The organism is Streptomyces sp. NPDC051172, from assembly GCF_040682555.1.
GTDB lineage: Bacteria > Actinomycetota > Actinomycetes > Streptomycetales > Streptomycetaceae > Streptomyces.
Map to the genome: position 1 here is coordinate 1 of NZ_JBFBBE010000038.1, position 55,413 is coordinate 55,413.

The following is a 55,413-nucleotide window of genomic DNA, read 5'->3' on the forward strand; positions in this document are numbered from 1 at the left end:
AAGACCGAGGACTCGCGCCCGCGACCAGCCCGAGCACCCCGACCAAACCGCACACCAGCCCCTCCGACCTGCACGTTCGAAGATGGCGAAGGCTCAAGGATCTGCGGCAGGAGGAGCCGGGTGACGATCCCGGCACGCCGCCCTACCGGCTGGTCGTCACCGTCAGCGACATCAGCCGGGGCCGGGAACTGCATCTGCCCTGGGACTGCATGGAGTTGTGCGGTGTGGACCCGGACTCGATGAAGGTGGCCGACGCGGTACGGGCGTCCGCTTCCATCCCGTTCTTCTTCCGTCCGTTCCCTCTCAAGTGCGGACCCGACCAGGGCTCCGAACGGCTCGTACTGGTCGACGGCGGGATGCTGTCCAACTTCCCCGTGGCGCTCTTCGACCGCCACGACGGGCGCCCGCCACGCTGGCCCACCTGGGGGCTCAAACTGTCCATGCGGACCACGCCCGAACAGGACTGGCGGCCCGCGGGCAATCCGGTCACCCTGGTCCAGCGGCTGGTCTCGACGATGACCGACGCACACGACCGGCTCCACATCGACGAGCCGTCCGTGCAGGAACGCACCGTCTTCATCGACACCGACGGTGTGCGCTCCACCGACTTCCATCTCACCCGTGAGCAGTCCGACTACCTGCTGGCGCAGGGGCAGGACGCGGCCGGCACGTTCCTGTCCACGTGGGACTTCAACCGGTGGCTGGACCGCTGGCACCCGCGGCCCGACACGGCCGCCGCGGCCGGCTGACCCGGCGCCGGAGCACCCATGCGCTCTCTCGCCCGCCCGCACGGACCGCTGCGTGCGCCGACTCGCCGTGCGCCCAGGCCCGCCTGTGCGTTCTGGCGCCAGGCCTGGCGGTGGCGGCTGCGCAACTGGTGGTCCGGGTACGCCTACGAGGGCACAGGCAGCGGCTCGACACGATCCTGGTCGGTGTGGTCATGCTGCTCGGTGCCCCACCGGCGCCCTGACCACGGTGACCGGGCTGGCGCCGACGGACACCGCCGCCCTGCCCGTGCTGGCCCGCACCATCGACCAGCGCGCCGAGAAGCTCCTGGCGGCCGAGCCCGCCCCGGGCGAGGTGAAGCAACTGGAGAAGGCACCGGAGGATCACCAGGACCTCGTGTGACCGGCAGCGACGGCAGGAGCGGGAATGCCGTGGCCGGTCACGCGTTGAACTGCGTGTGCGTTCCCTGATCGCCGCCACCCGCTTCTCCGTCCTCGACCGCTCCCGCATCCGCGAGGGCCACACGGACGCGGAGGCGCTGCGGGACACCGTGCGGCTGGCCCAGGAGCTGGAGGATCTCGGCTACCACCGCTTCTGGGTGGCCGAACATCACGGGGTGCCGGGCGTGGCCGGTTCCGCGCCCACCGTGCTGGCCGCCGCCGTCGCGGGTGCCACGCGCACCATCCGGGTCGGCACGGGCGGTGTGATGCTGCCCAACCATCAACCCCTGGTCGTGGCCGAGCAGTTCGGGGTGCTGGAGTCGCTCTTCCCCGGGCGGATCGACATGGGGCTGGGGCGGTCGGTCGGCTTCACCGGCGGGGTGCGCAAGGCCCTGGGGCGGGACAAGGGCGACGCCGAGGACTTCGGGGCGCAGCTGGAGGAGCTCCTTGGCTGGTTCCGCGGGACGTCCCCGACGGGTGTGCACGCGCGCCCCGCGGAGGGCCTGACCGTGCCGCCGTTCGTGCTGGCCATGGGCGAGGGCGCCGCGGTCGCGGCCCGCGCGGGCCTGCCGATGGTCATCGGCGACCTGCGTAACCGCGACAAGATGCAGCGCGGCATCGACCACTACCGCACCCACTTCCGTCCCTCCCCGTGGGCGAGCGAACCGTACGTCGTCGTCTCCGGCACGGTCGCCGTGGCCGCCACGCCCGAGGAGGCGCGGCGGCTGCTGGTCCCGGAGGCGTGGTCGATGGCGTACTCCCGCACACACGGCGCCTTCCCGCCGCTGCCGCCCGCCGAGCGCGTCGAGGAACTCGCCATGACCGACAAGGAGCGCATGTTCTACGAGTCCGGACTCGTCGGACACCTCGCGGGCACCGAGGAGCAGGTCGCGCACGAGCTGGAGACGGTGCTGAAGGAGACCGCCGCGCAGGAGGTGCTGGTCACCACGAGTACGTACGACCGTGCGGCGCTGGCCGACTCGTACCGGCGCCTCGCCCGGATCACCTCCCGGTAGTGATCACCATGCGGAAGCGGGCGGTGCCGGAGAGCATCTTCTGGTACGCCTCACCGGCCTGGTCCAGGGGCAGGGTCTCGGTCATCGGGCGGATGCCGTGCAGGGTGCTGAAGGCCATGGTGTCCTGCACGTCCTGTGCGGTGCCGGAGGGGTGGCCGCGGACGATCCTGCCGCTCATGAGCAGCTGGACCGGGCTGATGCCCAGGGGTTCGGGGTCCGCCCCGATGGCGACCAGTTCGCCGCGGGGTGCCAGGCCGTCCACGGTGGCCGTGATGGCCTGGGAATTGCCCGCCGTGGCCAGCACGGCCCTGGCGCCGCCGAGAGACTGCAGCGCCTCGGCGACGGGGGTGGCCGCCGTGCTGTCGACGTAGTGGTGGGCGCCGAGCTGTTTGGCGAAGTCGGCCTTCTCGGCTCCGCGGGCGATCGCCACGGTCTCGAAGCCCATCGCGACCGCGTACTGCACGCCCAGGTGGCCCAAGCCGCCCAGACCGAGCACTGCGACCAGATCGCCCGGGCGGGCGGAGCTGCGCCGAAGACCGTTGTAGGTGGTCACGCCCGCGCAGGCCATGGGCCCGGCGTCGGTCGCGGACAGTGCGTCGGGGATTCGGGCCAGGGCGTCGGCCGGCGCGATCAGCATCTCGGCGAAGCCGCCGTCGTACGCCCAGCCGGGCACCTTGAGGTTCACGCAGACCATGAAGTCGCCCTGCCGGCAGGGCGTGCAGTGGCCGCAGCTGCCGCCGAACCAGCCGACCGTCACCCGGTCGCCCACCTGCCAGCCCCGTTCCTCGGCCCCCTCGCCGAGCGCGTCGATCCGTCCGGCGATCTCGTGTCCGGGGACCACCGGGAAGCTGATGCCCGGCACACCGCCGTTCACGAAGAGGGTGTCGCTGTGGCAGACCCCGCAGGCCTCCACCGCCACCCGTACATGGCCGGGGCCCGGCTGCGACACCTCGCGATCGACGATCTGGAACGGGCCGCCGGCCTCGATCGCCTGCGCGACTCGATAGGTACTGCTCATCTGTCCCTCCGGGATGTCGTCTGTCCCTCCGAGGTGGGCGGGAAATCCCCCTGCAAGTTGAGGGGAGGATTGCCTCCTGGATGGCGGGAAAGGGTCAAAAGCCCCACTGTCCAGCACATCAGCTCGAAGCCGATCCCGCACGCGAAACAAGACGAACCGATCAAGAGCGACGGCCCGGCTTCAGGAAATGGCCCGCAGCCCACCGCGGGACCGGTGGCGGAGTTGGTCGACGGCCTGGGCCGTCTGTTCGTCCGCGGGCAGGAAGACGACCAACTGCTGGGCGTCCGAAGGGAGTTCGAGCACTTCGCGGGTCAGCCGAAGCTCGTACCCGGACGGGTGGTCGAGGCGAAGGTCCCCGCGCTGGGGCACCACATGACGGTGCAGGCGGCGCGTGAAGTCGGGGCCGGCGACGGGGGCGAGTTCCGTGCTGAACCACTCGGAACTCTCGACCGACGGTGCCAGCCACAGGTCGAAGGCCTGCTGGTCGGCGACGTCGTCCCAGTCGGCGAAGAACACTCGGGCGCGCGGGTCGGTGAAGACGTAGCGGGTGAGGTTCGGGGTGTCCGCGTCGAGCAGTCCGGTGCCGTTCATCACCGACGCGTAGCCGCTGGTGTGGGCGAGGACGTCGCCCAGCCGGTTGGTGACCATGGCGATGCCCGGTTCGAGGAGGCGGAGCGTGTCCAGGACGGTGGGACGGACCTCGCGGCGCGGCGGCGCGGGCTGGGTGTGAGCGACACACGCACCGCCGGTGATCTTCGCGAGGTAGCGCAGGTGGTTCCGCTCGGCCGCATCGAGGCTGAGCGCATCGGCGAGCGCGTTGACCACCGCCACCGAGGGGTTGCGGTCCCGGCCCTGCTCCATGCGGGTGAGGTACTCGACGCTGATGCCGGCCCGCGTGGCGAGATCCAGCCGCCGCAGCCCCGGTGAGCGGCGGCGGCCGTGATTCGGCAGTCCCAGCGATTCGGGCTGGATGCTGTCGCGCTTGGCCCGGACGAAGTCCCCCAACGGTGTCCCCATGGGCCGAGCATAGGCCGCTGTCCGCTGCTCGCGGAGGGCTCAGCCTGGCCCTGCGGGGGCCAGCCTGAGCACGGTCTGGCTGATGTCGGGGCGTGGCGTGATCGTGGTGGGCATGGACAAGAACGAGCAGAGCAAGCACAAGCTGGTGATCATCGTCGGAAGCGTCCGGGACGGACGGTTCGGCCCGGCGGCGGCCTCCTGGGTGGCCGAACAGGCGGGCGCTCACGGCGGTTTCGACGTGGAGGTCGTCGACCTGGCCGAGATCGACATCCCGTTGGCGCTGCCCGCGGAGTCGCCGAAGTACGCCGGTGACGCCTACCCCCGCCCGGCCGGGATGGCACCACTGACGTCGGCTCTGGAGGGCGCCGACGCGTTCGTCGTGGTCACACCGGAGTACAACCACAGCTATCCCGCCTCCCTGAAGGCGGCCATCGACTGGCACTTCACCCAGTGGACGGCCAAGCCCGTCGCCTTCGTCAGCTACGGCGGCGCGGCAGGCGGCCGGCATGCCGTGCTCCACCTGGAGAACGTGCTGACCGAGCTGCACGCGGTGACGATCCGCGACGGTCTCGCCTTCCCGAACTACTTCACCGCCTGGCAGGACGGGCATCCCCTCGACCCCGACGCCGCCGGGTACGCCAAGACGCTGCTGGAGCAGCTGGCCTGGTGGGCCGGTGCACTCCGAACGGCCCGCGAGGCCGCACCCTACCCGGCGTGACCTGGGACGACGCCGCAAAGGCGACGCCGACAGCTTAGAATCGCGGCGTTTGTCCATCCGCAGCCGAAGCCCCGTACGGAGTTCCCGTCCATGCACGACCCACACGACCCCTACGTCCGCGTCCGCGACGCCCGCGAGCACAACCTCAAGGGCGTGGACGTCGACATTCCGCGGGACGTGTTGACCGTGTTCACAGGGGTCTCCGGGTCGGGGAAGTCCTCGCTCGCCTTCGGCACCGTCTACGCCGAGGCCCAGCGACGCTACTTCGAGTCCGTCGCCCCGTATGCGCGCCGCCTGATCCACCAGGTCGGCGCGCCGAAGGTGGGCGAGATCACGGGACTGCCGCCCGCGGTCTCCCTCCAGCAGCGCCGCTCGGCCCCGACGTCCCGCTCGTCCGTCGGCACGGTCACCAACTTGTCGAACTCACTGCGGATGCTGTTCTCCCGCGCCGGCGACTACCCGCCCGGCGCCGAGCGCCTCGACTCCGACGCCTTCTCCCCCAACACGGCCGCCGGCGCCTGCCCGGAGTGCCACGGCCTGGGCCAGGTCCACCGTACGACCGAGGAGTTGCTGGTCCCCGACCCGTCCCTGTCGATCCGCGAGGGCGCGATCGCCGCCTGGCCGGGCGCCTGGCAGGGCAAGAACCTCCGCGACGTCCTCGACGCGCTCGGCCACGACGTGGACCGGCCGTGGCGCGAACTCCCCGCCGACCGGCGGGAATGGATCCTCTTCACCGACGAGCAGCCGGTCGTCACCGTGCACCCGGTGCGAGACGCGGACCGCATCCAGCGGCCCTACCAGGGCACCTACATGAGCGCCCGCCGCTACGTCATGAAGACCTTCTCCGACTCCAAGAGCCCCACCCTGCGGGCCAAGGCCGAACGCTTCCTGACCAGCGCGCCCTGCCCGGCGTGCGGCGGCAGCAGGCTGCGTCCGGAGGCGCTGGCGGTGACCTTCGCGGGCCGCACGATCGCCGAGCTGGCCGCGCTGCCGCTGACCGACCTCGTGGGCTGTCTGGTGGCCGGCGACGAGACCTCCCGCGTCCTCACCGAGGACCTCACCTCCCGTATCGCGCCGGTCCTCGAACTCGGCCTGGGCTACCTCAGCCTGGACCGCTCCACCCCGACCCTCTCGGCGGGTGAGCTGCAACGGCTGCGCCTGGCCACGCAGCTGCGCTCCGGACTGTTCGGTGTCGTCTACGTCCTCGACGAGCCGTCCGCGGGCCTGCACCCGGCGGACACCGAGGCGCTGCTCACGGTCCTGGAGCGGCTGAAGTCGTCCGGCAACTCGGTGTTCGTGGTGGAGCACCACCTCGACGTCATGCGTGGCGCCGACTGGCTGGTGGACGTGGGCCCGCTCGCGGGCGAGCACGGCGGAGAGGTGCTGTACAGCGGCCCGGTGGCGGACCTCGCCTCGGTCCCGCAGTCCGCGACGGCCCGCTTCCTCTTCGACCGCTCCCCCATCGCCGAACGTCAAGTGCGCACCGCCCACGGCCAGTTGAAGATCGGTCCCCTCACCCGGCACAACCTGCGCGGGGTGACGGCCGAGTTCCCGCTCGGTGTGTTCACCGCCATCACCGGCGTGTCCGGGTCCGGCAAGTCGACGCTCATCGGCGAGATCACCGAGGACCTGCCGGGCGTGCAACGCCTGGTCTCCGTCGACCAGAAGCCCATCGGCCGCACCCCACGTTCCAACCTCGCCACCTACACGGGCCTCTTCGACGTCGTACGCAGGGTGTTCGCGGCCACCGAGGAGGCGCAGGCCCGCGGTTACGGCGTCGGCCGCTTCTCCTTCAACCTCGCTGGCGGGCGCTGCGAGACCTGCCAGGGCGAGGGGTTCGTCAGCGTCGAGCTGCTGTTCCTGCCGAGCACGTATGCGCCGTGTCCGGACTGCGGCGGTGACCGCTACAACCCCGAGACGCTCCAAGTGACGTACCGGGGGCGGAACATCGCTCAGGTGCTGGACCTGACGGTGGAGAGCGCGACGGAGTTCTTCGCGGACACCCCGGCGGTGGCGCGCAGTCTCACCACCCTGCTCGACGTGGGCCTGGGCTACCTCCGCCTGGGCCAGCCCGCCACAGAACTCTCCGGCGGAGAAGCCCAGCGCATCAAGCTGGCCGGCGAGTTGCAGCGTGGTCGCCGCGGCCACACCCTCTACCTCCTCGACGAGCCGACCACCGGTCTGCACCCGGCGGACGTAGAGGTCCTGATGCGGCAGCTGCACGGTCTCGTCGACGCCGGCCACACGGTGATCGTCGTCGAGCACGACATGTCGGTCGTCGCCGGCGCGGACTGGGTGATCGACCTGGGGCCGGGCGGCGGTGACGCGGGCGGGCGGATCGTGGCGGCCGGGACGCCGACGCAGGTGGCGGGCGTGGCGGGGAGCGCTACGGCACCGTATCTGGGACGGGTGCTGCCACCGCGGCAGGCGTGAGCGCAGGCGTCGAAGCCGTTCGATGATCCAGCGGGTTCGGCCAGGACGCGGGCCATCGCCTCGCCCAGCTTGTCGTTGACAGCCCGGTCGGGACCGACGAAATACAGCGCGTCCACCCATACTTCGCCGACTGCGCCGAGCGCACGGAACGGCGCCGTCGGAACGGCGCCGAGGTCGTCCTCGTCACCGGCTGTGAAATCAGCCTGTTCGCCCGCCCGCTGCACGCCGTGGACCGGAGCCCCTTCGACATCGTCGGCCTCGACGCCTTCCGGGGGCTGCGCAAGGAGGTTCACCCACGGCAAGCCGGTCGCCGTCATGGAGGTCGGCTGCTACACCTTCCGCGGGGCCGGCGACGACGGCGTCAGCCTGAAGCCCGGCCTGGTACGCGACGAGGGCGAACAGGTCCGCCATGCCCTGGGAACCGCAGGAGGGGGCGCTGGGTCTGGCGTGTGACGGTCACAGACCGATCAGTTCCGCGAGGGTGCCGCCCAGGACGCGGTCGCGCAGCGCACCTGGCGCGGTGACGCGTTCGACGGTGGTGCGGGCCAGGAACGGGTCGCCGTAGGGCGCGTCCGAGCCGAACAGGGTGCGGTCCGGCACCTCGTTGATGGCCAGTCGCACCGCGAAGATGATGTTCGCCGTCGACAGCTCCAGGTACAGGTTCGGGGTGTCCCGGGCCAGCTCTATCGCCGTCAGCCAGTTCACTCCACCGAGCTGGCTGATCACCAGGGGTACGCTCGGGTGACGGCGCGCGAGGCGGGCCAGCGTCGCCAGGTCTCCCGCCGTGGTCGGGGCGAAACCGTGTACGACGACCGGTAGCCCGCCATGATCGGCCGCTGCCCGCAGAACCGGCTCGACCTGACCCGCCCCGTCCGGTGGCGGCGTCAGCTCGCCGATGCCCCGAAAGCCCCTGCCGACTATCTCCCCCTCGACTTCTGCCGCGATCTGCTGGGCCGACAGGTCCAGGCGGACCTTGCCGAACCCGATGAAACGATCCGGGTGGGCCGCACACGCCGAGGCCAGTTCCTGCAGTGCGGCCCGGTGGTGGTCCGGACCGCTGGACCGTCCACCGAGCGTCCCGTCCAGCACGCTCATCTCGCGCCGGAACGAGGTCAGGTCGGTGGCCCGCTCGGGATGCGGCCGGGTGCCGAAGAGCACGGCGCGGTCGACTCCTGCTTCGTCCAGCAGGGCGATGTGGCTGTGCACGGGATCGTGGACATGACTGTGCGCGTCGATGATCAACGGATTCTCCTGGTCAGGGTGGATGACGGCGACGGAATGCCGCGGCCGACCCCATCGTTGAAGGTTGACACCGTGGCAAGGTCAAGCTCCGTGGAGAGACGATGCTGATTGGGCAGTTGGCCAAGAGAACCGAGACGAGTGAGCGCCTGCTCCGGTACTACGAACGCGTCGGCCTTCTGACCCCGAGCCGTCAGGCCAACGGATACCGCGACTACGACGACAGCGCCGAGCAGACGGTCGGACAGATCCGCGCCCTGCTGGCGGCCGGGCTGTCCACCAACCTGATCCGGCAGGTCCTGCCGTGCGCTCTCACGGACGGTTCGCTGCGTCCGTGCCCAGGCGTACTGGACAAGCTCCGCACCCAGCTCGCCCGCCTCGACCGGCGCGCGAACGAGTTGGCACAAGCCCGCCAGGCCCTGCAGCGGGCCATTGCAGCAGCTGAACTCGCACCAGACGGTCGAGAAGCGCCCGCGCGGGTGACTGACGTCAGTCGTCGGTGAGCAGATCGGCCACCAGGTCGCGCGGCAGGCCGTGGGTGTCGTGGAGGTAGTGGTAGTCCTCCTCGCTCAGCGGGACCTTGAACTGCGGGCGGGAGAGGATGCGTCGGCCGCGTTCGAGGAGCTTGGTGAAGCGGTGCTCCTCGTCCAGGAGCAGCGTGCGGACCGTGTCGGTGCCGCAGGGCTGGTGGAAGTGGTTCAGGGTGTGGTCCACGAGCTCCGGGGGCAGGTCCGTCAGGGTGCGCGAGGGGTCGTCGCGGCGCAGTGAGGTGAGGAGGCGGCGGACGAGACGGCGCAGTACATGGCCGCGGCCGGTGTTGGACGGGCGTACGCCGTCGCCGAGTACGACGATGCTCGAGCGCAGGTGGTCGCAGACGAGACGGGTCGAGGGCTCGTCCAGGTCCCACAGCGGCGGAAGCAGCCGCATCCACGGTTCGAACAGGTCCGTGTCGTAGACCGAACGGTGTCCTTGCAGGACGGTCGTCAGGCGTTCCAGGCCCATCCCCGTGTCGATGCCGGGCCGGGGCAGGGGTTCGAGGCTGCCGTCCTCGTTGCGTCGGTAGCGCATGTTGACGTGGTTCCAGATCTCCACCCAGCGCGGGTCGGTGGTGGGGGTGCCCTGGGGTGGGGTGCCGCCGTCGCCGGTCCAGACGAAGATCTCCGAGTCCGGACCGCAGGGGCCGACGGGGCCGTTGGACCACCAGTTCTCGTCCTCGGTCAGCTCCACGGGCAGTCTCAACTCCTGCCAGGTGCCCAGCGATTCGGTGTCGGGGCCGACCTGGCCGTCGCCCCCGAAGACCGTGACGTACAGCCGCTCCTGCGGGATGCCGAATCCGTCGCGCAGCAGCTCGTACCCCCAGCGCAGGCTCTGTGAGTGGCGGTAGTCGCCGAGCGACCACGAACCGAGCATCTCGAAGACCGTCAGGTGGGTGGGGTCGCCGACCTCGTCGAGGTCGGTGGTGCGCAGGCAACGCTGGACGTTGATCAGGCGCCGTCCCTGGGGATGGGGGCGGCCCAGGAGGTAGGGCGTGAGGGGGTGCATGCCGGAGGTGGTGAACAGCACCGGATCCGAGGGAGGCGGCAGCAGCGAGCTTCCGGTGATGAGGTGGTGCCCGCGTTCACGGTAGAAATCGGTGAACGTCCGTACGGTCTGGTCGGTGTTCATAGGGGTGTTCATGGCATGTTCCTTCAGGTCGTGGGGACCGGAAGGGACCGCGGAAGCAGCCTGTGAGCCCTGCGAGCGTGCGCAGAAGGGTGGCACCACATCCCGGCGGTCCGTTTCCGGCCGCCGGGGAAAGGTGGAGAGGTCAGGCGTCGGCAGCCGGGGAGCTGGTCGCTCGCGCGGCTGCGGTGTGGGTACAACAGGTCCTGACCTTCATGGAAGGAACGCTAACAGGGGGCGGTACGACCCGTCTTCCGAGTTTCCGGGCCTCGCGGTGGGGTCACATGCCATGCGAGTGGTTGGGGTCTCGTGACACGCAACTGACGGTTCTCGGCGGCTGCGGCGCGCCACCCTGCCCCGCCTGCTGCGTCGGCCGGCCTCAACCCCCCGCTCCGCGCCCGCGGGCTGAGCGACGACCTCCGCCGCCCCTGCCGGTGTACGCCCGCACGGGACCCTCGACGCGGTGCCGGCCGCCGATGCTCCGTACCTGCTGACCCAACGTCTGGCCGGACAGCACGCCCGTCAGGCGGGCGCCGCGCGGCAGGAGTGCGTCTCTTCGCGGCTTCCGCCGACGAGGGCTCTGGTCCTATCGTCTGAACTCGTGATCAGAAACAGCGTTCCGCTACCTCCGACGGTCTACCCGCTCGCCAAGGGGCGCGGGTGGGCCATGCTGGCCGGCTCTGTCGTCTTCGTCGCTCTGGGCATTGTCTTCCTGGTCGCCCACAGCACCCTGAAGATGACTGTGGCGGGGGCGCTGGCCGTGCCCTTCTTCGGGTTGTGCTCGGTGCTCATCCTGCAGCGCCTGCTCCGCGACCGGCCGGAGCTGGTGCTGGACGGCGCGGGAGTGGACCATGTGCGGCTGGGCCGGTTCGGCTGGGACGAGATAGCCGCCGTGCGGATACGCGAGCAGCGGGTACGCAACACCTCGCAGTCGTTCATCGAGCTGGTGCTGCACGACCCGGATGCCTATCTGGCCCGAGCATCCAAGCTCGTCCGCGGCACCGCGTCCATGAACGCACGACTCGGCTTCGGTCCGGCCACCATGGCCACAAACACCCTTCCGGTGCCGCCCGAGGCCGTCCTGGACGCGATGCGGCGCCACTGCCCCCGACTCGCAGCACAGCACTGAACGCGCCTGTACCGCTGCTAGGCCACCAACGCCGCGTGGATCCAGTCCGCCTGAGCCGTCGCCCCCGGCTGGGCCGCGCGGGCCAGTGAGCGGCGGTCCGGGTGGCTGCCGGGCGCGATGGCGTCCCGTACGTCGACCTCGGCCACCAGGCCCCGTACCGACATCACCCGCCAGACCGACGCCAGCAGCGAGTCGTCGCCTATGAAGGCGGGCGCCGTACTGGCCGTACCCCCGGCGATCCGGTAGCGCAGACGTACCGGCTGTACGGGGACGCCCGCGTCGAGGGCGGCCTGGAAGACGGCGCGGCGGAAGGTGCCCTGGGCGCGTCCGCACCAGGTGCTGCCCTCGGGGAAGACCCCGACGGCCTGCCCGTCGCGCAGTGCGTCCGCGATGCGGGCGACTGTTTCCGGCAGGGCGCGCAGCCGGTTGCGGTCGATGAACAGGGCGCCGCGAGCCGCCAGGGGGCCCGCCACGGGCCAGTCCCGGATGTCGGACTTGGCAAGCATGCGGGCCGGGCGGACGGCCGCGAGCAGCGGGATGTCCAGCCAGGAGATGTGGTTGGCGACCAGGAGCAGACCGCCGGTGGGCGCGGCGGTGCCGGTGATACGGACCTGGACCCCTGCGGCCCGCACGATCCACCGGCACCACCGCTTCACCAGCTCGGCGGGGATCCTCCCGCCGAGCGGCGACAGCACGGCCCCGGCGAGCACCAGGGCCAGGACCGCCACCATCCGCAGCACGGCACGCGGTACGGCCGTGGCGGACCCCCTCGCCTCTATGCACGCCCCGGGAGTGCACGGCGCGCTGGGCTGCCAGACGCTCATCAGGCGGGCACCAGGGAGAGGAAGTGCCGCAGATAGCGCGGGTTGACCCGGCGCATCGACAGCAGCACATACAGGTCGGCGACGCCGAAGTCCGGGTCGTGGGCGGGCTGCGCGCACACCCAGGCGCCCAGACGGAGGTAGCCGCGCAGCAGGGCGGGCAGTTCGGCGGAGGCCGCGGCCGGGGTCGCGGCGGCCGGGACCCAGGGCAGCAGCGGCCGTACCCGGTACTCCTCCGGGGCCAGGTACTTGCCCCGCACCTTCTCCCAGGTGGCGGAGGCGAGCGCGCCGCCGTCGGCGAGCGGGACGGAGCAGCAGCCGGCCAGCCATTCGTGGCCGCGGTCGACCATGTAGCGGGCGATGCCGGCCCAGATGAGGCCGATGACGGCGCCGTCGCGGTGGTCGGGGTGGACGCAGGAACGGCCGACCTCGACCAGGCCGGGGCGAATCGCGTCGAGCGCGGTCAGGTCGAACTCGCCCTCGGAGTAGAGCCGGCCGGCGACCGCGGCGCGCTCCGGCGGCAGCAGGCGGTAGGTACCGACGACCTGGCCGGTGATCTCCTCGCGTACCAGCAGGTGGTCGCAGTACGCGTCGAAGGCGTCGATGTCGTGGCCGGGCTGCGGGGTGGCCAGCAGGGCCCCCATCTCGCCGGCGAAGACCTCGTACCGCAGCCGCTGCGCGGCACGCACGTCGGCCTCGTCGCGGGCGAGGGACACGGTGTAGCGGGTGGGTGCGGCTGGCTTCGAGGGACGGTCCAGAGTGGTGACGCCGGTCATGGCACTCTCCAGGTCGGCTGCCGGGGACGGCGGAGCGGGAGCAGACCGTTGGCGCGTGATCTGCCGCCCCTGTTCTTCCGATGCCGGCTGACCTTCGCGTGTCCGGCGCAGAGAGAGCGGGTGTGGGCTTGTTGAACGGCTCGCTCAGATGGTGCGCCGGGCAGTGCCGTTCACTTCGTCGACACGCAGCGCTCGCAGAACTCCACACCTTACAGACCGCGCACGTGCGAGACGGGGCCGGGGAGCACCACTCCCGGCCCCGCCCGTCCGCACGTTCCGGCGAACGTCCAGTGCTACCGCTTGGCAGCCTTCCGGGTGGCCCGCAGCCACTCCTTGTTCATGCTCGTGATGGACACCAGCGGAATGCCCTTCGGACAGGCGGTGGCGCACTCCCCGGTCAGCGTGCAGCCGCCGAAGCCCTCCTCGTCCATCTGCGCCACCATGTCCAGCACCCGCGTCTCGCGCTCGGGCGCGCCCTGCGGCAGCACGTTCAGATGGTTGATCTTGGCGGAGGTGAAGAGCATCGCCGCCCCGTTCGGGCAGGCCGCCACGCACGCCCCGCAGCCGATGCACTCGGCGTGCTCGAAGGCGAAGTCGGCGTCCGGCTTGGGTACGGGTGTGGCGTGGGCCTCGGGTGCGGAGCCGGTCGGGGCGGTGATGTAGCCGCCGGACTGGATGATCCGGTCGAACGCCGACCGGTCCACCACCAGGTCCTTGATCACGGGGAAGGCGGAGGCCCGCCACGGCTCGATGTCGATCGTGTCGCCGTCCTGGAAGGACCGCATGTGCAGCTGGCAGGTAGTGGTGCGCTCGGGCCCGTGCGCGTCGCCGTTGATGACGAGCGAACACGCACCGCAGATGCCCTCGCGGCAGTCGTGGTCAAAGGCGACCGGGTCCTCGCCCTTGAGGATCAGGTCCTCGTTCAGGGTGTCGAGCATCTCCAGGAACGACATGTCGGAGGAGATGCCGTCCACCTCGTATGTGGACATGGCGCCTTCGGCGTCGGCGTTCTGCTGCCGCCAGACGCGCAGGGTGAGCTTCATGCGTAGCTCCGCTGAGTGGGGTGGACGTACTCGAAGACCAGGTCTTCCTTGTGCAGGGTCGGGGCCGCGCCGGTGCCGGTGAACTCCCAGGCGGCCGCGTAGGCGAACTCCTCGTCCCGGCGGGCGGCTTCACCGTCCGGTGTCTGGGACTCCTCGCGGAAGTGGCCGCCGCAGGACTCGGCCCGGTGCAGTGCGTCCAGGCACATGAGCTCGGCGAGTTCGAGGTAGTCGACGATGCGGTTGGCCTTCTCCAGCGACTGGTTGAACTCCTCGCCGGTGCCGGGCACCTTGATGCGCCTCCAGAACTCCTCGCGGATCTGCGGGATGCGCTCCAACGCCTTGCGCAGACCGGAGTCCGTACGGGCCATGCCGCAGAACTCCCACATGAGTTCGCCGACTTCGCGGTGGAAGGAGTCGGGGGTACGGTCGCCGTCGACCGACAGCAGGAGGTTGAGGCGGTCCTGGGTCCGCGCCAACACCTCCTGGACGACCGGGTGTCGGTCGGTGACCGGCTCGTGGTGGGGGTTGCGGGCCAGGTAGTCGTTGATGGTCGCCGGCAGCACGAAGTAGCCGTCGGCCAGGCCCTGCATCAGTGCGGAGGCACCGAGGCGGTTCGCGCCGTGGTCGGAGAAGTTGGCCTCGCCGATCGCGAACAGGCCCGGGATGGTGGTCTGCAGGTCGTAGTCGACCCACAGTCCGCCCATCGTGTAGTGCACGGCGGGGTAGATCCGCATGGGGACGGTGTACGGGTCCTCGGCGGTGATCCGCGCGTACATGTCGAAGAGGTTGCCGTACTTCTCCTCCACGGCCTTGCGTCCCATCCGCTTGATGGCGTCGGCGAAGTCCAGGTAGACACCCTGCCCGCCGGGGCCCACTCCCCTGCCCTCGTCACAGACGTTCTTGGCGGCGCGGGAGGCGATGTCGCGCGGGACCAGGTTGCCGAAGGAGGGGTAGATGCGCTCCAGGTAGTAGTCGCGCTCGCCCTCGGGGATCTTGTTCGGCGGCCGGTCGTCACCCTTGGCCCTGGGCACCCAGATGCGGCCGTCGTTGCGCAGCGACTCGCTCATCAGGGTCAGTTTGGACTGGTGGTCGCCGGTGCGCGGGATGCAGGTGGGGTGGATCTGGGTGAAGCAGGGGTTGGCGAAGTAGGCGCCGCGCCGGTGGGCCCGCCAGATGGCGGTGGCATTGGAGTTCATGGCGTTCGTCGACAGATAGAAGACGTTGCCGTAGCCGCCGCTCGCCAGGACGACGGCGTCCGCGAAGTAGGTGTCGATGCGGCCGGTGATCAGGTCGCGCGCCACGATGCCGCGCGCCTTGCCGTCGATGACGATCAGGTCGAGCATCTCGGTACGCGGGTGCATCTCGATGTTGCCGGCGGCGATCTGCCTGCTCAGGGCCTGATAGGCGCCGAGCAGCAGCTGCTGGCCCGTCTGTCCGCGGGCGTAGAAGGTCCGTGAGACCTGTACGCCGCCGAAGGAGCGGGTGTCGAGCAGGCCGCCGTACTCCCGGGCGAAGGGCACGCCCTGGGCCACGCACTGGTCGATGATCTCCACGGAGATCTGCGCGAGCCGGTGCACGTTCGACTCCCGGGCGCGGAAGTCGCCGCCCTTGACGGTGTCGTAGAAGAGCCGGTGGATGGAGTCGCCGTCGTTGCGGTAGTTCTTGGCGGCGTTGATGCCGCCCTGTGCGGCGATGGAGTGGGCGCGCCGCGGGGAGTCCTGGTAGCAGAACTGGACGACGTGGTAGCCCTGTTCGGCGAGGGTGGCGCCGGCGGAGCCGCCCGCGAGTCCGGTGCCCACCACGATCACCGTGTGCTTGCGCCGGTTGGCCGGGTTGACCAGCTTGGCCTCGAAACGGCGCTTGTCCCAGCGCTCGTTGATCGGTCCGGCGGGGGCCTTGGCGTCGACGACCGGCTCACCGGTCGTGTAATCCACGTACTCAGCGGTCATGTTCAGCTCACCACTCCGGTCATGACGCCCACGGGTACGGCGATGAAACCGGCCGTGAGCAGCAGTGCGAGGACGTTGGCGACGGCCTTGAGCGCGCGGTCGCGGCTGCGGCTGCCGACGCCGAGGGTCTGGGCGGCGCTCCAGAAGCCGTGCCGGACGTGCAGGCCCAGGGCGAGCATCGCGACGATGTAGATGACGTTGCCGTACCAGGTGGAGAAGGTGTCCACGACGTTCTGGTACGGGTGGCCCTCCTGGAAGCCTCCCGAGTGCACGGTGCCGGTGGTCAGGTCCAGGATGTGCCACACGATGAACAGGCCGAGGATGATCCCGCCCCAGCGCATGGTGCGCGTGGCGTAGCTCGCCTTCGGCTTCTTGTGGACGTACTTGCTCGGCCGTGCCTTGATGTCGCGGCGGCTGAGCTGGTAAGCGGAGACGGCGTGTGCGACGACGGCGACGATCAGCACCACTCGGACCAGCCACAGCGTCCACTCGTAGTGCATGAACGGCTCGCCCACGGTGCGCAGCCAGTGCGCGTAGTGGTTGAACTCGCCGGCCCCGAAGAAGATCTTCAGGTTGCCGATCACGTGAGCGACCAGGTACAGCAGCATGATCATGCCGCTGACGGCCATCACCGTCTTCTTGCCGACGGAGCTGTCCCACACCGTGCGCGCCATCGACGGCCGTCGGTCCGTCCGTGTTGCCAGAGCCATGATTCAAGACGCTAGAGCCGAAGGTCCCGATCGGTCCAAGACATGGTCCGGCTTGATTCCATAGGAAGCAGCTATCGTACGAGGATGCAGTTCCAGCAGCTCCAGTACTTCGTGGCGGTGGCCGAGACGCGGCACTTCACCCGGGCCGCGGACCTCGTCCATGTCGCACAGCCGTCCCTGTCCCAGCAGATCAAGGCGCTGGAGCGGGAGCTCGGGGCCGATCTGTTCCTGCGGGCGCGCGGCAACATCACGCTCACCGACGCGGGCGAGGCGCTGCTGCCGCTGGCCCGCCGCATCCTGGCCGACGCGGACACGGCCCGGCACGAGGTGCAGGAACTGGTACAGCTGCGCAGCGGCCGGGTCCGGCTGGGCGCGACCCCGAGCCTGTGCACGGGCCTGCTGCCCGACGTCCTGCGCGCCTTCCACGACCGCTACCCCGGCATCCGGCTGCTGATCGAAGAAGGCGGCTCCCACGATCTCGTACGGGAACTCGCCCGCGGCGCCCTGGACTTGGCCCTGGTCGTGCTGCCGCTGCCGACGCCGTCGCCGGCGCTGACGACGGTGGAGCTGCTGCGCGAGGACCTGGTGGTGGTGTCGTCGCCGGAGTCGCCCGCGCCCGCCGGCCCGGGCCGGCGCACGGTCCGCGTCGCCGACCTGGAGAGCGAACCCATGGTCATGTTCCGGCACGGCTACGACCTGCGCGAACTGACCGTGGCCGCCTGTCGCGCCGAGGGCTTCGAACCGGACTTCGCGGTGGAGGGCGGTGAGATGGACGCAGTGCTGGGCTTCGTGCGGGCGGGGCTCGGCGTGGCCGTCGTACCTCGCATGGTCGCCACACGGTCCGGGCGTGGGCTACGGGTCACCCCACTGGCCCGCCCCGGCCTGCACCGCACGATCGCCCTGGCCCACCGCAGCGATGTGGCTCCGCCGCGGGCGGCTCGGGAGTTGCAACGAATGCTGTTGGAGCGGTGAGCCGGCGTATCGCCGGACTGGCAAGGACACGGCCTCGGGCACAGCCGAGCCGAGGCGGGCCGTGCGCCCCCCGGGGCCGAGGGGTCACAATCCTCCTTGAGAGGACTGCAGAAGGGCTTGTCCTCCAATGAGCCGACCGCAGGTTGTTGCGGGGAGTGGACGAGTGGTGCAGACGGCGTTCGATGAGTCCGAGCGGCGGGCGTGGGCGGGGCAGGCCGATGCCTATGCTGCGAGTTTCGCCAAACTCTGCGCCTGTCCGGTGCCTGGGCTCCTCGACGCTGCCGGGGTCGGGGAGGGCGTACGGGTCCTCGACGTGGGGACGGGCACGGGCACTGCCGCCGCGGTTGCATGTGAGCGGGGAGCGAAGGTGACAGCGGTGGATGCCGAACCCGCCATGGTCGCCCGGGCCGCGCAGGCGGCTCCGGAAGCCGACGTGCGGCTTGCTGCGCTGCCCGCCTTGCCGTTCGCCGACGATGAGTTCGATGCCGTGGTCGGCAACTTCGTCCTCAACCACGTCGGACGGCCTCGGGAAGCCCTGAAGGAGTTGCGACGGGTGACGCGACCGGGCGGGCGGACAGCCGTCACCATCTGGGCAGTTCCCCCTGCACCCGGGCAGGCCCTGCTCGGCAGGGCTGTCCAAGCGGCAGGCGTCACGCGCCCGGCGCACCTGCCGGCTCTTGCTCCCGAAGACGATTTCCTCCGTACCGAAGAGGGCTTCGCCGCGTTGCTCGGTGAGGCAGGTCTGACGGGCGTGGTCTGCGAGACCCTGACGTGGGACCACCGGACGACGCTTGAGGAGTGGTGGAGCGGACCGGCTGCGGGCGTGGCGACCATCGGCCAGATCGTGACGAGTCAGAGCCCGGCGGTCGTTGCCGAGATCAAGAGCCACTTCGAGTCGTTGTGCGCGGAGTTTGCCGGTCCGGGCGGTGCACTGGCGTTGCCTCACGCGGCCCTGATGGCGCATGGCCAGGCTTGACGCCGACGCCAAGTGCCTTGTTGCGTACATAGGACAGCAGGGCCGGAGTTGTCACGGTTCGGCGTTCTGTCAGATGGTCCTGAGGGTCGACAGGGGGTAGGGGCCGTCGGTGGGGCGTCTGCCAGGTTCGGGTGGTGGGGTGGTCGGACGTGAAGCGGGGCCAGCCCGGATCGCCGGTGGCGGCGGAGGACGTCCAGGAAGTGCGGATCTGCTGGGACAGATCAGTGAAGTCGGGGGGTTGGTGGGGGCCGGCATCTGTCACTCTCCCCGCGGAGAATCTGGCGGCACCGGCGTGCCCTGGTGGTAGTACATGCGCCAGCCCGTCTCCTCGTCCCGTTTGCGCCACAGGGAACTGCGGCGGGCCCGTCGGCCGTCGAAGACGGTTTCGAAGGTGAGGTGGACCAGGCCCGGGGCGAGCAGGACCCCCTTGATGTCCGACGGCTCGTAGCGCGGGCCGTCGGCGGAACTGCCGGGCTTGTCGGGCAGCCCGGCGATCGTCTCCTCGTAGGTGTAGCGCCGGCCCGAGGCGCCGACCTCCACGAACTCGGGGTCGATCAGGCGGGCGCCGTCGGCGGAGGAGCGGACGGCGGGGTCCAACAGGCGCAGTTCGCCCGCGATCGCCTGGTTCACTGCGTCGGTTTCATCGTTCACCCACGCATCCTCGCGCCCGAACCCGGCGCGTCCGCAACCGGGTTCCGCGGCCGCCGGGCTACGGGTGGCTGTTGGAGCGGTGAGCTCACGCAAGCGTGAGGCCGACTGTCAGTGGGTCCGCCTAGCATGGGGGTTTCCGGGACGGGGGGCTGAAGATGCGATGGATGCGGCGGGGGGCCGTGGTGAGTGCGGTCCTGTGCGGGCTGGTGCTCTCGGGGTGCGCGAAGGGGGGAAGCACGTCGTCCGACGAGTCGTCGGGGGCGGCCATCACGGACGCGGTCCCGCGCACGCCGGTGTCGGTGTCGGGTCCGTGGCGCGCATGGGCGGCGTCCGTCTCCGCGCAGGAGGCCGCGGGAACCTGTGCCGCGACGGCCCATCAGGTCGTGTGCGGCACCGGCTCGGGCGGGATCGTGGGCCGGTCCCGGGCCACCGGCGCGGTCACCTGGACGGTCCCCTCCCCCGGCAGGGGCCGCAGCGACAACCTCCTCGTCGACGCGGCCGACGAACGGGCCGTGACCGGCGTGGACCGTGTGCTGCGCACGGCGAACCTGCGCACCGGCAAGGTGGCCTGGACCCACCGACTGGCCGCGGACCGCGCTTATTTCGGCATCCGCGCGGCGAGCGGGACCGTCTATGCCCTCGACGCGTCGTCCCGGACGCGCGGCGATGTCGTCCTGACCGCGTTCCGCGCGTCCGACGGCACGGCCCTGTGGCACCACGCCGTGGACGCCGACCCGACGGCGGGCATCGCGGCCTTCGGCGGCCGGGTCTACGTCACCGACGGCACCCGGGTCACGGCTCGCTCCGCCGCCTCCGGAGCCGCCCTGGCGACCAGCCCCCAGGGCACCGACTGTCCCGAACTCCTGTCCGGTGGGCGTTACTTGGTGTGCACGGGCAGCCCGTTGTCCGCCGGGGACGCCTTTCCCCCGGTGCGGCGCCTGGCGCCGGGCACACTCGAGCCGCTGCCGACCGCCCGGGACAGCGGCCGGCTCCCGGCCCGGGGACTGATCTCGGCCGACGGTGTCCTGATGCTGTTCGAGACCAGCGCGGAGGATCCGGGCGCCGGCGACTGGAACGCCTATGACCTCGTCCACGGACGCAAGTTGTGGAGCTACTCCACAAGCACGTGGGAGGGCGCCCTGGCCGGCGGACGGTTCGTGACCTTCACGCCCGAGTACGACCACGCCACACGGAGCCGCCTGATATCGATCGACCTGCACGCCGGTCCGCAGGGGACCGGAACCGCCGCGCCCCGCATGTCCGCGGCGTACTCGCAGACCAGAGGCGGCGAACACCCCGTGGTCTGCGCACCGGGCGGGGGTACGGGCCATGTCGTCGTCATGGCCCGTACCCATGGTTCCCTGCGCTCACTGCCGCTGCCGTAGGACCGGGGCGGGACTCAGCCCGTCGCGTCCACCAGCGCCAGCTCGTGCAGCCGGTCCGGTGGGCCCGGGCGGGCGTAGTACCAGCCCTGGGCCGTGTCGCAGCCCAGTATCCGGAGCTGCTCGGCCTGGGCGCCGGTTTCCACGCCCTCCACCGTGACCGCGAGGTCGAGGCTGTGGGCGAGCGAAACGATCCCCTCGACGATCTTGAGGTCCACGGGGTCGGCCGGGAACTGCTGCATGCTCTGGGTGAAGGAGCGGTCCAACTTGAGGATGCTGACCGGAAGGCGGCGCAGGTTCGCCAGATTCGAGTAGCCCGTGCCGAAGTCGTCGAGGGCGATGTCGACTCCCATCTCGGCGAGCCGGCGCAGCGGCTTGAGGAGATCGTCGTCGGCGCCGATCAGCGCCGACTCGGTGACCTCCAGGCAGAGCGCGTCCGGGTCGACGCCCGTGCGTTCCAGGATGTCGATGGTGTCCTGGACCAGGCCGGGATGGGTGAGCTGGCACGGCGAGAGGTTGACGTTGATGCGCAGGGGGCCCGCATCGTCGTAACGTTCTCGCCATTCGCGGGCCTGGCGGACGGACTGTTCCAGGACCCAGCGGCCGAGCGGCACGATCAGGCCCGTGTGCTCGGCGAGCGGGATGAAGCGGTCCGGGCCGAGGATGCCGTGCTGCGGGTGCAGCCAGCGCACCAGGGCCTCGGCGCCGCGCACACTGCCGTCGCCGAGGTGGACCAGCGGCTGGTACTCGATGAAGAACTCGCCCCGGTCCAGGGCCGCCGGCAGCGCGGTGGTCAGGCCGTGCCGGGTGATGGCGCGGGCGTCGGCCTCCTCGTCGGCGAGCTCGAAGCGGTTGCCGCCCGCCGACTTGGCCCGGTACATGGTGATGTCGGCGCTGCGCAGCACCTCCGCCGGGCTGCGCTCGCCCGCCGGGCCCTCGACGATGCCGATGGAGCCGCGCACGGTCAGGTCCCGGCCGTCGATGCTGATCGGGGCGATGAGGGCGTTCATGATGCGGGCGGCTAGCTCGTCGACCTCGCGCTCGGTGTCGGTGCCGGTGGTCAGCGCCACGAACTCGTCGCCGCCGAGCCGGGCGACCATCTCGCCGGGTGCGGTCGCGCACCCCTGCAGCCGGTCGGCGACCTCGACGAGCAGCCGGTCGCCGGCCGCGTGACCGAGGCTGTCGTTGATGGTCTTGAAGCCGTCCAGGTCGAGGTAGCACAGGCCGTAGCGCTGGCCCCGGCCGGCGCCCAGCGCCTTCTCCAGGCGTTCGAAGAAGAAGGTGCGGTTGGGCAGGCCGGTGAGCGCATCGTGCGTGGCCTCGTAGCGCAGCCGCAGGTTGAGCAGCCGCCGCTCGGTGGTGTCCTCCATGAGGGCGAGCTGGTACTGCGGGTTGCCGTCCGCGTCGCGCAGCAGGGAGACCGTCAGGTTGGTCCACAGGACCGTTCCGTCAGGGCGGTAGAAGGCCTTTTCGACGTGGTAGTGCTCGCGCTCGCCGCGGACGAGCTCGTCGTAGAGCTTCCAGGTCTGCGGCGCGTCCTCGGGGTGTGTCCACTCCTGGACCCTGCGGCCGTAGGCCATCGCGTCCGTGATGCCGAACATGCGCAGCAGCGCGCCGTTGACCTGGAGGATGTGGCCCTCCAGGTCGGCGATGCCGATTCCTATGGCCGCGCCCTCGAACACCGCGCGGAAGCGGGCCTCGGTGTCGTGCAGGGCCTGCGCGACGACGCCCTGCGCCTCGAGGGCGGCCGCTGAGATCGCCTCCTGCTCGGCCAGTGTCCGCTCACGCAGCGCCTCGGCGAACCCGGCGGCCATGGCGTGCTGCAACCGCGAGGAACGCGCCCGCAGTTCCTCCTGGTCGCCGTCCTCGCCGCAGTAGAGCACCAGGTAGGCGTCCACACAGTCCAGGGTGCGGCTCAGCGCGTCCGGGTCGGTGCAGTGCGCGGCGACCAGGGCGGCACCGACCGCCCGGCCCGCTTCCGCGTCGAGGGTGCGGGTGTGCAGCGCCCGGCTCAACCGACGGGCCAGCGGCAGGAGTTGCTCCTCGAACTCCGCCCTGGTCAGCGATGTCGAGGTCACCGGGAACACCGCCCGGCTCCAGATCGTCGCGAACCTGCGCAGTCTGTCCGGCTGCCCGTCCGGCTCCGCGGTCACGCCGTACGCCCCACGCCGGCGAACCCGGAGAAGGCATACGGATCCTCGTCCTCCGGCGCCTCCTGCGGCCGCCACAGCGGCGGCGCCACCAGTCCCGGTTCCACCATGTCGTACCCCTCGAAGAACCGCGCGATCTCGTCGCGCGAGCGCATGATCAGCGGATTGCGAATGTCCTTGTACACGCCCACCGCGCCCTCGGCCCGCTCCGCCGGCAGCGGGATGCCCTCGTACGAGGCGTGCGTGAGGACGAGTAGGCTGCCCGGCGCGAGCGCTTCGCGCAACTGAGCCACCGCCTCGTAAGGGTCGTCCGCGTCTTCCACGAAGTGCAGTATGGCAACGAGAAGCAGCGCCACTGGCCGGTTCAGGTCGATCAGGCGCTCCACTTCGGGGCTTGCGAGGATCTCCTGGGGCTTGCGGAGGTCGGCGGCGACGACTCCCGTGCCGTCGTTGCCCGCGAGGACCGCCTGGCTGTGCGCGACGGCCACCGGGTCGTGGTCGACGTAGACCACGTGCGCGCCGGGGTCGGCCGACTGTGCCACCTCGTGGACGTTGCCGAAGGTGGGGATGCCGGAGCCGATGTCCAGGAACTGGTCGATGCCCTCGCCGACCGCGAAGCGCACCGCGCGCCGCATGAACGCCCGGTTCGCCTGCATGATCTTCGGGAGTCCCGGCATGAACTGCATCGCCTTGCGGGCCGCCTCCCGGTCGACCTCGAAGTTGTGCGAACCGCCCAGGTAGTAGTCGTAGATCCGCGAGACACTGGGCACCGAGATGTCGATGCTCCGGGGGGCCCAGGCGGGACGCTCCATCTATCTCTCCAAGGCGTAGGCGATCCGGTGTTCGAGCTGAGGCTACTGATCGCTTGCCAACGGGGCGAGCCCAAACGGAAATTGACCGTCCGTTCCCGGTCACTGCCTGCGGCACTTGCCGCATTCGCCCGAAGCTGCGCCTTTCGGGGGCCGTGACATCAGCGGCTCCGTCGCGGGGCCGCCCGGACCCCGGCGGCAAAACGCCAAAGGGTCCGCCCCCTCCGTGCGGTGCGGAGGGGGCGGACGGGGGCCGAACGCGCTGTCCGGTGCAATCAACCCTGGGGAGGTGATGGCTACTTCTTCGGCGCGCCGACCGGCTTTCCGTCGGGCGCCATGGCGTACCAGGTGCCGCCCACGCCCTGACCGTTGATGTCCCCGGGCTTGGTGTCGCCGGAGAACGTGTACGCGGGCCAGCAGTCGACGGTCATCTGCTTGACGCCGTCGGGCCGGGTGAAGCCCATCAGGCCCTTCTTCTCGATGCCCTTGGTGTCGTCCTTCGAGACGATCCCGACCGCCGGCCACTTCTCCAGGCAGGAACCGGTGCAGTTGGAGATCGGCTTCGGCCAGGCCACGTCCTTCAGGAAGCGGTAGACCGTCATGCCGTTCTTGTCGACGACGATGTCACCGAGCTTGGGGTCCTTGCGCACGGACAGGCCGGGCAGGCTCGCCAGGGTGGCCTTCTTGCCGTCGGGGGCCAGCGCGAACCACTTGCCGCCGACACCCTGACCGGCGATGTCCCCGGCCTTGGTGTCCTTCGCATAGCGGTACGCCGGCCAGCCGCCGATGGTCAGCTGCTTGGTGCCGTCGGCCCGGGTGACCTCGCCGAGCAGAGCCTTGTCGATGCCGGCGCCGGCCGCGGCGTCGTTCGCGGCGACCGGCGGCCAGGCCTTGGCGCAGTCGCCGGCGCAGTTGGACTTGGGCGGCTCGGCGGTGTCCTCGTCGAAGCGGTACAGGGTCATGCCGTTGCCGTCCGTCAGCACCTTGCCGAGCTCGGCGTTCTGGCTGACGGCAAGCTTGCCCGCGGCCGAGGACTGGGCCGCGGAGTTCTGGCCGTCGGCACCGTAGCCATTGCTGGGGCTGGCACTCGCACCGGCACCGGCCGCGCCGACGCTGCCGTAACCGCCCGCCGGGGCGGTGGCGCCCACGTTCTGGCTGCCCACCGACGACGTGCCGCTTTCCTGACCGCACGCCGTCGTCAGCGCCAGTACGGCCGCGGCGCTTGCCACGAGTGAGGCGCTCCGCCAGGAGGTCTTCATCGTCAACTCCCCATTATCGCAAAGGTGTTGCAGCGCCCTGCTGCGTCGCCGCACGAGCATGGGTACGAACGGGACCCGCGGTTGTGTTCAACCGCCTCACAAATTTCTTTTTTGAACCTGTGACACCGGGGCGGCGGTTCGCACGTACGTGCACCCTTTTGCGCGCCGGGGTGCATGGCGATCAAACCGCCGTGCGGGGCTCGTCCCCCGTTCGAGCCAATCAGGGCGCGATACGGCGCGCCCCGGCGCGCAAGGGCTCATGATCTTCGGCGTGTATGGACCCGAATCGACTCAAACCGCCTTCGCCGTACGGGCGTTGGTACGTGCCGCTCCGTGGGAGAGGGGGCGATCGGTCGCCCTTTGTCTGCGGCGCCGTCTTGGCTGGTCGCGCCCCGCGGCGGAGCCGAAAATCGGTACAGCCCCGCGCCCCTATGGGGCGCGGGTGGCCTGCGTGGTGTCTCTGAGCTGGTTTCTGGTGGGGGCGCCGGCCGGCATTGCCACGGCCGATGCCTGTGCGTATGCCTCGGTGGGGCCGGACGGCATTCAGGCCGTGGCGGTTGCCGGGGACCTCGCCTGGCCGACTCCGCCCGTCTGCCCTGTACCCACGCCGACGCCTCCTCCGCCACCTCCGCCTCCGCCGCCTCCGGCGCCCAGGCCCGCGCCGCCCGCACCGAAGCCGCCGCCTCCTCCACCCGCCCCTGCACCCAAGCCGCCGCCGAAGCCGGCACCGCCGTTGCCTTCGCCGCCTGCTCCGAAGCCCGCGGCACCGCTGCCGCGTATCACTCCCCCGGCCGCGCCACCCCCTGCCCCCGGCCCCCCGAGGCCGTCGGCCAGGCCCTCCCCCCGTCCGGTCCTGGCACCGGTGACCTATCCGCGCTACCGGGCACCGGCGCCCAAACGGTCGCCGCGCGGCGGCCCCTCACCCGTCACCTCTGTCCTGCTCATCACGGTTCCCGCCGTGATCGCCGTCGCCGCGCTGCGGCCGCGCTGATTCCTGGAGGAATCTCTTGTCGGAATGGCTTGTTCTCACCCTCGCGATGCTGGCCGCCTGCGCCGTGGTGATCATCATCACTTTCGTACGGCACCGGGCCGCGCCCGCGGACGAGGACCCCAGCGAGACCCCGGACGTCATCGAGTACATGACGATGTGGATCGGGGTGGTGTACGCCATCGTCCTGGGCCTGGCCATCGCCGGGGTGTGGGAGGGGCGCAGCGCCGCCCAGGACCATGTGCAGTCGGAGGCGGTCGCGCTGCACGAGATCTCCGAGCGGGTACGGGTCTATCCGACCGAGATCCGTGACCGCATTCGGGACGATGTCAACGCCTATGTCGGACACGTCGTGAACACCGAGTGGAAGGTGATGGACAAGGACGGGCATGTCACCCCGCGCGGCGACGAGCTCTTCGGGCGCATCCGCCGGGACGTCACCGACTACCAGCCGAAGTCCGACTTCGAGGCCCAGGCCTACCAGCCGCTGCTCGACCAGGTCACCGCGGCGGACCAGGCCCGCAGTGCCCGGGCCGACTCCATGGGGGCGACCATGCCGGGCGTGGTGTGGTTCGGGCTGGTCGCCGGGGCGGTGATCACCATCGGCATGGTCTTCGCGCTTCAGATCCGGCGCACCACGCGCGAACTGGTCCTGGCGGGACTGTTCTCCGCGCTGATCGCGTTCCTGCTCTTCCTCATCTGGGACTTCGACGCGCCCTACACCCGGGGCATCACGGCGTCCGCGGCGCCCTTCCTCAACCTCTTCCCGCATATCAGGGGCTGACCGGCAGGCCGTCACACGACGGGCCACCCGGGGAGAGCGCGCCACGCCGCCGCTGCCCCCCGGGTGGCCCATGTGTTTGCCCCATTCGCCCTACAGCGATCGCGCGATCGGACACCCATTCCTAGCGTTTCGGTTATCGAGGTGCATTCAAGCCCCACAGCGGAACGGATCCGCAACTGCTCCTCGGGGACCGGAGGAACCACCATGCGCGCGATACGCATTGCTTCGGCCGCTCTGCTGGGCATCAGCTCCCTCGCCCTCTCCGCACCCGCCGCCGTCGCACGGGACGACGGGCACCACATCACACCGTTCGGGTTCAGCGTGCTGCCGTCCACCGCCGCGCCGGGCAGCGAGGTCAGGCTGCATGTGAACCGGGACGGCGAGTGCAAGGGGCCTGCGAGGGTCACGTCGGTGGTGTTCGACACGGTTGTCATTCCGGTGGGACGGTCCTGGGCGACGGCGGTGGTGGACCGGGACGCGAAGCCGGGTGCGGTGTATCAGGTGACGTTCTCCTGCGACGGTGCGAGCGGATCCACGGAACTGACCATCGTGGGCGGCCGCCCGCACCACCCGAGCCCGGTGCCGGTCGACCCCGTACCGGTTCCGGCCCACCCCCACCGGGGTGTGCACGCCGGTGTGGGCGGCAGCATCGCCGGGTTCGACCTCAGGGAGATCGGCACGGGTCTCGCCCTCATCACGGGCTCGGTCGGCGCGGCGTACCACCTCTCGCGCCGCCGCACCGGCGAGGAAGGTGCCTGACAAAGGGCCATCGCCCCGGCTCCTGTGGGGGAATCGGGGCGAGGGCCCTTCAACGTGCGGCCTTCTTCACGGACTTGACGTGCGATCCGCTTTCCGGAGTCGATGTGCGGTCTGCTCTCCGAAGGGGAAGGGTCAGATCCGCTTCTCGGACCTGCGGCGCAGCCAGAACGCTCCGCCGGCGAGGACGGCCGCGGCCACGAGCCCGCCGCCGATGGCCACGTCGGTCGGCGTCGCCCCGGTGGAGCTGCCGCCGCCGAACCCGCCCTGGACACCGCCGATGACGGTGAAGGCGGCGGGATTGGTCAGGGACTTGCCGCCGCAGGTGACGGTGATGGGGTGCGTACCGTTTCTCGCGTCCCGGTTCACCGTCGCGGTGCCCCGCGCCGTGTTGCTGCCTGCGACCGTCATCAGTTGCGTGCTCGGAAACGCGTCCGAGGTCGCAGTGGCTCCGCCCGGGCAGCCGTCGACCGTGATGGTCAACTGCCCGCCACGGGCGATGACACTGGGCAGTGCGACGATGTTGCTCGGGTTGAAGTTCATGCCGTCCCGCGCGACGGCCGCCGGCGCGGCGAGGCCGAGAACGGCAACCGCGGCAGCCGAGACCGCCAGGGCACGATGACTACTCATGTGATCCTCCGCGGAAGGCGCCCCGGGTCCCGTCCCCGGCGAAGTCGGCGAGAAAGCGCCTCCCAGAAAGACAGTCAGATGCTGTGCACGCGCCCGCATTTCGGGGATGGTCCGTCCTGGTGAGAGGACACGCCGAGCCATAAGCAGATAATCAGATAAATCCGCAGGTCACGGACCGTCAGAAATTTCCTGCCCGCGGCAACTCGGATGGCGCACCGGCCTCGGGCGTGCCACCCGTTCGCATCCGCCCCGTCGCCGGTTTCGCACAGGCCATTTAGCTTTGCGTCATGCGCGATTGACGCGGCGACTGCCTCGTCGAGAGGGGAAACGAATGTCTGCGTCCGAACTGGCCGAACTGGCCGAAGAGGAGGAGCGACGGAAGAAGCGCGCCCCCTGGGGTGTCATAGCGCTTGTGCTGCTGACCGGCATCGCCCTCATTCGGAACGGTTCCGGGGAGTTCGACGTGGGTCCGCCGCAGCCCGCCACTGCGGCGGCGGCGGACACCCACGCCCCAGCCGTCGTCGCCGCGGGCGCCGTGCAGCCGCTGCCGGCCTCCCCGCCCGACCGGGTCAGGATCCCCACGATCCGGGTCGACGCACCGGTGTTGCCGGTCGGCCTGGCCGCGGACGGCTGGGTCGGCGCACCGCCCCCCGAGGACCCGAACCTGGCCGGCTGGTTCACCGGTGCCGTCACCCCCGGCGAGAAGGGCACCGCCGTGGTGGTCGGCCACGTCGACAACAAACAGGGCCCCGCGGTGTTCTACAACCTCGGGGCGCTGAAGAAGGGAAATCGCGTCGAGATCGCCCGCAAGGACGGAAAGACGGCCGTGTTCGAGATCTACGGCATCGAGGTCTTCGAGAAGAACAACTTCCCGGGCGACCGCGTCTACGCCTCCAAGGGCGCCGCAGAACTGCGGGTCATCACCTGTGGCGGCGGTTTCTCCAAGAAGCACGGTTACGACGGGAACGTCGTCGTCTTCGCCCGCCTGGTCGAGGTCCGCTGAGCGTGCCCCGGCCCGGCGGGCGGGCGGAATCCGGCTATGCGTACCGCCGTCTCGGGACGGTGATGTGGTAGCCGGATTCCAACAGGTGCGGCAGATAGCGGCGCAGGGCCCGGACGCTCTGGGAGCGATTGCCCCCGGCGTCGTGTGAGAGCACCACGACGCCGGAGGCTGCGCCGTCCTCGACCCGGTCGACGATGGTGCGGGTGCCGGGGGTGGTCCAGTCGAGGGTGTCGACCGTCCAGGCCAGGGGTTCCATGCCCAGTTGGGCGCCGAGTTGGAAGGTCGCACGGTTCCAGGCGCCGTAGGGTGCGCGGAACCACAGGGGCCGCTCGCCGTAGGCGTCCTCGATGACGTCACTGGTGCGTTCCATCTCGGAGCGGATCTCGGACCGCTTCAGACTGGTCAGCAGGGGATGGGTCCAGGTGTGGTTACCGACGATGTGGCCGTCGTCGGCCATGCGGGCCAGCAGGTCCTGGTTGTCGACAGCCATCTCCCCGCACACGAAGAACATGGCGCGGACGTCGTACTTGGCGAGGGTGTCCAGGATGTGCGGGGTGTAGCGGGGGTCGGGCCCGTCGTCGAAGGTCAGCACCATGGTGCGGCCGCGTCCGTGCACGCGCAGGAACGGCTGGTGCCGTACCCGCGTACTGCGGGGTGCCGCGCGCACCTGCTCGTATCCGGTCAGCGGCTGGAGGCGGTAGTCGGACGGCTCGAGCGCATGGCTCCCTTGGGGGGTGGGATCGGGGCCGGGCGCGGGAGCGACGGGCCGAGCCGTCTCGTCGCCCCCGCCCGACGCGAGCACCCCGGCGGCACCGGCCGCGCCCAGAGCGGCGGCACCCGCGATCAACGCCCGGCGCCTCGTGAGCAACTGATCCTTCTTCATGACTCATCAGTCGCCCGAACCAGGACCGACGGCCCCTCACGACACCGCAGCGGCGGCAGGAAAACACACGCCCGGCCCAAGCTGCCGGGCGTGTCTTCGGCGGGCGGGGTAGGCGACGGCCCGCGCGGCGAATTCGCTTTCCTCCGTGCGCACGTTGCGGCTACCGTCGGATCCGTGCAGTGATCTCCCGCGCGGCGTCCCGGATGCCGCAGAAGCGAACCGGTCCGTCCTCGAATCCGCGGCCGTCGGCTGTCGGCCGTCCCCGTTTCCGCTCGGAGAGATCATCGACACGCCTGCGCTTCCTCCTGCCTCCGGCGACACCCCCGAGGCCACCTTGGCGGCCTTCGTCGCCCGGGCCACCGCCGACCCCGCAGTCCTCGGTCTGGTCCTCAGCGGCTCCCAGGTGCACGACGGGATGCCGACCGTCCACTCCGACCACGACCTGCACGTCGTGCTGCGCGACCGCGACGCCTCGCCGCTCAGCGAGCTCGACCGGTTCCGCTCGGTCCATGTGGACCTGGTGGTCATCACGCTCGCCGAGTTCCGCCGGCGCGGACTGCCCGGCGACCCGGCCGCCTTCAGCCGGTACTCGTACGTCCACGCCCGGGTGCTCCTCGACCGGCTGGGCGGCGGGATCGCCGCCGTCCTCGACCGCAAGCGGACCCTGCACCCCGACGAGGCGCGCACCGCCACGGCCGGCTACCTGGATGCCTACGTCAACCAGACCTACCGCTCCCTGAAGAGCTACCGCGACGGCCACGACGCGATGGGGCACCTGGATGCCGCCGAGAGCGTGCCCTACGCGCTGGAGATCCTCTTCGCCCTGCACCGGCGGGTACGGCCGTACAACAAGTACCTGCGGTGGGAGCTCCAGCGGCGGCCCCTCGGCGACGACCGGTGGAGCGCCGGGCGGCTGCTGCCGGTACTGCGCCCATCCTGGCCGACGGCGATCCGCACACCCAGCGCGCCCTGTTCGGCGACCTCGCGGGGCCGCGCGGGCCGCCGGGCACGGTGAGGTCCTCGACTCCTGGGGAGACGACCTGCGGCTGCTGCTGCCGCGGCCCTGAGCGGTCAGCGGCGGCGCACCAGTGGGAACGGCAGCGTCTCACGGATCGTCAGGCCGGTGAGGAACATGACCAGCCGGTCGACGCCGATGCCCAGGCCGCCGGTGGGCGGCATGGCGTATTCGAGGGCGTCGAGGAAGTCCTCGTCCAGTTCCATCGCCTCGGGGTCTCCTCCGGCGGCGAGCAGGGACTGGGCGGTGAGGCGGCGGCGCTGTTCGACCGGGTCGGTCAACTCCGAGTAGGCGGTGCCCAGTTCGGTGCCGAAGGCGACCAGGTCCCAGCGCTCGGCCAGCCGTGGGTCGGTGCGGTGCTGGCGGGTCAGCGGGGAGACGTCGGTCGGGAAGTCCTTGTAGAAGGTGGGCAGCCGGGTCTTCTCCTCCACCAGGCGTTCGTACATTTCGAGTACGACCTCGCCGCGGCCGTCGTCCGGCGTGTACGGCACGCCGGCGCGGTCGCACAGCCGGTGCAGCACCGGCAGCTCCGTGTCCGCGTCTACCTCCTCCCCCAGCGCCTCCGAGATCGCGCCGTGCACCGTCTTGACCGGCCATGCGCCCGAGATGTCGTACTCCTTGCCGTCCTTTCGGGCGATCGGCGCACCGAACGCGGCACTGGCCGCGCCCTGGATCAGTTCCCGGGTGAGGTCGAGCATCACGTCGTAGTCCGCGAAGGCCTGGTAGGCCTCCAGCATCGTGAACTCCGGGTTGTGCTTGTAGGAGACGCCCTCGTTGCGGAAGGTGCGGCCCATCTCGAAGACCTTCTCCAGGCCGCCGACGCACAGCCGTTTCAGGTACAGCTCGGGCGCGATGCGCAGGTAGAGGTCGAGGTCGTAGGCGTTGATGTGGGTGGTGAAGGGGCGGGCGTTGGCGCCGCCGTGGATCTGCTGCAGCATCGGCGTCTCGACCTCCAGGTAGCCGCGCTCCAACAGGCCCTGGCGCAGGGCCTGCACGGCGGTGGAGCGGGCGCGGATCACCTGGCGGGCGTCGGGGCTGGAGACCAGGTCGAGGTAGCGCATGCGGACCTTGGCCTCGGGGTCGGCGAGGCCACGGCGTTTGTCGGGCAGCGGGCGCAGGCACTTGCCGATCAGCTGCCAGGAGGTGACGAAGACGGTCGGTTCGCCCTTGTCGCTCACACCGGCCCGGCCGGTGGCGGTGATGTGGTCGCCGATGTCGGAGTCGGCGGTGAAGCGGTCCAGGGCAGGCCCGGAGTCCGCGCGGGTGAGGGCCAGTTGGCGGTCGCCCGACCAGTCGCGCAGGGTGACGAAGACGATGCCGCCGAAGTCGCGCACCAGCATGATGCGGCCCGCGACGGTGACCTGCTCGCCCTCGCGGACGTCGGCGAGGGCGTGGGTGCGCTGCGGGATGCCGACCGGGTAGGGGTCGATGCCGTCGGCGCGCAGCCGGTCGAGGGTGCGGTGCCGGATGCGGACCTGTTCGGGCAGACCGGCATGGGGATCGTCGGGCCCGGCCTCGCCCCCTCCGCCGAGGCCGAGCGCCGACAGCGACGGCAGGCCCTCGGTGGTCGCGGGCCTGGACGCGCCCTTCGGGTGCCCCTTTCCCCAGAGTTTGCGCAAGGACGGTACCGAAACGAAACCTTCGGCGATGCCGGAGGCCAGCCCGATACGGGCGAGGGAGCCTGCGTCGCCGTAGCAGATGAAACGCGGATACCACTCCGGCTGGTACTTGGCGTTGGAGCGGTACAGCGCCTCCAGCTGCCACCACCTGGAGAAGAAGAGCAGCAGGCGGCGCCACAGGCGCAGCACCGGTCCGGCGCCGATGCGGGCGCCCTCCTCGAAGGCCGAACGGAAGACCGCGAAGTTCAGCGAGATCCTGCGGATCCCCAGCTTCGGTGCCGCCTCGCACAGTTCGGCGACCATGAACTCCATGACGCCGTTGGGGGCGCTGCGGTCACGGCGCATCAGGTCCAGGGAGACGCCGTCGCTGCCCCAGGGCACGAAGGAGAGCAGCGCGAGGAGACGGCCGTCCTCGCTGAGGGCTTCCACGAGGAGGCAGTCGCCGTCGGCCGGGTCGCCCAGGCGGTCCAGGGCCATGGAGAAGCCGCGCTCGGTCTCGGTGTCGCGCCAGGCGTCCGCCTTGTCGATCACCTCCTCCATCTCCTCGTCGGTGAGGCTCTCGTGGCGGCGGATGCGGCAGTGGGCGCCGGTGCGGCGCACCCGGTGCACGGCCTGCCGGGTGACGCGCATGTCGCGGCCGTCGAGGTCGAAGTCGGGGACGTGCAGGATCGCCTCGTCGCCGAGTTGGAGCGCACCGAGGCCGGCGCGGGCGAAGGCCTTGGCGCCGTCCTCGGAGGCGCCCATGGCGGCGGGCGCCCAGGCGTACCGGCGGGCGACGTCCAGCCAGGCGGCGATGGCGTGCGGCCAGGCCTCCCGGTCGCCGACGGGGTCGCCGCTGGCGAGGCACACGCCGGCTTCGACGCGGTAGGTGACGGCGGCCTTGCCGCTGGGCGAGAAGACGACGGCCTTGTCGCGGCGGGTGGCGAAGTAGCCGAGGGAGTCCTGCTCGCCGTAGGCCTTGAGCAGGGCGCGGATGCGGGGCTCCTCGTCGCCGTGCAGGGCGCCTTCTAGGCGTTGCGAACGGAACAGGGTGGCGGCGGCGTTGAGCAGTGCGAGCGCGCCGAACAGGCCGAGCAGGAAGAACAGGGCACGGGGTGGGCGGCCGTCGAAGGAACTGCCGGAGACCAGGCCGCCGCAGACGCGGTTGGCGGCCCACAGCAGGTGTTGGCTCTCGGGCAGGGTGCCGGGGAAGAGAGCGACCAGGCCCCAGCCGACGAGGATGCCGGCGGCGATCCCGGCCAGCAGCACCACCAGGGCCCGGCGGAAGGCGGCGCGGCGGGAGGCGGCGTAGAACTCCTTGCGGGCGACGATCAGCACGGTCAGTGCGAGGCCGCAGACGACGAGGGACGGGACCGACTCGTAGTACAGGCCCAGCGCCACACCGAGGATGTCGTCCAGGACCAGCAGACCGAGGTAGAGGACCACCAGCCACCAGGCGATCTTCTTGCGGGCGGCGGTCGCGGCGGCGAGCAGGAAGAGGAAGACGGCGTAGGCGAGATTGGCACTGACCGGGATGATGATCACGTCGAGGAAGCGGACCACCGGGCGCAGCAGGGTGCGCAGCGGAGGGATGAGGGCCAGCAGGCCGCACAGCAGGCCGAGGGCGCCGAAGAAGGCCGCGAAGGCCTCGGGCGCCTTGCGCATCGGACCGCTGCCGGACGGCCGTATCGGGCCCGGGGGGTCCTTGGGCGGGGAGGCCTCCGCTGTGGCACTCATGGTTCCGACTGTAGGAAGGGCTCGGCCGCCTCGCCCGTCGAGAACCCCCGCACGGCGGCGGGACCTGCGGCTTCCGATAGCCTCACAGCCGTGACGGAACAGCACTCGCACCAGTTCGAGCGGGGCACGGACGGGCCCAAGGTCATCGTGGTCGGGGTGGACGGCTCGGACTCCTCGATGCGCGCCGCGGCATATGCCGGTGGCCTGGCCAGGCGCCAGCACGCGCTGCTCGCCGTGGTCTATGTGCAGCCGGTGATGGCCGCGGGCGCGGCCATGGGCGCGCCGGTCGCCGAGACGACGGACGAGATCGCCGAGGACCTCAAGACCTACATCCGGGACGCCACGGAGCGGCTCAAGGGGATATACGAGGTCCGCTGGGAGTTCCACACCTTCCGCGGCGACCCCTACAGCGGCCTGGTCAGGGCCGCGGACGAGCTGAAGGCGGACGCGGTGGTGGTCGGTGCCTCCGAGCAGGCCGGGCACCGGATCGTCGGGTCGGTGGCCGTACGGCTGGTGAAGGCGGGCCGGTGGCCGGTGACGGTGGTGCCGTGAGGCTCACGGCTTGCGGGTGAGGACGTCGGTCCGGCGCTGAACGAACCCGGCGGACGGCCGCGTACTGGAACGGCGCCGGCGCCACCAAGACGTTCACGCACCCGGTGCACCACACCTGGCCGATGGACCTGCGGAGTCGGTTTCGAGCTGGTGGTCGGCCCAGACGTAGCTCTCCGGCAGCAGCTCGGTGACGGGGACGGCGCGCAGGCGGTCGCCCTGGCCGACGATGACCTTCAGGGCGGGGAAGTAGTCGAGCAGCACCTGCCTGCATCGGCCGCACGGAGAAACGACCCCGCGGTCGCGATCGCCCACCGCGACGATCGTGTCCAGCTCGTAGACGCCCTGCGTGGCCGCCGCACCGATGACGACCAGCTCCGCGCAGGGGCCTCCGGTGAAGTGGTAGGCGTTCACCGCGGTGACGATCCGCCCGTCCCGGGCACGGGCAGCCGCGGCCATGGTGTGGTTGTCGCCCCGGCAGCGGGTGCGGGCGACTTCGGCCGCGGCCTGGATCAGTTCGTGATCGAGGTCCTGGGTTCGCATCACCATGTCGGTACGGTAGCCGGGAGGCACGGCCGGTCCTCGACGGGGGCCTTGGACCCAGGTCGCCGGTCGGTGTACACGCGCATACGGTCGCTCGATGATGGCGCGGTGACCACTCACCCGGGCCGTGGACGCGGCTGTACGGCCGGGTCACGGCCGATCCGGCGGTGGCGCTCGTGGTGGACGAGTGCGACGTGGCGACAGGGCTGGTCCGGCAGGTGATCGCCCGTGGGAACGCCGAGTTGGTGCCGTTCGACATCGCGCGGGGCCGCCGCGAGCTCGTCCGCCACCTCGGAGCGGACGAGACCCGGTGGGACGAGCGCTTCACGGGATATCTGTACGACGATCCGGCGCGCCGTGGGACGGTGTGGCTGCGGCTGCGACCGGAGTCCGTGACGGCGCAGGACCTGAGTTACGCAGCCGCTCCGTGACGCTTCGAGTACCAGTGCAGCCGGTTCGGCATGCTCACCGTGATGAGGCGGCCGAACCGACCAACCTCGGCATCCTGTTGGCGTTCGTGGTGGTGTGCTCGGCGGTGATCGAGCTGCGCTACCGGCGTCCGGAACTGCCGCGCACCTTCCGGACGCCGTGGATGCCGTTCGTGCCGGCGCCGGGTTTCGTCGCCGCCGGGATCTGCTTCGGCTACCTGTACCGGCGGTCGGAGCCGACCGACCGCCCGGACAGGGAAGCAAGAGCGGCGGGCGGGACCGCGTCGGCGGCGGCCGAGCCGTGCAGCAGGTCGGCCAGGTCATGGGAGCGTGCCTGCTCACCGGTGGTGGCCGCTGCTGCGATCCGGTCCAGCCGGAAGCCCCGGCCGGCCCGCCGGGTGCGGCACCAGGCGATGAGGTACCAGCGGCCTTCGGCGGTGAGCAGTCCGGCCGGTTCCACCTCTCGCTCGCTCTCGCACCCGGCCGCGTCGACGTAGGACAGGCGCAGCACCGTTGCCTCGGTGAGGGCCTGTTCCACGGCGGCGCGGACCGCGGGATCGGTCCGCGCCGGCAGCGCGACGATCCGGGCGGCGAGTTCCCGGGCCGCCGCCGAGCCGGGACCGGTCATCGAGGCCACGATCTTCTGGTACGCCGTCCGGGCCGCCCCGGCATAGGGGACGCCGGCGTCGGCCGCGGCCAGCGCGGCGGCCAACGCCGCTGCCTCGTCGGCGGTGAAGTGCATCGGAGGCAGCGTCGTCGCCGGGTCGATCGTCCAGCCCCCGCCCCGCCCGGGCATGGTGCGCACCGGGACACCGGACTCCATCAGCGCCTGCAGATCACGCTGCACCGTGCGGGTGCTGGCCTCGAACCGCGTGGCGAGTACGGCGACCGTCAGCGGCCGCGGCGCCGCCGCGCGCAACTCTTCCACCAGCGCATAGAGCCGGGCAGTGCGGTTCATGGGGCCGACGCTACCGTCCCGCCGCGCCGAGGAACTCCCGCTCACGTGCCTGTTCCCGCTCGGTGACGGTCAGCGGGAACAGGGTGAATCCGTGCATCGCACCGGCGACGACGCCGAGTTCGACGGGCGCACCCGCCGCCTGCCACCGCTGGGCCAGAAACAGCGAGTCGTCCAGCAGCGGATCCTCGGTGCCCACGACGATCCGGGCGGGCGGCAGACCGGTCAGGTCGGCGAAGAGCGGCGAGATTTCCGGGTCGCGGCGCTCCTCCGCCCCCATCCCCGGGGTGAACAACTCATAACTGCCTTGCAGCGATTCGGTGTTGCTGAGCAGCCGTTTCGAGCCGAACAACCGCTGGCTCGGCGTCATCGACAGGTCGTACGGGCCGAAGAGCAGCTGGGCCGCCCGGAACGCGCCGGTGATGCGGTGCCGGTCGCGCAGGCGCAGCAGGGTGACGACGCTCAGATGGGCGCCGGCCGATTCGCCGCCGATCAGCAGCCGCCCGGTGCCGAACTCGGCTGCAGCGTGCTCCACCAGCCACCGGGCAGCCGCTTCGCAGTCGTCGGGCCCGGCGGGGAACGGGTGCTCCGGAGCCAGGCGGTACTCCACGCTCACCACCGCCAGCCGCGCCTGCACGGCAAGCCGCCACAGCCTCTCGTCCTGCCCGCCCGCGGAGCCGAACGCCCAGCCGCCCCCGTGCAGGTGCAGATATACGCCGTCGACCTGGTCCGGGACGAACACCCGTACCCCGACCCCGTCCGCGATGACCCGGTCCCGGCCCTGCGGCAGTCGCACCGGTGGGGTGCGGCCGCCCAGCCGGTTGCGCCGCAGCAGCGCCAGCACGGTCGCGTCCGGCGTCTGTCCGCGGGTCGGGCGGCTTGCGGCAGTGGCCTCGAACTGCTCGTTGAAGGCCAGGGTCTCGGCGAGGCAGTCCTCGTCTGTGATCGTCATGACACCGACCCTCGCAGCCGTCCGCGACAACACCCTGTCACCCTTTTCCGGTGAGCTGCGTCACGGCGGCTAGAGTTCTGCGTCGGCCCGGGCAACACCGGTGCGACACGGGGGGATTGAGCTGATGGCTTCAACTGGAAGACGTGACGGGCGCGGAGCGGTCGTGGCCGCCGTGCTCAGTGTGGTGGCCGTGCTGCTGCTCGGCGGGTGCGGGACGCAGATGGCCGGCCGGGAAGCGTCGCCTTCGGCGACCGGACCGATCCAGTGGACCACGTTCGAGCCCTCGGAGGTCATCGGCGGCCGCCTCGCCGACGGCGGCCGTACGGTGCTGCTCGACGCGCAGGTGCCCAGCGGTCCGCGCGCCTGTGTGCGGGATTTCAAGGCGGTGCTCACCGACCCCCCGCAGAAGGATCTTGTGCGGGTCCAGCTCACCTTCTCCTCTCCGTCGGGGGACCGGCGTTCAGGCTGCTCCAAGGAGCGGTCGGCCACGGCGCGGGTCCGGCTGCCCGTGGCCCTGGGCAGCCGGGAGGTGGTCGTCGACCACTATGTGCAGTTCACCGCCGACGGCGCGAAGGCGCCCGCGTTGCGGCTGTGCGGGAAGCTCGGCTGCACCCCGCCGGCGACCGGCTGTACGGACGCCTCCTACGACCAGGCGCTGATGGCGGTCGACGCGCCCGCGCACACCTACCGGGACTCGCAGGAGTGCGACGGCAAGTGGCTGGTGCTGGACTTCTCCTGGCGGACCGGACCGGCCTGCGACGACGCCTCGGCGCCCGGCTGCTCGTCCCGGCTCGGTGACCGCTGGTACTTCCGGGCGGAGAAGTCCGGCTGGGTGCCGATCGTCGAGGGGGCGGCGGGAGGCTGCCGGGTCGTGCAGCGCAGGGCGCCGGCGTTTCCGACCTCGCTGTGCAGGGGGCTGGCTCCGCTTTCTGCTTCCCTGCACCCGAGTTATCCGCCCGCGTCCGCCTCTCCGAGCCCGTCCCCCTCGCCGAGCCGCCCCTCCTAGAGAGCGCGGAGGAACTGCAGCAGGATCTCGTTGAAGACCTCCGGCTTCTCCAAGTTCAGGTAGTGGGCGGTGTCTTCGACGGTCTGCGCACGCCCGTCGGGGACGGTGCGCGCGAGGCGTTCGGCCGCGTCCAGCAGCTCGGGGGGCTCCAGGGTGCCGTTGACGGTGAGCACCGGGACGTCGATCTTCGGCAGGCGGGGCCAGGAGTCGCTCACGCGCACCAGCCAGTCCTTCTCGCCGGGCGTGTGCTTGGAGATCGAGTTGAAGGCCATCTCCCGCAACCGGCGCGCGATGCCAGGGTCGACGTCGTCGGCGCTGCGGTACGGGCCGGGCACGACGCGCACGAACACATCGAGCCAGCCCTCGATGTCGCCGGCGCCCAGGGTGCGTGCGTACTCGGCCTGGATCTGCCGGGTCCAGTCGTCCGTGTACTGGAAGTCACCGGTCGCCGCGCCGCAGGTGACCACCGCGCGCACGAGCTCGGGGTGCTCCAGCACGGTGTCGGTGGCGATCACGCCGCCCATCGACAGGCCGACGAGGACGGCGGGGCCCGCGTCGAGGTGGCGGAGCAGGGCGGCGAGGTCGTCGGCCCAGCGGAACGGCCTGGTGGCGTTGGCGGAGGATCCGTGGCCGCGTACGTCCGGGGCGATCACCCGGTACCCGGCGGCGAGGGCCGGTATCTGGTCGTCCCAGACGCGGTGGTCGACGTACCCGGAGTGGAGGAGGACGACGAGATCACCGGAGCCGGTGTCGAGGTAGGCGAGGTCACCGTCAGAGGACGGGAAGAGGCGAACGTCCGAAGCACCAATCATGACAACCAAGGTGTCATCTTCGAAGAGATTTGACAACCGGGATGTCATGATGGCCGGGTGGACGACATCGACAAGCCACTCACCCCCGACGAGCTGGGCCATCGCCTCACCGAGGTGTTCGATCTGGTCGGCCCGCTGTACCGGCGCGCTGTGCGCAAGGTCGAGCAGGGCGAAGCGGTCGAGGGGGTCTCCGTCGGCGTCCGCGCCGTCCTCGACCTGCTGCGGCAGCACGACCCCATGACGGTGCCTCAGATGGGCCGGGTCCTGGCGCTGAGCCGGCAGTTCGTACAGCGCATGGTCAACGACGCGGCGGCCCAGGGATGGGTCGAGGCCGTCCCCAACCCCGCGCACCAACGCTCGTCCCTGATCCGGATCACGGAGGAGGGCCGCGCGACCATCGCCGCCATCCTGGGCCGTGAGCACCATCTCAACCGGCAGGTCGGCGGCGATCTGACGGATGCCGAACTGCGGGCGACCGTGCGGGTGCTGAGGGAGATCCTGAAAGCCTTGGACCACGTGGAGGTGGACTGACCTATTGCCCCATGACCAGCCCGTCCTTGGCCGCGCCCCGGCTCAGCACCACGTTGCGGATCGCGTCGCGCACGGCCTTCACCTCGGCGCCCTGGGCGATGGCCTGGTTGAGGTTCACCGCCCGCCCGGCGTCGACGTCGAACATCAGCGGGACGAACTCCGCCTTGGTGACCTCCCAGCGGCCGCCCGCCCGGGCGGGCCGGGTGAAGGTGAAGCGGCCCAGGGTGGATTCGTTGCCACGCGGGTCCTGGACGCCCGACTTGTTCGACATCTCGCCGGCGATCTGATCGCCCAGGCCGTAGACCACCCAGGTGCCGTTGACCTTCTCGTACGCCTGCGGGACATGGGCGCGGGTGCCGAGGACGAGGTCGACGTCGGGGCGGCCGCCGGTGCGGGAGGCCGTGAGTCGCTGCGCCAGGGCGAGCTGCTGCCGGTCGGGCGCGTCCTGCCATTCGGTGCCCCAGTGCACGCAGACCACGACCACGTCGGCGCCGGCCCGCCGGGCCGCCCGGGCGTCCTCGATGATCCTGTTCTCGTTCAGAAGGCTGACGGCCCACGGCGCACCCTTGGGCAGCGGGATGCCGTTGGTGTCGAAGGTGTAGGCGAGGTGGGCGACCTTGGCAGGGCCCGCGCGCAGGATCGTGACGGTGTGCGCCTCGGCCTCGGTGCGGGCCGAACCGGCATGCCGTACGCCCGCGCCGTCCAGGGCGTCGAGGGTGCGGCGGACGCCGTCGGCGCCGTCGTCGAGGCTGTGGCCGGAGGCGGTGGAGCAGCCGTCGTAGCCGGTGGCGGCCAGACCCTGGGCGATCTCGGGCGGGGACGTGAACAGGGAGCGGTCGGCGTAGTGGCCGTTCGCTCCATACACGGTGTCCATGTGACACAGCGCCAGATCGGCGCGGGAGACGACGGGTTTGATGCCGGAGAACATCGGCCGGAAGTCGTAGCCGACGCCGCCGCCGTCGAAGCGGGCGCGGTCGATGATCGAGCTGTGCGGGATGATGTCGCCGGAGGCGACCAGCGTGAAGGTACGGGCCGCGGGCGCCGCCGGGCCCCCCGGGTCTCCGGGACGGGTGGACGCCTGCCGATGCTGGGCCTGGCAGGCCGCGCCCACGGTCAGAACGGCCATCAGGGCCAGGGCAACCTGTCGTCTCCGTGCAATCATCAGCTCACCCCACTATTGTCAGATTTACGCATAAATAGGTACGAAGCTGAGTGCGCGGCCAAACAACCGCGCCGCCCCGATTAACCCGTCCGGTGCCCGCGAACGGGCGCGCGGGACCGTTCGTCGTACCGTTCGTCGACGCGATCGACCGTCCGCCGCAGATCCCGGTACGGACCCTGTCCCGAGGCGGCACCCTGCGGTGCCATACGGACATGACGGCCGGAACCACCCTCACGAACGCGACGACCGCCGAGCACGAGCTCGCCGCGCTGCAGCGCGAGCACGGCCGCCCCCTCTTTGCGCTGTTGCTCCGCCTCTGCGACGGCGACCGGCAGCGCGCCGAGGACCTGGTGCAGGAGACCCTGGTGCGCGCCTGGCAGCATCCCGAGGCGCTGCGCGCCGACGACTTCGACTCCGTACGGCCCTGGCTGATGACCGTGGGACGACGGCTCGCCATCGACGCGCGGCGGGCTCGCCAGGCGCGGCCGCCCGAGGTCGGGGACGCGGTCCTGGAGAACGCGCGGGTGATCGGCGACCACGCCGAGCGGGCCGCCGCCGCCCTCGATGTCCGCGAGGCTGTGAAGACACTCACTCCGGAGCACCGTGAAGTCCTGGTGCTCGTGTATTTCCAGGGGGCGAGTGTTGCGGAAGCCGCGCAGACCCTCGGAATTCCTCCCGGTACGGTGAAGTCCCGCGCGTACTACGCGCTGCGCGCCCTGCGCCGGGTGCTTCCCGGATACGCGGCCGACCTGCGGTGAAACCGACGGCTGAGTCAAACCTCCGTAAAGCGCCTTGCTGAGGACCCCGGTTGAGCAATCAGCTGTCCTCATCCGTGTTCCGGACTGGGGGCTCGGGGCCCCGCGACCGGGGCCCGGAGTCGGGCGACGCGCACGCACCGGAGGAAGGCAGGAAGGGATGCTGCACAGAGGTCAAGAGAGCACGGACGGCACCGGCGGCGGTGAGCTGGTCGTCCCGATGGCCTGGCTGTACGCCGAGTACATCGCCGACGAGCTGCTGCGGACGGGCGATCTGATGCCGCCGACGTCCTTCGAGTTCCGCGCCGGGCGCGACGCCCTGGCGCTGACCGTCTTCCTCTCGGACACGGACGGCGAACTCCCGGGGATCCGGGTGGTCTCCCAGCTGGAGACCTGGCTGTCGCTGACGGCGTACGACCAGCCGTGGCAGGACTGGGTGCGCGAGCGGATGGCGAAGCTGATCGCCCAGGCGGCCGAATCCGGCGGCCCCGCTCCGGACGTGGAACTGGCCCGGGCGGCCTGGCGCTGGCTGGAGGAGACCGAGCTGCTCGCGCCCGACCTGAACGCGGTGCCGGGCGGCGCGGCGGTGGTCGGCGAGGACGAGGGTCCGAAGGTGTGGACGAAGGCGTGGCAACTGGGCCTGCCGCTCGGCCACCTCGCCATCCACCTTTTTTAGACTCGTTTTGATTTCGACCAATCCATGGGCCGGGCGGCTCCGAATCCCAAGGTTTGCGATTCTCCACATGCCTTGAGTGATTCGACTGTCTGGTGCGTACCGGTGGGAGCAAGGAGTAACCCCACCCGCACCCAACGGCACGAGGATTCGGCATGAGGTCCCAGGAGAGGCATCGCGACGTCGCCGCGTACGCGCTCGGCGTGCTGGACGAGGCGGACGCCTTCCGCTTCGAGGACCACCTCATGGAGTGCGCGCGCTGCGCCGCTCACGTGACCGAATTCGGGCCCATCACCCGGCAGATGATGCTGTACCGCCGGGCGACGCCACGGTTCGTGAGCCCCATGACCACGCCCGGCCCGCAACTGCTCGACCGGCTGCTCGGCGCGGTGGCGGCCCGGCACCGGGCCGGCCGGCGGCGCTTCCTGTACGCCGTGGCCGCGTCCCTGGCGATCGGGGTGGCCGGGCCTGGAATCGCGATGACGGTGGCCGGCGGCGGCACCGACACGGTGCGGATCGCGGCGACCGACGCGAAGTCGGGCGTATGGGCCCAGGTGACCACCCAGGACGCGTACTCGGGCAGCCAGATCAAACTGGAGGTGAAGGACGGCGCGGGCCCGCGCCCCTGTCGTCTGGTCGCCATCGGCCGCGACGGCTCCGAGCAGATCCTGACCAGCTGGACCGTCCCCAGCCACGACGCCCGCCCGATCACGATGCAGGGCAGCTCCGCGATGCACACCGGTGAGATCGCCCGCTACGAGCTGCGCACCGCGGACGGGGAGCATCTCGTCACACTCCAGTCCCACTAGCGCCACCGCAGCAATGCCTCACCGCCCGGTGTGACACCCCCGCCCGACGCTGCGCTGTAGGAGTGGCGATGCCGGAATTCGGGATGGGTGTGCACGTGCTGCTGGCGGACCGCTATCAGCTGGAGGAACTGCTGGGCAGCGGCGCGATGGGCGAGGTGTGGCGCGCGGCCGACCGGGTCCTGGGCCGACCGGTGGCGATCAAACTGCTGAAGGCGGCGGGCACCACCGACATCGAGCGGTTCCGCATGGAGGCGCAGACCACGGCCCGCCTCAACCATCCGCATGTGGTGGGCGTGTACGACTTCGGCTCCGACCACGGCCGGCTCCATCTGGTGATGGAACTCGTGGACGGCTGGACCCTGGCCCGGGAGAGGTCCCGGCGCGGCCGCCTGGCAGCACGGGAAGCGGCCGCCATCGCCGCGCAGGTGGCGCAGGGGCTGTCCGCCGCGCACCGCCAGGGAGTGATCCACCGGGACATCAAGCCCGCCAACATCTTGCTGACCACCGACCGCACCGTGAAGATCACGGATTTCGGCATCGCCCGCTTCACCGATGACGGCGCCGGCACCGCGACCGCCACCGGAAAGATCCTCGGCACCGCCGACTACCTGGCTCCCGAGCGGGCCCTGGGGCGTTCCGCGCAGCCCGCCTCCGACGTCTACTCGCTCGGCTGCGTGCTGTACGAGCTGCTCACCGGCCGCCCGCCGTTCAGCGGCACGACCTCGCTCGCCGTGGTGCAGCAGCATGTCGACACCGCCCCGCCGCCGCCCCACCGGTTGAGCGCCGCCATACCCCGGCCGCTGTCCGACCATGTGCTGCGCCTGCTGGCCAAGGACCCCGCTCAGCGGCCGAGCGCGGAGGAGGCGGCCGAGTATCTGGACGCGCAGGAATGGGAAGCGGACCCGGCCGAATCTGCAGAACCGACGGAGCCGCTCGACCCAGTGGACGCGGACAGGGCTCTCAGCCCGTCGGCCGTCACGTCTCCACCGCCGCTCCAGGCCGGCGCCCCCGCAACGCATTCCCGTCCCCACAACCGCCGAAGGCAGGCGTCCAAGGCTCTGCTGGGCGGCGCGGCAGTCGCCCTGTTCGCCGCGACCACGGCCCTCGGGGCCGCGCTGAACTCCGACGGCGACAGCCCTGCCCCGACCGTCTCGCCGAGGCCTGCGCCGACTCGGACACCTTCCCCGCACCCGACGGCCGTCACATCGCGACCCGCGGGCGAGACCGCCGAGGACCCCGCCGCGCCGCCGTCCGCCGTCCCGTCCACCAGGCCGGCTCCGCCGACGAACCACAGGGACGGGCAGCACGGCGGGAAGGACAAGCACGGGAAGGACAAGTCGAAGGGCCGGAAGGGGCCGGCCGGCTGACCCGCGCGGCTACTTCAGCAGCCGCGACATCCTCCGGTCCGCGAGCGGTCTGCCACCCGTCTGGCAGGTCGGGCAGTACTGGAGCGAGGAGTCGCTGAAGGAGACCTCACGGATGGTGTCGCCGCACACCGGGCAGGGCTCGCCGGTGCGGCCGTGTACGCGCAGACCGCTCTTCTTCTCCGCCTTCAGACGGCCGGCCGCCACGCCCCGCGAGCGCTCGACCGCCTCGGTGAGCGTGCTGCGCAGGGCCTGGTAGAGGCGGGCGGTGTCCTCGGGGGTGAGGGTCGCGGCCAGTTTGAAGGGGGACATCTTCGCCGCGTGCAGGATCTCGTCGCTGTAGGCGTTGCCCACGCCGGCGACCAGACTCTGGTCGCGCAGGGCGCCCTTGAGCCGGCGGCGCTCGGGCCCGAGGAGGGCGGCGAGACGGCTTTCGTCGAAGTCGTCGGCGAGCGGGTCGGGGCCCAGGCGTGCGACGCCCGGGACCTCCTGGGGGTCGTGGACGACGTAGACAGCGAGGCGTTTCTGGGTGCCCGCCTCGGTGAGGTCGAAGCCCTCGCCGGTCTCCAGGGCCACGCGCAGGGCGAGGGGGCCCTTGCCGGGGCGGGGCGGGCCGTCCGGGAGCCGGTCCTTCCAGTGCAGCCAGCCCGCGCGGGCCAGGTGGGTGACGAAATGCGGGCCGCCGTCGGTCTCCAGGTCGAGGAACTTGCCGTGCCGGTGCACGGCGGTGACCTCACGGCCCTCGACGGCGGTGAGGGGCGGTTCGTACGTCTTGAGGACGCTGATCGCGACGGGCAGCACCCGCACGATCTCGTGACCCACCAGGTGCTCGGTGAGGAAGTCCTTGAGCGCTTCGACCTCGGGGAGTTCCGGCATACGTCCAGAGTGCCACCCGGCACCGGCAGTGGCGGGCGGGAGCGGTCGTGGCGGGTTCAGTCGCCTTCGGTCCGGTCGCCTTCGGGGACCATGAACTCGCACCACACGCATTTGCCGCCGCCGCGTGCCTCCACCCCCCACACGTCCGTCAGCAGGTCGACCAGGAGCAGGCCGCGCCCGGACACCCCCGACTCCCCCGCCTCACGGCGGCGCGGCAGGGCGCTGGAGGAGTCCTCGACCTCGACGCGCAGCCGCCGCTCGCTGCCGCCGAGGACCCGGAGGGTGACGATCGCGGATCCCTCGGTGTGCATCAGCGCGTTGGTGATCATTTCGTCGGCGACCAGCTCGATCTCGTCGGCACGCTCCTTGGCTCCCCAGGCGCGCACCGCGGCCCGGATCATGTGCCGGGCCTCGGTCAGGGCCTCGGGGTCGCCGGGGGCCACGTGCTGCTGGAGCCGGCCGCCGGAGCGCTGGGCCTCCAGGCCGCGGCGGCGCAGCAGGAGCAGGGCCACGTCGTCGTCGCCGCCGCGTTCCTCGGCCACGGAGATGAGACAGTCCGCGAGATCCCGTACGTCGTCCGGGCCGCTGGTGATGAGGGCGGTCAGGGTGCGCATGCCGTCGTCTAGGTCTGCGCCGGGCTGTTCGACCAGGCCGTCGGTGCACAGCAGGAGGGTGTGGCCGGGGTCGAGTTCGAGGATGCCGACCGGGTACTCGAGGCGCCCGAACTCGGCGGACAGACCGAGCGGCAGTCCGCCCGGCAGGGAGATGCGGCGGCAGCTGCCGTCGGCGTCGCGGACCAGCGGGTCGATGTGGCCGGCCCGGACGACTTGGACCACGCCGGTGGCCAGGTCGGCCTCCGCGTACAGGCAGGTCGCGAAGCGGTCGGTGTCGAGTTCGTGGAGGAAGACGGAGGCGCGGGCCATCACGGTCGCGGGTGTGTGGCCCTCGGCGGCGTAGGCGCGCAGCACGATGCGCAGCTGGCCCATGACGGCGGCCGCGTGTGTGTCATGGCCCTGGACGTCGCCGATGACGGCGCCGACCCGACCGCCGGGCAGCGGGATCAGGTCGTACCAGTCGCCGCCGATGTCGCGGCCCAGCGAGCCCGCGGTGGAACCGGAGCGGTAGCGGACGGCGACATCGGCGCCGCGGACGCTGGGAATGGTGCGCGGCAGCATGGCCTGCTGGAGGCCGGTGGCGAGGTCCTTCTCCTGCTCGTAGAACATGGCGCGCTGCATGCTCTGCGCGATGCTGCTGCCGAGGGCGAGCAGAACGTTGCGCTCCTCGGGCGAGAAGCCGCGCCGGTCGCTGTAGAGCAGGCCCATGGCGCCGATCGGCCGGGCCTGGACGATCAGCGGGAGATAGGCGGCCGCCGTGATGTCCAGGCCGGTGAGGTGCGGCCACAGCACGGGGTAGCCCTCGGCGAACTCCTCCGGCGACTCGATGAAGCGGGGAGCGAGGGTCCGTACGACCTCGCTCATCGGGTACGGCTCGTCGATGCGGGTGAGGTCGGTGCCGGGGACGAAGCTGCCCGCGGGACCCTCGGCTATCAGCCGGATGCGACCGGCCTCGACCAGGCCCATGACCAGGCTGGTGGCGCCGAGGTGGGTGAGGCCGTGGGTGTCCTTGAGGACGTCGATGACGTCCTGGACGGTACGGGCGTGCGCGAGGGCGGCCGTGGTGAGCTGGACGACGTTGGTCTGCTCGCGCCGCGCCGCGTCCTCGGCTGCCTCCTCGCGGCGGTCCCGGCTCTCGCTCAGCTCCTGGGTCGCGTCCCGGACGATGCCGATGATCCGGCGCGGGCGGCCCGTCTCGTCGCGCCGTATGTAGCCCTGGGTGTGGGTCCAGCGCAGGGTGCCGTCGCGGCAGCGGATGCGGAAGTAGGTGCCGTAGTTCTCGCTGCCGTCCTTCAGTGCCTGGGCGACCAGGCCGTCGATCCGGTAGGCCTCGGCCCTGGGGACCCGGACGGCGAGCGTCTCGGGGTGGTCGTCGTATTCGTCGGGGCGCAGGTCGAAGACCTCGTGGGCCTGGGCGTCCATGTGGAACAGACCGGTGTCCAGGTCCCAGTCGAAGCTGCCCATGCGGTTGAGCGCCAGGATCGGATCCGGGTGGGCGGGCCAGTCGTCCGGGAGAGACAGGGCGCTCACGCCCCGATCAACCATGGGCCCACCTTGCCAGGGTTCCCCCGATTCTTCGACCGGGAAGCAGCGACGATTTCCCGGCTCTTTGGTAGCCACCGGTGCTCGGCCGTCGAAACCGTTCCTCCCGCCTCGCTTCAGGCAACACGTCACTATGGTCTGCGTCGCTCACTCGGGTTACGCAAGCGGAAGATGGACATACGGAGAGTGACATGGGGTTCGGCGCGACAATGGAGTGGAGGAGCGCACGGCCGTGGAGTGGTTCATCGCACCCGAGTACTGGTGGAGCCGGCTGGTCTTCCAGCGGGCTCTGGCCGGGCTGTACCTCGTGGCGTTCCTGACGGCGGCCCTGCAGTTCCGTGCGTTGATCGGCGAGCGGGGCATGCTGCCGGTCCCCCGCTTCGTCGGCCGGGTGCGCTTTCGGCAGGCGCCCAGCCTGTTCCAACTCCACTACTCCGACCGCTTCTTCGCCGCCTGCGCCTGGACGGGCTGCGCGGTCTCGGCGGCGCTGATCGCCGGACTGGACTCCCGGCTCCCGCTCTGGGCTGGAATGTTGCTGTGGCTGGTTCCCTGGGCGCTGTATCTCTCGATCGTCAACGTCGGCCAGACCTGGTACGCCTTCGGCTGGGAGTCGCTGCTGCTGGAGGTGGGCTTCCTGGCGGTCTTCCTCGGCAATGACGAGGTGGCGCCGCCGATCGTGGTCCTCTTCCTGCTGCGCTGGATCCTGTTCCGGGTGGAGTTCGGCGCGGGCCTGATCAAGATGCGTGGCGACGCGTGCTGGCGGAAGCTGACCTGCCTGTACTACCACCACGAGACCCAGCCGATGCCGGGCCCCCTGAGCTGGTTCTTCCACCACCTCCCCCGGCCCCTGCACCGCATCGAGGTGGCCGCCAACCACGTCACCCAACTCGTCGTCCCGATCCTCTTGTTCACCCCTCAGCCGGTCGCCACGGCCGCCGCCTCGCTGATGACCGTCACCCAGCTGTGGCTGGTCCTGTCGGGCAACTTCGCCTGGCTGAACTGGATCACCATCGTCCTCGCCGTCTCCGCCCTGAAGCTCCCGGGCGGCCCGCCGTCCGCCGTGCCCGGCGCACCGCTCTGGTACGAGGTCGTGGTCCTCGCGGTCGCTGCGCTGCTCCTCGGGCTCAGCTACCACCCGGTCACGAACATGACCTCCCGCCGCCAGATCATGAACCGCTCCTTCGACCCCCTCCACCTGGTCAACACCTACGGCGCGTTCGGCAGCGTCAGCCGCATCCGCTACGAGGTGGTCGTCGAGGGCACGGACGATGCCGTACCGCACGAGGACTCGGACTGGCGGGAGTACGAGTTCAAGGGCAAGCCGGGCGATCCACGGCACTGGCCGCGCCAGTTCGCGCCGTACCATCTGCGCCTGGACTGGCTGATGTGGTTCGCCGCGCTCTCGCCCTCGTACGCCGGTGCATGGTTCGGCGCCCTGGTGGAACGCCTCCTGGAGAACGACCGCGACACACTGCGCCTGCTGCGCCGCTCCCCGTTCCCGCCGGACGCCCCGCCCCGCTACATCCGGGCCCGCCTCTTCCGCTACGAGTACACGAGCTGGCGGGAGCTGCGGGAGACGGGTGCGTGCTGGGAGCGGACGTATGTGCGGGAGTATCTGCCGCCCACGCGGCTGGCGGGGGTCGCTCAGAGATCCTGAGTGGGGGGATTGCGTCCCCACCGTTCACCCGGACGGCCTGCGCGGGCTGCCGCCGACAGCTTGTCGGCCGGGCGATCGCGCAGGCCGGTGGTACGGCGACCCCGCGAAGGAGGTGCTCGCCCCGTGCAGGAGTACGCCGCAGGTCAGGTGGGGGTGCGATGGCCCTTCCGGAAGGCTCCTCGAAGTCGACGGGCGGGCCTTCGGGCCGGCGGCCGATGGGCTGCCCCGGCACCTCGTGCGCGGAGGGCACTTCCCTGCTGGGTGTGACGACGGCATCGGGCCGCCCGGCCTGTCTGCCCGATCCGGTGGTCGTCGACCGCGCTCTCGCCGATCGTCTGCAGGCCTCCGGGCGGCCCGAGAGCCGCTACCGGTTCACCGGGCCGTGCAGGGAGGAAGGGTGCGCGCAGTGGACCGGCCGGCGGTGCGGTGTCGTCGACCACATCCTTGACGATCCACCGGACCCGGGCCACGGTCCACGGCACCCGGAGACCTCGATCGGCGGGGCCCTGCCGGTCTGCGGCATCCGCACCGACTACCGCTGGTTCGCGCAGCGCGGCCGCGTGCCGGGTCTGTCCCACGGTCGTCGCCGATGTCGGCGGCAGCGCCACCTACCCGTTCCGCCCGTCCTGATCAGAGTCCGTAAACGCGGGTGGCGGTTCCCCCGATGATCTCGATGCGGTCCTTCTCGGCAAGTCGGGCGGTCAACTCCTCTGCGGCGGAGAGCACTTCGCCGTACGTCGCCCTCTCCGTGCACACCGGCCAGTCCGAGCCGAACATCAGACGGGTGGGGCCGAAGGCCTCCAGGGCGGTGTCGGTGTACGGGCGGAGGTCGTCGACGGTCCATGAGTCGGGGGCGGCCTCGGTGACCAGGCCGGAGAGTTTGGCGGTCGTGTTGGGCAGGGCGGCGAGGGCGTGGAGGTAGGTCGCCCAGGGTTTCAGAGCGCCGGAGGCGATGGGGGGCTTGCCCAAGTGGTCGAGGACGAAGGTGAGCTGGGGGAGGGCGGTGGCCGCCTTGGTGCATGCCGGCAGTTGGTGCGGGAGGACGACGAGGTCGTAGACCAGGCCCGCGTCGGCCACGGCCGCCAGGCCTCTGCGTACGTCCGGGCGCAGCAGCCACTCGGGGTCGGGTTCGGCCTGGACCTGGTGGCGGATGCCCTTGAGGCAGTGGCCACCGGGGAGTTCGCGCAGGCGGGAGAGTTCGTCGGTGATGTCCGGGCGGGTGAGGTCGGTCCAGCCGACCACACCCGCGACCAGGTCGTGGGCGGCGGCCAGGGCCAGGAACTCCGGGGTCTCCTCCGGCACGGTGACCGTCTGGACGAGGACCGTGCGGTCGACTCCGGCCGCCCGCGCCTCGGGGGTGAGGTCGGCCAGGGTGAAGTTCCGGCGGAGCGGGCTGAGTTCGGGGATCCAGTCCTGGTCGCGGACGGAGAGGTCCCACACGTGGTGGTGGGCGTCCACCGTCATGGCAGCTGCCAGACCACGGGAAGACCGGCGGCCGCACCCTGGTCCGAGTAGTCGTGCACCACGTCCAGCAGCTGCGCCATGCGGGCCTGCCAGGCGATGTTGACCGGGAGTCTCTCCAGTTCGGCGAGGAGACGGGCGTAGTCCTCGCACTCCAGGACGTGGAAGAGGTCGGTGCGGCTGCGCCAGATCGTCCACGAGGTGGCTCCGGCCGCGCGGATCGCGTCCGTGAGTTCCTTCGGGACCTCGCGGTGGGCGGCCTCGTACTCGGCGATGCGGTCCGCGCGGACCTTGGTGTGCAGGGCGACTCTCATGAGGTTTCCTCGGCGGGCACGGGGGCTTCGGGCGGCAGGAGCCGTTCGGCGCGCAGCTGCTGCCAGAAGGCGGCCAGAGGGGGCGCCGCGAACTGCTCGGCGCAGTCGCGGACCTCCGCGGCCGAGCGGGCACCCACGAGCACGCTCGCGACCGCCGGGTGGGCGGCGCAGAAGGCGAGGGCGGCGGCGCGCAGCGTGGTGCCGTGCCGGTCGGCGACCGCCTTCAGGTGCAGGGCTCGGTCCAGCAACTCCGTCGGCGCGGCCGCGTAGTTGTAGGTCGCACCGGGCTTGGGGTCGGCAAGCAGACCGGAGTTGAAGGCGCCGCCGATGACCACCGACGTGCCGCGTTCCTGCGCCGCGGGCAGGAGTTCGGTGAGCGCCGGCTGCTCCAGGAGCGTGTAGCGGCCGGCGCACAGCACGACGTCGACGTCGGTGTCACGGACGAAGCGGGTGAGCATCTCGGCCTGGTTCATGCCCGCGCCGATGGCGCCCACCACGCCTTCCGAGCGCAGCTTCTCCAGCGCCGGGTAGCCCTCGTGGAAGGCCTGTTCGGCGTGGTCGTCGGGATCGTGGAGGTAGACGACGTCGACGCGGTCGAGGCCGAGCCGTTCCAGGCTGGCCTCGAGGCTGCGGCGTACGCCGTCGGCGCTGAAGTCCCACACGCGCCGGTGGGTGGCGGGCACGGCGAAGCCGTCGGCCATGTCGTCGCCGCCCTCGCCGGAGGGCTCCAGGCGGCGGCCGGCCTTGGTGGAGATCGTGTAGGCGGTACGGGGGTGTGCGCGCAGGGCGGCGCCGAGGCGGCGTTCGGACAGGCCGAGGCCGTAGTGCGGGGCGGTGTCGAAGTAGCGGATGCCTTGCTGCCAGGCCGCGTCCACCGCCTCGTACGCCTGTTCCTCGCCGACCTCGGTGTAGAGGTTGCCGATGACGGCTCCGCCGAAGGCCAGCGCGCTGACCTCGACGGCACTGCTGCCGAGCCGGTTCACTGGCCCACCGGCCTCAGACGCAGGCCCTGCATGCCGCCGTCCACGGCGAGCGAGGTGCCGGTGGTGGCGCCGGACAGGGGGCTCGCCAAGTAGGCGATGGCGCCGGCGACTTCGGCCGCGGAGACGAGGCGGCCGGTGGGCTGGCGGGCCTCCAGCGCGGCGCGCTCGGCGACGGGGTCCTCGGCCGCGTCCAGCAGACGGCCGACCCACGGGGTGTCCGCCGTGCCGGGGTTGACGCAGTTGACGCGGATGCCCTCGCGGACGTGGTCGGCGGCCATGGCGAGCGTCAGCGAGTACACGGCACCCTTGCTCGCGCAGTACAGGGCCCGCTGCGGCAGACCCGCGGTGGCGCCGATGGAGCAGGTGTTGACGATCGCCGCGTGCTGCGAGCGGCGCAGATGGGGCAGGGCGGCGCGGGCGACGCGGACCATGCCGACCACGTTGGTGTCGAGGACGCGGTGCCATTCGGCGTCGTCGTTGTCCTCGATGGTGCCCAGCGCGCCCACGCCCGCGTTGTTGATCACGATGTCGAGGCCGCCGAGCTCGGCGACCGCGGCGGCCACCGCATCCCGTACCGACGCGTCGTCGCTGACGTCGGCCCGGAAGCCGAGCAGCGGTTTGTCGATCGACGCCGGGTCGAGGTCGAGGACGGCGACCTGGGCGCCGCGGGCGGCGAGGAGTTCCGCCGTCGCCCGGCCGATGCCGGAGGCCCCACCCGTGACCAGGGCCTTCAGCCCCTCGAAGTCGCTCATGCCGCCCGTCCTTCTTTCTTCTCGTCGAGGTCGGCGGCCCAGAAGGTACCGCCGGGGAAGGTGTACCGCGCGATGGACTCCGGGCGCATGGCCGCCGAGAAACCGGGCGCGGAGGGTGCCGTGTAGTGACCCTCGCGGATCACCACCGGATGGAGGAAGTGGTCGTGCAGATGGTCGACGTACTCGATGACCCGGTCCTCGGTGGTGTCTGAGACCGCCACGTAGTCGAACATCGACAGGTGCTGGACGAGTTCGCACAGGCCGACGCCGCCCGCGTGCGGGCACACCGGCACCCCGAACTTGGCTGCGAGCAGCAGGATCGCCAGGTTCTCGTTGACGCCGCCGACGCGGGCCGCGTCGATCTGCAGGACGTCGAGCGCGCCGGCCTGGAGGAGCTGTTTGAAGATGATCCGGTTCTGGACATGCTCGCCGGTCGCCACCTTGACGGGCGCCACCGCGGTGCGGATGGCCGCGTGGCCGAGGATGTCGTCGGGGCTGGTGGGCTCCTCGATCCAGTACGGGTCGAACTCGGCGAGGGCCTTGGTCCAGCGGATCGCCTCGTCGACGTTCCAGCGCTGGTTGGCGTCGATGGCCATGCGGATGCCGGGGCCGATCACCGAGCGGGCGACCCGGCAGCGGCGTACGTCGTCGTCGAGGTCCGCCCCCACCTTGAGCTTGATCTGGGTGAATCCGTCGGCGACCGCCTGGGCGGCGAGCCGGGTGAGCTTCTCGTCGCTGTAGCCGAGCCAGCCGGCGGAGGTGGTGTAGGCGGGGTAGCCGCGCTCCAGCAGCCGGTCGGTGCGCTCTTCGGAGCCCGCGCGGCCCCGGCGCAGGATCTCCAGCGCCTCCTCGGGGGTGAGCGCGTCCGTGAGGTACCGGAAGTCGATCTGGGCGACCAGCCACTCGGGATCGGCCTCGGCGAGCAGCCGCCACAGCGGCTTGTCGGAGCGCTTGGCCGCCAGGTCCCACACGGCGTTGACGACCGCGCCGATCGCCATGTGCATCACTCCCTTCTCGGGCCCCAGCCAGCGCAGCTGGCTGTCCCCGATCAGGTCGCGGTAGACGGCTCCCGGGTCGGCACACACCTCGTCGACGTTCCGTCCCACCACGTGGTGGCGCAGCGCTTGGATCGCGGCGACCTGGACATCGTTGCCACGCCCGATGGTGAAGGTGAATCCGTGCCCCTCCGGCTCGTCCTCGCGGTCGGTGCGCAGCACCACGTACGCGGCCGAGTAGTCGGGGTCCGGGTTCATCGCGTCGGAGCCGTCGAGCTCGCGCGAGGTCGGGAACCGGATGTCGTAGGTGTCGACCGCGGTGATGCGGCAGGAGGGGCCGGGCGTCGGGGACACGGAGGGCCTTTCGGTCGGGGGCAGGGGCGGGTGTCAGTCCTGGGCGCGGCCCGTGGTGAGGCGGGCGAGGATGAGTGCGAGCAGGATGATTCCGCCGTAGATGGCGTCGATCCAGAACGACGGCACCTGGGCCATGGTCAGCATGGTCTTGACCACACCCAGCAGGAGTACGCCGGTCAGGGCGCCGAACATGGTGCCCTTGCCGCCGTCGAGGCTGATCCCGCCGATCACGGCGGCGGCGAACACCGTGAAGATCATGTTCTGGCCCTGGTTGGCGCCGATGGCACCGACGTAGCCGGTGTACATCAGACCGCCGATCGAGGCGAGGACACCGGCGACGGCATAGACGCCGAGCCGGACCCGGTCGACGCGGATGCCGGCGGCGCGGGCCGCCTCCAGGTTGCCGCCGATCGCGTACAACGAACGGCCCACCCGGTGGTATTTGAGCACCAGCCCGGCGATCGCGAAGGCGGCGGCGGCCACCCACACGGAGATCGGGATGCGCAGGAACGTGGTGGTGGCCAGCGAGAAGAACGCATCGGGCATGCCGAACAGCGTCTTGCCCTTCGTGGCACCGACCAGCAGCCCGCGCAGGATGATCAGCATGGCGAGGGTGACGATGAACGCGTTCAGCTTCACCTTCACGACGAGGATGCCGTTGAACGCACCGATGGCCGCGCCGACCAGGGGGATGGCCAACAGGGCCAGTCCGGCGGGGAGTTCGGTGCCCCAGCCGGCCTCGGCGGCCGGCAGCACCAGGAGCGCCGCCACCGCCGGCGCGATGCCGACCACCGACTCCAGCGACAGGTCGAACTTGCCGGTGATGAGGACAAGCGACTCGGCCAGCACCACCATCGCCAGCGACGCCGACGAGGCCAGGATGGAGATCAGGGTGGCCTCGGTGAAGAAGGAGTCGTTCAGGAGGGCGCCGAGCAGAAGCAGCAGCAACAGCGCGGGTACCAGGGCGAGTTCGCGGGCGCGGCGCAGCAGGACCGCCCTCGCCGCCCGGGCGTCGGGCATGCTCACCGGCTTCACC

Annotated in this window: 54 protein-coding genes and 1 pseudogene (1 of these 55 only partly in view); 26 read left to right on the forward strand and 29 right to left on the reverse strand. The window is 71.1% G+C overall.

From position 1 onward, the window contains the following. From AB0N07_RS23070 to AB0N07_RS23080, 3 genes are all read left to right on the forward strand, one after another. On the forward strand, positions 1-749 hold a 749-nt coding region (locus AB0N07_RS23070; protein ID WP_365837901.1), incomplete at its 5' end, for a patatin-like phospholipase family protein. 226 nt (positions 750-975) lie between these two features. Next, complete coding sequence (locus AB0N07_RS23075; RefSeq protein ID WP_365837903.1) at positions 976-1,128, forward strand: hypothetical protein; 153 nt, start codon at positions 976-978, stop codon at positions 1,126-1,128. Positions 1,129-1,183: 55 nt separating this feature from the next. Continuing rightward, positions 1,184-2,182, forward strand: coding sequence for an LLM class flavin-dependent oxidoreductase (locus AB0N07_RS23080; RefSeq protein ID WP_365837905.1), 999 nt, complete (start codon positions 1,184-1,186; stop codon positions 2,180-2,182). Here AB0N07_RS23080 and AB0N07_RS23085 read toward each other — a convergent pair. Then, positions 2,169-3,200: an alcohol dehydrogenase gene (locus tag AB0N07_RS23085; RefSeq protein WP_365837907.1), complete on the reverse strand. Its 1,032-nt coding sequence runs from the start codon at positions 3,198-3,200 to the stop codon at positions 2,169-2,171. The genes AB0N07_RS23080 and AB0N07_RS23085 overlap by 14 nt on opposite strands. A 180-nt stretch (positions 3,201-3,380) precedes the next feature. Beyond that, the gene (locus AB0N07_RS23090) at positions 3,381-4,217 is read right to left on the reverse strand and encodes a helix-turn-helix transcriptional regulator (protein ID WP_365837909.1); all 837 of its coding nucleotides are present in this window, start codon (positions 4,215-4,217) and stop codon (positions 3,381-3,383) included. 112 nt (positions 4,218-4,329) lie between these two features. Here AB0N07_RS23090 and AB0N07_RS23095 point away from each other — a divergent pair, with 112 nt between their 5' ends. Together AB0N07_RS23095 and AB0N07_RS23100 are read left to right on the forward strand one after the other, a co-directional pair. Next, the gene (locus AB0N07_RS23095; RefSeq protein ID WP_365838046.1) at positions 4,330-4,935 is read left to right on the forward strand and encodes an NAD(P)H-dependent oxidoreductase; all 606 of its coding nucleotides are present in this window, start codon (positions 4,330-4,332) and stop codon (positions 4,933-4,935) included. A 90-nt stretch (positions 4,936-5,025) separates the two neighbouring features. Beyond that, the gene (locus AB0N07_RS23100; RefSeq protein WP_365837911.1) at positions 5,026-7,368 is read left to right on the forward strand and encodes an excinuclease ABC subunit UvrA; all 2,343 of its coding nucleotides are present in this window, start codon (positions 5,026-5,028) and stop codon (positions 7,366-7,368) included. A 456-nt stretch (positions 7,369-7,824) separates the two neighbouring features. Here AB0N07_RS23100 and AB0N07_RS23105 read toward each other — a convergent pair whose 3' ends face one another. Then, positions 7,825-8,610: an amidohydrolase family protein gene (locus AB0N07_RS23105; RefSeq protein WP_365837913.1), complete on the reverse strand. Its 786-nt coding sequence runs from the start codon at positions 8,608-8,610 to the stop codon at positions 7,825-7,827. A gap of 101 nt (positions 8,611-8,711) precedes the next feature. Here AB0N07_RS23105 and AB0N07_RS23110 point away from each other — a divergent pair, with 101 nt between their 5' ends. Next, positions 8,712-9,110: a MerR family transcriptional regulator gene (locus AB0N07_RS23110; RefSeq protein ID WP_365837915.1), complete on the forward strand. Its 399-nt coding sequence runs from the start codon at positions 8,712-8,714 to the stop codon at positions 9,108-9,110. Here AB0N07_RS23110 and AB0N07_RS23115 read toward each other — a convergent pair. Beyond that, positions 9,097-10,272 (reverse strand): alanine--tRNA ligase-related protein, encoded by a 1,176-nt coding sequence (locus tag AB0N07_RS23115; protein WP_365838048.1) that lies wholly within the window; start codon positions 10,270-10,272, stop codon positions 9,097-9,099. The two genes, AB0N07_RS23110 and AB0N07_RS23115, sit on opposite strands and share 14 nt — an antisense overlap. Before the next feature lie 598 nt (positions 10,273-10,870). On the opposite strand from AB0N07_RS23115, the gene AB0N07_RS23120 reads away from it, so the two are divergent. After that, on the forward strand, positions 10,871-11,398 hold the full coding sequence (locus tag AB0N07_RS23120; protein WP_365837917.1) for an STM3941 family protein: 528 nt from the start codon (positions 10,871-10,873) through the stop codon (positions 11,396-11,398). Positions 11,399-11,415: 17 nt separating this feature from the next. On the opposite strand, the gene AB0N07_RS23125 is transcribed toward AB0N07_RS23120, so the two are convergent. From AB0N07_RS23125 to AB0N07_RS23145, 5 genes are all read right to left on the reverse strand, one after another. Then, positions 11,416-12,222: a lysophospholipid acyltransferase family protein gene (locus tag AB0N07_RS23125; RefSeq protein ID WP_365837919.1), complete on the reverse strand. Its 807-nt coding sequence runs from the start codon at positions 12,220-12,222 to the stop codon at positions 11,416-11,418. Then, on the reverse strand, positions 12,222-12,995 hold the full coding sequence (locus tag AB0N07_RS23130) for a GNAT family N-acyltransferase (RefSeq protein ID WP_365837921.1): 774 nt from the start codon (positions 12,993-12,995) through the stop codon (positions 12,222-12,224). The genes AB0N07_RS23125 and AB0N07_RS23130 overlap by 1 nt, the downstream gene beginning before the upstream one ends. 293 nt (positions 12,996-13,288) lie before the next feature. Next, entirely contained in the window at positions 13,289-14,038 is a 750-nt protein-coding gene (locus AB0N07_RS23135) for a succinate dehydrogenase/fumarate reductase iron-sulfur subunit (protein WP_365837923.1), read from the reverse strand. Beyond that, a complete protein-coding gene (locus tag AB0N07_RS23140) occupies positions 14,035-15,987 on the reverse strand; it encodes a fumarate reductase/succinate dehydrogenase flavoprotein subunit (RefSeq protein ID WP_365837925.1) in 1,953 nt (650 codons plus the stop codon). The genes AB0N07_RS23135 and AB0N07_RS23140 overlap by 4 nt, the downstream gene beginning before the upstream one ends. 2 nt (positions 15,988-15,989) lie before the next feature. Then, positions 15,990-16,661, reverse strand: a complete 672-nt coding sequence (locus AB0N07_RS23145; RefSeq protein WP_365838050.1) for a succinate dehydrogenase — start codon at positions 16,659-16,661, stop codon at positions 15,990-15,992. A gap of 120 nt (positions 16,662-16,781) precedes the next feature. Here AB0N07_RS23145 and AB0N07_RS23150 point away from each other — a divergent pair, with 120 nt between their 5' ends. After that, positions 16,782-17,669, forward strand: a complete 888-nt coding sequence (locus AB0N07_RS23150; RefSeq protein ID WP_365837927.1) for a LysR substrate-binding domain-containing protein — start codon at positions 16,782-16,784, stop codon at positions 17,667-17,669. A gap of 127 nt (positions 17,670-17,796) precedes the next feature. Next, on the forward strand, positions 17,797-18,645 hold the full coding sequence (locus AB0N07_RS23155; RefSeq protein ID WP_365837929.1) for a methyltransferase domain-containing protein: 849 nt from the start codon (positions 17,797-17,799) through the stop codon (positions 18,643-18,645). Between the two features lie 258 nt (positions 18,646-18,903). Here AB0N07_RS23155 and AB0N07_RS23160 read toward each other — a convergent pair whose 3' ends face one another. Next, a complete protein-coding gene (locus AB0N07_RS23160) occupies positions 18,904-19,296 on the reverse strand; it encodes a DUF4440 domain-containing protein (RefSeq protein ID WP_365837931.1) in 393 nt (130 codons plus the stop codon). Between the two features lie 164 nt (positions 19,297-19,460). Between AB0N07_RS23160 and AB0N07_RS23165 the strand changes: the two genes are divergently transcribed. Continuing rightward, positions 19,461-20,681 carry a PQQ-binding-like beta-propeller repeat protein gene (locus AB0N07_RS23165; protein ID WP_365837933.1) on the forward strand — a complete coding sequence of 407 codons (1,221 nt, stop codon included), beginning with the start codon at positions 19,461-19,463 and terminating at the stop codon, positions 20,679-20,681. Between the two features lie 14 nt (positions 20,682-20,695). Here the strand turns inward: AB0N07_RS23165 and AB0N07_RS23170 are convergent, their stop codons facing one another. From AB0N07_RS23170 to AB0N07_RS23180, 3 genes are all read right to left on the reverse strand, one after another. Further along, the gene (locus tag AB0N07_RS23170; RefSeq protein ID WP_365837934.1) at positions 20,696-22,831 is read right to left on the reverse strand and encodes an EAL domain-containing protein; all 2,136 of its coding nucleotides are present in this window, start codon (positions 22,829-22,831) and stop codon (positions 20,696-20,698) included. After that, positions 22,828-23,640 (reverse strand): SAM-dependent methyltransferase, encoded by an 813-nt coding sequence (locus tag AB0N07_RS23175; protein ID WP_365837936.1) that lies wholly within the window; start codon positions 23,638-23,640, stop codon positions 22,828-22,830. The genes AB0N07_RS23170 and AB0N07_RS23175 overlap by 4 nt, the downstream gene beginning before the upstream one ends. Before the next feature lie 293 nt (positions 23,641-23,933). Continuing rightward, the gene (locus AB0N07_RS23180) at positions 23,934-24,896 is read right to left on the reverse strand and encodes an SCO0930 family lipoprotein (RefSeq protein ID WP_365837938.1); all 963 of its coding nucleotides are present in this window, start codon (positions 24,894-24,896) and stop codon (positions 23,934-23,936) included. Positions 24,897-25,758: 862 nt separating this feature from the next. Between AB0N07_RS23180 and AB0N07_RS23185 the strand changes: the two genes are divergently transcribed. The 3 genes from AB0N07_RS23185 (at position 25,759) to AB0N07_RS23195 (ending at position 27,427) form a co-directional block, all read left to right on the forward strand. Beyond that, complete coding sequence (locus tag AB0N07_RS23185) at positions 25,759-25,887, forward strand: hypothetical protein (RefSeq protein WP_365837940.1); 129 nt, start codon at positions 25,759-25,761, stop codon at positions 25,885-25,887. Between the two features lie 16 nt (positions 25,888-25,903). Beyond that, a complete protein-coding gene (locus AB0N07_RS23190; protein WP_365837942.1) occupies positions 25,904-26,668 on the forward strand; it encodes a hypothetical protein in 765 nt (254 codons plus the stop codon). A gap of 204 nt (positions 26,669-26,872) precedes the next feature. Then, entirely contained in the window at positions 26,873-27,427 is a 555-nt protein-coding gene (locus AB0N07_RS23195) for a hypothetical protein (protein ID WP_365837944.1), read from the forward strand. A 132-nt stretch (positions 27,428-27,559) separates the two neighbouring features. On the opposite strand, the gene AB0N07_RS23200 is transcribed toward AB0N07_RS23195, so the two are convergent. Beyond that, complete coding sequence (locus AB0N07_RS23200; protein ID WP_365837946.1) at positions 27,560-28,054, reverse strand: hypothetical protein; 495 nt, start codon at positions 28,052-28,054, stop codon at positions 27,560-27,562. Positions 28,055-28,385: 331 nt separating this feature from the next. Between AB0N07_RS23200 and AB0N07_RS23205 the strand changes: the two genes are divergently transcribed. Continuing rightward, positions 28,386-29,057: a class F sortase gene (locus AB0N07_RS23205; RefSeq protein WP_365837948.1), complete on the forward strand. Its 672-nt coding sequence runs from the start codon at positions 28,386-28,388 to the stop codon at positions 29,055-29,057. Between the two features lie 34 nt (positions 29,058-29,091). On the opposite strand, the gene AB0N07_RS23210 is transcribed toward AB0N07_RS23205, so the two are convergent. Next, entirely contained in the window at positions 29,092-29,940 is an 849-nt protein-coding gene (locus tag AB0N07_RS23210) for a polysaccharide deacetylase family protein (RefSeq protein WP_365837950.1), read from the reverse strand. A 145-nt stretch (positions 29,941-30,085) separates the two neighbouring features. Between AB0N07_RS23210 and AB0N07_RS23215 the strand changes: the two genes are divergently transcribed. After that, positions 30,086-30,955 carry a hypothetical protein gene (locus AB0N07_RS23215; protein ID WP_365837952.1) on the forward strand — a complete coding sequence of 290 codons (870 nt, stop codon included), beginning with the start codon at positions 30,086-30,088 and terminating at the stop codon, positions 30,953-30,955. A 56-nt stretch (positions 30,956-31,011) separates the two neighbouring features. Here AB0N07_RS23215 and lysX read toward each other — a convergent pair whose 3' ends face one another. Continuing rightward, positions 31,012-34,290, reverse strand: a complete 3,279-nt coding sequence (lysX, locus tag AB0N07_RS23220) for a bifunctional lysylphosphatidylglycerol synthetase/lysine--tRNA ligase LysX (RefSeq protein ID WP_365837954.1) — start codon at positions 34,288-34,290, stop codon at positions 31,012-31,014. A gap of 90 nt (positions 34,291-34,380) precedes the next feature. On the opposite strand from lysX, the gene AB0N07_RS23225 reads away from it, so the two are divergent. Then, positions 34,381-34,842, forward strand: a complete 462-nt coding sequence (locus AB0N07_RS23225; protein ID WP_365837956.1) for a universal stress protein — start codon at positions 34,381-34,383, stop codon at positions 34,840-34,842. Between the two features lie 93 nt (positions 34,843-34,935). Here the strand turns inward: AB0N07_RS23225 and AB0N07_RS23230 are convergent, their stop codons facing one another. Next, positions 34,936-35,388, reverse strand: coding sequence for a cytidine deaminase (locus tag AB0N07_RS23230; RefSeq protein WP_365837958.1), 453 nt, complete (start codon positions 35,386-35,388; stop codon positions 34,936-34,938). Positions 35,389-35,549: 161 nt separating this feature from the next. On the opposite strand from AB0N07_RS23230, the gene AB0N07_RS23235 reads away from it, so the two are divergent. Next, positions 35,550-35,813, forward strand: coding sequence for a hypothetical protein (locus AB0N07_RS23235; protein ID WP_365837960.1), 264 nt, complete (start codon positions 35,550-35,552; stop codon positions 35,811-35,813). 44 nt (positions 35,814-35,857) lie between these two features. Further along, a pseudogene (locus AB0N07_RS23240) lies at positions 35,858-35,998 on the forward strand (amino acid permease); the annotation flags it as partial. A 26-nt stretch (positions 35,999-36,024) separates the two neighbouring features. Here AB0N07_RS23240 and AB0N07_RS23245 read toward each other — a convergent pair. Both AB0N07_RS23245 and AB0N07_RS23250 read right to left on the reverse strand, forming a co-directional pair. Further along, entirely contained in the window at positions 36,025-36,768 is a 744-nt protein-coding gene (locus AB0N07_RS23245) for a WYL domain-containing protein (protein WP_365837962.1), read from the reverse strand. Between the two features lie 10 nt (positions 36,769-36,778). Next, entirely contained in the window at positions 36,779-37,717 is a 939-nt protein-coding gene (locus tag AB0N07_RS23250; RefSeq protein WP_365837964.1) for an alpha/beta hydrolase, read from the reverse strand. 163 nt (positions 37,718-37,880) lie between these two features. Between AB0N07_RS23250 and AB0N07_RS23255 the strand changes: the two genes are divergently transcribed. Next, positions 37,881-38,723 (forward strand): hypothetical protein, encoded by an 843-nt coding sequence (locus AB0N07_RS23255; protein WP_365837966.1) that lies wholly within the window; start codon positions 37,881-37,883, stop codon positions 38,721-38,723. On the opposite strand, the gene AB0N07_RS23260 is transcribed toward AB0N07_RS23255, so the two are convergent. Then, positions 38,720-39,535 carry an alpha/beta hydrolase gene (locus AB0N07_RS23260; protein WP_365837968.1) on the reverse strand — a complete coding sequence of 272 codons (816 nt, stop codon included), beginning with the start codon at positions 39,533-39,535 and terminating at the stop codon, positions 38,720-38,722. The two genes, AB0N07_RS23255 and AB0N07_RS23260, sit on opposite strands and share 4 nt — an antisense overlap. Positions 39,536-39,592: 57 nt before the next feature. On the opposite strand from AB0N07_RS23260, the gene AB0N07_RS23265 reads away from it, so the two are divergent. Further along, the gene (locus AB0N07_RS23265) at positions 39,593-40,066 is read left to right on the forward strand and encodes a MarR family transcriptional regulator (protein ID WP_365837970.1); all 474 of its coding nucleotides are present in this window, start codon (positions 39,593-39,595) and stop codon (positions 40,064-40,066) included. 1 nt (position 40,067) lies between these two features. Here the strand turns inward: AB0N07_RS23265 and AB0N07_RS23270 are convergent, their stop codons facing one another. Next, the gene (locus tag AB0N07_RS23270; protein WP_365837972.1) at positions 40,068-41,228 is read right to left on the reverse strand and encodes a CapA family protein; all 1,161 of its coding nucleotides are present in this window, start codon (positions 41,226-41,228) and stop codon (positions 40,068-40,070) included. Between the two features lie 212 nt (positions 41,229-41,440). On the opposite strand from AB0N07_RS23270, the gene AB0N07_RS23275 reads away from it, so the two are divergent. The 4 genes from AB0N07_RS23275 to AB0N07_RS23290 all read left to right on the forward strand — a co-directional run bounded on the left by AB0N07_RS23275 (position 41,441) and on the right by AB0N07_RS23290 (position 44,832). Then, the gene (locus AB0N07_RS23275) at positions 41,441-41,986 is read left to right on the forward strand and encodes a sigma-70 family RNA polymerase sigma factor (RefSeq protein WP_115910734.1); all 546 of its coding nucleotides are present in this window, start codon (positions 41,441-41,443) and stop codon (positions 41,984-41,986) included. A gap of 157 nt (positions 41,987-42,143) precedes the next feature. Next, a complete protein-coding gene (locus tag AB0N07_RS23280) occupies positions 42,144-42,659 on the forward strand; it encodes a hypothetical protein (protein ID WP_365837974.1) in 516 nt (171 codons plus the stop codon). 152 nt (positions 42,660-42,811) lie between these two features. Next, complete coding sequence (locus AB0N07_RS23285) at positions 42,812-43,465, forward strand: zf-HC2 domain-containing protein (RefSeq protein WP_365837976.1); 654 nt, start codon at positions 42,812-42,814, stop codon at positions 43,463-43,465. A gap of 68 nt (positions 43,466-43,533) precedes the next feature. Further along, a complete protein-coding gene (locus AB0N07_RS23290) occupies positions 43,534-44,832 on the forward strand; it encodes a protein kinase (RefSeq protein WP_365837978.1) in 1,299 nt (432 codons plus the stop codon). A gap of 9 nt (positions 44,833-44,841) precedes the next feature. On the opposite strand, the gene AB0N07_RS23295 is transcribed toward AB0N07_RS23290, so the two are convergent. Further along, positions 44,842-45,705 (reverse strand): DNA-formamidopyrimidine glycosylase family protein, encoded by an 864-nt coding sequence (locus tag AB0N07_RS23295; protein ID WP_365837980.1) that lies wholly within the window; start codon positions 45,703-45,705, stop codon positions 44,842-44,844. A gap of 56 nt (positions 45,706-45,761) precedes the next feature. Continuing rightward, positions 45,762-47,864 (reverse strand): SpoIIE family protein phosphatase, encoded by a 2,103-nt coding sequence (locus tag AB0N07_RS23300; RefSeq protein WP_365837982.1) that lies wholly within the window; start codon positions 47,862-47,864, stop codon positions 45,762-45,764. 229 nt (positions 47,865-48,093) lie between these two features. Here AB0N07_RS23300 and AB0N07_RS23305 point away from each other — a divergent pair, with 229 nt between their 5' ends. Together AB0N07_RS23305 and AB0N07_RS23310 are read left to right on the forward strand one after the other, a co-directional pair. After that, positions 48,094-49,518 (forward strand): lipase maturation factor family protein, encoded by a 1,425-nt coding sequence (locus AB0N07_RS23305; RefSeq protein ID WP_365837984.1) that lies wholly within the window; start codon positions 48,094-48,096, stop codon positions 49,516-49,518. A gap of 158 nt (positions 49,519-49,676) precedes the next feature. After that, positions 49,677-50,186 carry a hypothetical protein gene (locus AB0N07_RS23310; RefSeq protein WP_365837986.1) on the forward strand — a complete coding sequence of 170 codons (510 nt, stop codon included), beginning with the start codon at positions 49,677-49,679 and terminating at the stop codon, positions 50,184-50,186. Here AB0N07_RS23310 and AB0N07_RS23315 read toward each other — a convergent pair. The 6 genes in view from AB0N07_RS23315 to AB0N07_RS23340 are tightly spaced (at most 33 nt apart) and all read right to left on the reverse strand, a layout consistent with a single transcriptional unit that may run on beyond the window. Further along, on the reverse strand, positions 50,149-50,982 hold the full coding sequence (locus tag AB0N07_RS23315; RefSeq protein ID WP_365837988.1) for an amidohydrolase family protein: 834 nt from the start codon (positions 50,980-50,982) through the stop codon (positions 50,149-50,151). The two genes, AB0N07_RS23310 and AB0N07_RS23315, sit on opposite strands and share 38 nt — an antisense overlap. Next, the gene (locus AB0N07_RS23320) at positions 50,979-51,293 is read right to left on the reverse strand and encodes an L-rhamnose mutarotase (protein WP_365837990.1); all 315 of its coding nucleotides are present in this window, start codon (positions 51,291-51,293) and stop codon (positions 50,979-50,981) included. Before AB0N07_RS23320 ends, AB0N07_RS23315 begins: the two co-directional genes overlap by 4 nt. Next, positions 51,290-52,276, reverse strand: coding sequence for an aldo/keto reductase (locus AB0N07_RS23325; protein WP_365837992.1), 987 nt, complete (start codon positions 52,274-52,276; stop codon positions 51,290-51,292). Before AB0N07_RS23325 ends, AB0N07_RS23320 begins: the two co-directional genes overlap by 4 nt. Then, the gene (locus tag AB0N07_RS23330) at positions 52,273-53,028 is read right to left on the reverse strand and encodes an SDR family oxidoreductase (protein ID WP_365837994.1); all 756 of its coding nucleotides are present in this window, start codon (positions 53,026-53,028) and stop codon (positions 52,273-52,275) included. The genes AB0N07_RS23325 and AB0N07_RS23330 overlap by 4 nt, the downstream gene beginning before the upstream one ends. Next, positions 53,025-54,377, reverse strand: coding sequence for an L-fuconate dehydratase (locus tag AB0N07_RS23335; RefSeq protein WP_365837996.1), 1,353 nt, complete (start codon positions 54,375-54,377; stop codon positions 53,025-53,027). The genes AB0N07_RS23330 and AB0N07_RS23335 overlap by 4 nt, the downstream gene beginning before the upstream one ends. A gap of 33 nt (positions 54,378-54,410) precedes the next feature. After that, positions 54,411-55,413, reverse strand: partial view of an ABC transporter permease gene (locus AB0N07_RS23340; protein ID WP_365837998.1) — the 3' portion only. The gene runs 23 nt beyond the window's last position; 1,003 of the gene's 1,026 nt are visible here — the last part of the coding sequence; the start codon falls outside the window, past its right edge; it ends in the stop codon at positions 54,411-54,413.

Bases quoted from the DNA above. Each gene is read 5' to 3' on its own strand.
- AB0N07_RS23300 (WP_365837982.1), bottom strand. From the start codon at position 47,864: ATGGTTGATCGGGGCGTGAGCGCCCTGTCTCTCCCGGACGACTGGCCC.
- AB0N07_RS23085 (WP_365837907.1), bottom strand. From the start codon at position 3,200: ATGAGCAGTACCTATCGAGTCGCGCAGGCGATCGAGGCCGGCGGCCCG.
- AB0N07_RS23260 (WP_365837968.1), bottom strand. From the start codon at position 39,535: ATGATTGGTGCTTCGGACGTTCGCCTCTTCCCGTCCTCTGACGGTGAC.
- AB0N07_RS23095 (WP_365838046.1), top strand. From the start codon at position 4,330: ATGGACAAGAACGAGCAGAGCAAGCACAAGCTGGTGATCATCGTCGGA.
- AB0N07_RS23315 (WP_365837988.1), bottom strand. From the start codon at position 50,982: ATGACGGTGGACGCCCACCACCACGTGTGGGACCTCTCCGTCCGCGAC.
- AB0N07_RS23140 (WP_365837925.1), bottom strand. From the start codon at position 15,987: ATGACCGCTGAGTACGTGGATTACACGACCGGTGAGCCGGTCGTCGAC.
- lysX (WP_365837954.1), bottom strand. From the start codon at position 34,290: ATGAGTGCCACAGCGGAGGCCTCCCCGCCCAAGGACCCCCCGGGCCCG.
- AB0N07_RS23130 (WP_365837921.1), bottom strand. From the start codon at position 12,995: ATGACCGGCGTCACCACTCTGGACCGTCCCTCGAAGCCAGCCGCACCC.
- AB0N07_RS23320 (WP_365837990.1), bottom strand. From the start codon at position 51,293: ATGAGAGTCGCCCTGCACACCAAGGTCCGCGCGGACCGCATCGCCGAG.
- AB0N07_RS23200 (WP_365837946.1), bottom strand. From the start codon at position 28,054: ATGAGTAGTCATCGTGCCCTGGCGGTCTCGGCTGCCGCGGTTGCCGTT.
- AB0N07_RS23195 (WP_365837944.1), top strand. From the start codon at position 26,873: ATGCGCGCGATACGCATTGCTTCGGCCGCTCTGCTGGGCATCAGCTCC.
- AB0N07_RS23250 (WP_365837964.1), bottom strand. From the start codon at position 37,717: ATGACGATCACAGACGAGGACTGCCTCGCCGAGACCCTGGCCTTCAAC.
- AB0N07_RS23310 (WP_365837986.1), top strand. From the start codon at position 49,677: ATGGCCCTTCCGGAAGGCTCCTCGAAGTCGACGGGCGGGCCTTCGGGC.
- AB0N07_RS23330 (WP_365837994.1), bottom strand. From the start codon at position 53,028: ATGAGCGACTTCGAGGGGCTGAAGGCCCTGGTCACGGGTGGGGCCTCC.
- AB0N07_RS23145 (WP_365838050.1), bottom strand. From the start codon at position 16,661: ATGGCGCGCACGGTGTGGGACAGCTCCGTCGGCAAGAAGACGGTGATG.
- AB0N07_RS23100 (WP_365837911.1), top strand. From the start codon at position 5,026: ATGCACGACCCACACGACCCCTACGTCCGCGTCCGCGACGCCCGCGAG.
- AB0N07_RS23165 (WP_365837933.1), top strand. From the start codon at position 19,461: ATGCGGCGGGGGGCCGTGGTGAGTGCGGTCCTGTGCGGGCTGGTGCTC.
- AB0N07_RS23180 (WP_365837938.1), bottom strand. From the start codon at position 24,896: ATGAAGACCTCCTGGCGGAGCGCCTCACTCGTGGCAAGCGCCGCGGCC.
- AB0N07_RS23230 (WP_365837958.1), bottom strand. From the start codon at position 35,388: ATGGTGATGCGAACCCAGGACCTCGATCACGAACTGATCCAGGCCGCG.
- AB0N07_RS23275 (WP_115910734.1), top strand. From the start codon at position 41,441: ATGACGGCCGGAACCACCCTCACGAACGCGACGACCGCCGAGCACGAG.
- AB0N07_RS23110 (WP_365837915.1), top strand. From the start codon at position 8,712: ATGCTGATTGGGCAGTTGGCCAAGAGAACCGAGACGAGTGAGCGCCTG.
- AB0N07_RS23210 (WP_365837950.1), bottom strand. From the start codon at position 29,940: ATGAAGAAGGATCAGTTGCTCACGAGGCGCCGGGCGTTGATCGCGGGT.
- AB0N07_RS23270 (WP_365837972.1), bottom strand. From the start codon at position 41,228: ATGATTGCACGGAGACGACAGGTTGCCCTGGCCCTGATGGCCGTTCTG.
- AB0N07_RS23290 (WP_365837978.1), top strand. From the start codon at position 43,534: ATGCCGGAATTCGGGATGGGTGTGCACGTGCTGCTGGCGGACCGCTAT.
- AB0N07_RS23295 (WP_365837980.1), bottom strand. From the start codon at position 45,705: ATGCCGGAACTCCCCGAGGTCGAAGCGCTCAAGGACTTCCTCACCGAG.
- AB0N07_RS23285 (WP_365837976.1), top strand. From the start codon at position 42,812: ATGAGGTCCCAGGAGAGGCATCGCGACGTCGCCGCGTACGCGCTCGGC.
- AB0N07_RS23280 (WP_365837974.1), top strand. From the start codon at position 42,144: ATGCTGCACAGAGGTCAAGAGAGCACGGACGGCACCGGCGGCGGTGAG.
- AB0N07_RS23125 (WP_365837919.1), bottom strand. From the start codon at position 12,222: ATGAGCGTCTGGCAGCCCAGCGCGCCGTGCACTCCCGGGGCGTGCATA.
- AB0N07_RS23150 (WP_365837927.1), top strand. From the start codon at position 16,782: ATGCAGTTCCAGCAGCTCCAGTACTTCGTGGCGGTGGCCGAGACGCGG.
- AB0N07_RS23155 (WP_365837929.1), top strand. From the start codon at position 17,797: ATGAGCCGACCGCAGGTTGTTGCGGGGAGTGGACGAGTGGTGCAGACG.
- AB0N07_RS23135 (WP_365837923.1), bottom strand. From the start codon at position 14,038: ATGAAGCTCACCCTGCGCGTCTGGCGGCAGCAGAACGCCGACGCCGAA.
- AB0N07_RS23245 (WP_365837962.1), bottom strand. From the start codon at position 36,768: ATGAACCGCACTGCCCGGCTCTATGCGCTGGTGGAAGAGTTGCGCGCG.
- AB0N07_RS23115 (WP_365838048.1), bottom strand. From the start codon at position 10,272: ATGAACACCGACCAGACCGTACGGACGTTCACCGATTTCTACCGTGAA.
- AB0N07_RS23090 (WP_365837909.1), bottom strand. From the start codon at position 4,217: ATGGGGACACCGTTGGGGGACTTCGTCCGGGCCAAGCGCGACAGCATC.
- AB0N07_RS23205 (WP_365837948.1), top strand. From the start codon at position 28,386: ATGTCTGCGTCCGAACTGGCCGAACTGGCCGAAGAGGAGGAGCGACGG.
- AB0N07_RS23175 (WP_365837936.1), bottom strand. From the start codon at position 23,640: ATGGAGCGTCCCGCCTGGGCCCCCCGGAGCATCGACATCTCGGTGCCC.